This is a genomic window from Citrobacter sp. Cf072 (assembly GCF_030334485.1).
GTDB classification, from domain to species: Bacteria; Pseudomonadota; Gammaproteobacteria; order Enterobacterales; family Enterobacteriaceae; genus Citrobacter; species Citrobacter freundii.
Genome location: NZ_JAOWDX010000045.1, coordinates 671,377 through 729,047, shown reverse-complemented (window position 1 = coordinate 729,047; position 57,671 = coordinate 671,377). Strand labels below are relative to the sequence as shown.

At 51.7% G+C, this 57,671-nt stretch carries 49 protein-coding genes and 1 pseudogene (1 of these 50 running past the window's edge); 15 read left to right on the top strand and 35 right to left on the bottom strand.

The features are described from left to right. Positions 1-142 carry the 3' portion of an aminopeptidase gene (locus tag OGX66_RS15800; protein ID WP_003034151.1) on the top strand. 902 nt of this gene lie to the left of the window's left edge, so only the last 142 of its 1,044 coding nucleotides appear in the window; its start codon lies off the left edge, out of view; the stop codon is at positions 140-142. Positions 143-186: 44 nt separating this feature from the next. Here the strand turns inward: OGX66_RS15800 and cysH are convergent, their stop codons facing one another. The 3 genes from cysH to cysJ all read right to left on the bottom strand — a co-directional run bounded on the left by cysH (position 187) and on the right by cysJ (position 4,516). Continuing rightward, entirely contained in the window at positions 187-921 is a 735-nt protein-coding gene (cysH, locus tag OGX66_RS15795; RefSeq protein ID WP_032938355.1) for a phosphoadenosine phosphosulfate reductase, read from the bottom strand. A gap of 83 nt (positions 922-1,004) precedes the next feature. Continuing rightward, positions 1,005-2,717 (bottom strand): assimilatory sulfite reductase (NADPH) hemoprotein subunit, encoded by a 1,713-nt coding sequence (gene cysI / locus OGX66_RS15790; protein WP_003034148.1) that lies wholly within the window; start codon positions 2,715-2,717, stop codon positions 1,005-1,007. Beyond that, a complete protein-coding gene (gene cysJ / locus OGX66_RS15785) occupies positions 2,717-4,516 on the bottom strand; it encodes an NADPH-dependent assimilatory sulfite reductase flavoprotein subunit (protein ID WP_286511784.1) in 1,800 nt (599 codons plus the stop codon). The genes cysI and cysJ overlap by 1 nt, the downstream gene beginning before the upstream one ends. Positions 4,517-4,821: 305 nt before the next feature. Between cysJ and queD the strand changes: the two genes are divergently transcribed. Continuing rightward, complete coding sequence (gene queD, locus OGX66_RS15780; RefSeq protein WP_003034142.1) at positions 4,822-5,184, top strand: 6-carboxytetrahydropterin synthase QueD; 363 nt, start codon at positions 4,822-4,824, stop codon at positions 5,182-5,184. Positions 5,185-5,275: 91 nt separating this feature from the next. Here the strand turns inward: queD and queE are convergent, their stop codons facing one another. The 3 genes from queE to OGX66_RS15765 all read right to left on the bottom strand — a co-directional run bounded on the left by queE (position 5,276) and on the right by OGX66_RS15765 (position 8,264). Continuing rightward, a complete protein-coding gene (gene queE / locus OGX66_RS15775; RefSeq protein ID WP_003034139.1) occupies positions 5,276-5,947 on the bottom strand; it encodes a 7-carboxy-7-deazaguanine synthase QueE in 672 nt (223 codons plus the stop codon). A gap of 71 nt (positions 5,948-6,018) precedes the next feature. Continuing rightward, a complete protein-coding gene (locus tag OGX66_RS15770; RefSeq protein ID WP_003840340.1) occupies positions 6,019-6,708 on the bottom strand; it encodes an N-acetylmannosamine-6-phosphate 2-epimerase in 690 nt (229 codons plus the stop codon). Further along, complete coding sequence (locus tag OGX66_RS15765; protein ID WP_071685114.1) at positions 6,708-8,264, bottom strand: maltose/glucose-specific PTS transporter subunit IIC; 1,557 nt, start codon at positions 8,262-8,264, stop codon at positions 6,708-6,710. The genes OGX66_RS15770 and OGX66_RS15765 overlap by 1 nt, the downstream gene beginning before the upstream one ends. Positions 8,265-8,429: 165 nt before the next feature. On the opposite strand from OGX66_RS15765, the gene OGX66_RS15760 reads away from it, so the two are divergent. Beyond that, positions 8,430-9,254 (top strand): MurR/RpiR family transcriptional regulator, encoded by an 825-nt coding sequence (locus tag OGX66_RS15760; RefSeq protein ID WP_044699736.1) that lies wholly within the window; start codon positions 8,430-8,432, stop codon positions 9,252-9,254. Between the two features lie 650 nt (positions 9,255-9,904). Here OGX66_RS15760 and OGX66_RS15755 read toward each other — a convergent pair. The 8 genes from OGX66_RS15755 to rlmD form a co-directional block, all read right to left on the bottom strand. Next, a complete protein-coding gene (locus OGX66_RS15755) occupies positions 9,905-10,252 on the bottom strand; it encodes a hypothetical protein (protein WP_016150908.1) in 348 nt (115 codons plus the stop codon). Positions 10,253-10,256: 4 nt separating this feature from the next. Beyond that, positions 10,257-11,042 carry a DUF4225 domain-containing protein gene (locus tag OGX66_RS15750; protein WP_049003080.1) on the bottom strand — a complete coding sequence of 262 codons (786 nt, stop codon included), beginning with the start codon at positions 11,040-11,042 and terminating at the stop codon, positions 10,257-10,259. Positions 11,043-11,054: 12 nt separating this feature from the next. Continuing rightward, positions 11,055-11,369, bottom strand: coding sequence for a hypothetical protein (locus OGX66_RS15745; RefSeq protein WP_048232702.1), 315 nt, complete (start codon positions 11,367-11,369; stop codon positions 11,055-11,057). A 196-nt stretch (positions 11,370-11,565) separates the two neighbouring features. After that, positions 11,566-12,864, bottom strand: a complete 1,299-nt coding sequence (gene eno / locus OGX66_RS15740; RefSeq protein ID WP_003034129.1) for a phosphopyruvate hydratase — start codon at positions 12,862-12,864, stop codon at positions 11,566-11,568. A gap of 87 nt (positions 12,865-12,951) precedes the next feature. After that, positions 12,952-14,589, bottom strand: a complete 1,638-nt coding sequence (gene pyrG / locus OGX66_RS15735; RefSeq protein ID WP_003034127.1) for a glutamine hydrolyzing CTP synthase — start codon at positions 14,587-14,589, stop codon at positions 12,952-12,954. 224 nt (positions 14,590-14,813) lie between these two features. Beyond that, complete coding sequence (gene mazG, locus OGX66_RS15730; protein WP_003840346.1) at positions 14,814-15,605, bottom strand: nucleoside triphosphate pyrophosphohydrolase; 792 nt, start codon at positions 15,603-15,605, stop codon at positions 14,814-14,816. Positions 15,606-15,728: 123 nt separating this feature from the next. After that, complete coding sequence (gene relA / locus OGX66_RS15725) at positions 15,729-17,963, bottom strand: GTP diphosphokinase (RefSeq protein ID WP_048218507.1); 2,235 nt, start codon at positions 17,961-17,963, stop codon at positions 15,729-15,731. Between the two features lie 100 nt (positions 17,964-18,063). Continuing rightward, positions 18,064-19,362, bottom strand: coding sequence for a 23S rRNA (uracil(1939)-C(5))-methyltransferase RlmD (rlmD, locus tag OGX66_RS15720; protein WP_032938359.1), 1,299 nt, complete (start codon positions 19,360-19,362; stop codon positions 18,064-18,066). A gap of 57 nt (positions 19,363-19,419) precedes the next feature. On the opposite strand from rlmD, the gene barA reads away from it, so the two are divergent. Beyond that, a complete protein-coding gene (gene barA, locus OGX66_RS15715; protein ID WP_003840349.1) occupies positions 19,420-22,176 on the top strand; it encodes a two-component sensor histidine kinase BarA in 2,757 nt (918 codons plus the stop codon). 43 nt (positions 22,177-22,219) lie between these two features. On the opposite strand, the gene OGX66_RS15710 is transcribed toward barA, so the two are convergent. The 8 genes from OGX66_RS15710 to syd form a co-directional block, all read right to left on the bottom strand. Then, positions 22,220-23,362: a glycerate kinase gene (locus OGX66_RS15710; RefSeq protein WP_088903104.1), complete on the bottom strand. Its 1,143-nt coding sequence runs from the start codon at positions 23,360-23,362 to the stop codon at positions 22,220-22,222. Between the two features lie 81 nt (positions 23,363-23,443). Next, entirely contained in the window at positions 23,444-24,784 is a 1,341-nt protein-coding gene (gene gudD / locus OGX66_RS15705) for a glucarate dehydratase (RefSeq protein WP_088903103.1), read from the bottom strand. Positions 24,785-24,804: 20 nt separating this feature from the next. After that, complete coding sequence (locus tag OGX66_RS15700) at positions 24,805-26,145, bottom strand: enolase C-terminal domain-like protein (protein ID WP_088903102.1); 1,341 nt, start codon at positions 26,143-26,145, stop codon at positions 24,805-24,807. A 2-nt stretch (positions 26,146-26,147) separates the two neighbouring features. Beyond that, entirely contained in the window at positions 26,148-27,500 is a 1,353-nt protein-coding gene (gudP, locus tag OGX66_RS15695) for a galactarate/glucarate/glycerate transporter GudP (protein ID WP_003034105.1), read from the bottom strand. Positions 27,501-27,842: 342 nt separating this feature from the next. After that, complete coding sequence (locus OGX66_RS15690; RefSeq protein WP_003846536.1) at positions 27,843-28,292, bottom strand: flavodoxin; 450 nt, start codon at positions 28,290-28,292, stop codon at positions 27,843-27,845. Positions 28,293-28,311: 19 nt separating this feature from the next. Then, positions 28,312-29,094, bottom strand: a complete 783-nt coding sequence (gene truC / locus OGX66_RS15685; protein WP_016150914.1) for a tRNA pseudouridine(65) synthase TruC — start codon at positions 29,092-29,094, stop codon at positions 28,312-28,314. Continuing rightward, positions 29,094-29,423, bottom strand: a complete 330-nt coding sequence (locus tag OGX66_RS15680; protein WP_003034091.1) for a YqcC family protein — start codon at positions 29,421-29,423, stop codon at positions 29,094-29,096. Before OGX66_RS15680 ends, truC begins: the two co-directional genes overlap by 1 nt. Positions 29,424-30,054: 631 nt before the next feature. Further along, positions 30,055-30,600: a SecY-interacting protein gene (gene syd / locus OGX66_RS15675; RefSeq protein WP_088903100.1), complete on the bottom strand. Its 546-nt coding sequence runs from the start codon at positions 30,598-30,600 to the stop codon at positions 30,055-30,057. Between the two features lie 68 nt (positions 30,601-30,668). Between syd and queF the strand changes: the two genes are divergently transcribed. The 5 genes from queF (at position 30,669) to xni (ending at position 37,187) form a co-directional block, all read left to right on the top strand. Next, positions 30,669-31,517: an NADPH-dependent 7-cyano-7-deazaguanine reductase QueF gene (queF, locus tag OGX66_RS15670; RefSeq protein ID WP_003034084.1), complete on the top strand. Its 849-nt coding sequence runs from the start codon at positions 30,669-30,671 to the stop codon at positions 31,515-31,517. 112 nt (positions 31,518-31,629) lie between these two features. Next, on the top strand, positions 31,630-32,994 hold the full coding sequence (gene ppnN / locus OGX66_RS15665; RefSeq protein ID WP_003034076.1) for a nucleotide 5'-monophosphate nucleosidase PpnN: 1,365 nt from the start codon (positions 31,630-31,632) through the stop codon (positions 32,992-32,994). A 560-nt stretch (positions 32,995-33,554) separates the two neighbouring features. After that, entirely contained in the window at positions 33,555-34,844 is a 1,290-nt protein-coding gene (locus tag OGX66_RS15660; protein ID WP_003034073.1) for an HAAAP family serine/threonine permease, read from the top strand. A 53-nt stretch (positions 34,845-34,897) separates the two neighbouring features. Beyond that, on the top strand, positions 34,898-36,265 hold the full coding sequence (locus tag OGX66_RS15655; RefSeq protein ID WP_003034070.1) for an L-serine ammonia-lyase: 1,368 nt from the start codon (positions 34,898-34,900) through the stop codon (positions 36,263-36,265). A gap of 166 nt (positions 36,266-36,431) precedes the next feature. After that, a complete protein-coding gene (gene xni, locus OGX66_RS15650) occupies positions 36,432-37,187 on the top strand; it encodes a flap endonuclease Xni (RefSeq protein ID WP_003846524.1) in 756 nt (251 codons plus the stop codon). 76 nt (positions 37,188-37,263) lie between these two features. Here xni and fucO read toward each other — a convergent pair whose 3' ends face one another. The 7 genes from fucO to OGX66_RS15615 form a co-directional block, all read right to left on the bottom strand. Beyond that, on the bottom strand, positions 37,264-38,412 hold the full coding sequence (gene fucO / locus OGX66_RS15645; protein WP_046670356.1) for a lactaldehyde reductase: 1,149 nt from the start codon (positions 38,410-38,412) through the stop codon (positions 37,264-37,266). A gap of 27 nt (positions 38,413-38,439) precedes the next feature. Beyond that, positions 38,440-39,087, bottom strand: coding sequence for an L-fuculose-phosphate aldolase (fucA, locus tag OGX66_RS15640; RefSeq protein ID WP_088903099.1), 648 nt, complete (start codon positions 39,085-39,087; stop codon positions 38,440-38,442). A gap of 141 nt (positions 39,088-39,228) precedes the next feature. After that, on the bottom strand, positions 39,229-40,227 hold the full coding sequence (locus OGX66_RS15635; RefSeq protein ID WP_003034060.1) for a LacI family DNA-binding transcriptional regulator: 999 nt from the start codon (positions 40,225-40,227) through the stop codon (positions 39,229-39,231). A 66-nt stretch (positions 40,228-40,293) separates the two neighbouring features. Then, a complete protein-coding gene (locus OGX66_RS15630; RefSeq protein WP_046670355.1) occupies positions 40,294-41,874 on the bottom strand; it encodes an FGGY-family carbohydrate kinase in 1,581 nt (526 codons plus the stop codon). 53 nt (positions 41,875-41,927) lie between these two features. After that, the gene (locus OGX66_RS15625; protein WP_003034057.1) at positions 41,928-42,878 is read right to left on the bottom strand and encodes an ABC transporter substrate-binding protein; all 951 of its coding nucleotides are present in this window, start codon (positions 42,876-42,878) and stop codon (positions 41,928-41,930) included. A gap of 73 nt (positions 42,879-42,951) precedes the next feature. Further along, complete coding sequence (locus OGX66_RS15620; protein WP_003034055.1) at positions 42,952-43,935, bottom strand: ABC transporter permease; 984 nt, start codon at positions 43,933-43,935, stop codon at positions 42,952-42,954. Positions 43,936-43,938: 3 nt separating this feature from the next. Then, positions 43,939-45,438 carry a sugar ABC transporter ATP-binding protein gene (locus tag OGX66_RS15615; protein WP_003034052.1) on the bottom strand — a complete coding sequence of 500 codons (1,500 nt, stop codon included), beginning with the start codon at positions 45,436-45,438 and terminating at the stop codon, positions 43,939-43,941. A 464-nt stretch (positions 45,439-45,902) separates the two neighbouring features. Between OGX66_RS15615 and fucI the strand changes: the two genes are divergently transcribed. The 4 genes from fucI to fucR all read left to right on the top strand — a co-directional run bounded on the left by fucI (position 45,903) and on the right by fucR (position 50,429). Then, entirely contained in the window at positions 45,903-47,678 is a 1,776-nt protein-coding gene (fucI, locus tag OGX66_RS15610) for an L-fucose isomerase (protein WP_003034050.1), read from the top strand. 122 nt (positions 47,679-47,800) lie between these two features. Further along, positions 47,801-49,219, top strand: a complete 1,419-nt coding sequence (fucK, locus tag OGX66_RS15605; RefSeq protein ID WP_270922689.1) for an L-fuculokinase — start codon at positions 47,801-47,803, stop codon at positions 49,217-49,219. Between the two features lies 1 nt (position 49,220). Beyond that, positions 49,221-49,643: an L-fucose mutarotase gene (fucU, locus tag OGX66_RS15600; protein ID WP_003840383.1), complete on the top strand. Its 423-nt coding sequence runs from the start codon at positions 49,221-49,223 to the stop codon at positions 49,641-49,643. 57 nt (positions 49,644-49,700) lie between these two features. Further along, positions 49,701-50,429, top strand: a complete 729-nt coding sequence (gene fucR / locus OGX66_RS15595) for an L-fucose operon activator (RefSeq protein WP_044713418.1) — start codon at positions 49,701-49,703, stop codon at positions 50,427-50,429. Positions 50,430-50,464: 35 nt separating this feature from the next. Here fucR and rlmM read toward each other — a convergent pair whose 3' ends face one another. The 4 genes and pseudogenes from rlmM to OGX66_RS15575 form a co-directional block, all read right to left on the bottom strand. Next, a complete protein-coding gene (gene rlmM / locus OGX66_RS15590) occupies positions 50,465-51,565 on the bottom strand; it encodes a 23S rRNA (cytidine(2498)-2'-O)-methyltransferase RlmM (protein WP_003034040.1) in 1,101 nt (366 codons plus the stop codon). Further along, complete coding sequence (locus OGX66_RS15585) at positions 51,558-51,953, bottom strand: DUF423 domain-containing protein (protein ID WP_003034037.1); 396 nt, start codon at positions 51,951-51,953, stop codon at positions 51,558-51,560. The genes rlmM and OGX66_RS15585 overlap by 8 nt, the downstream gene beginning before the upstream one ends. Positions 51,954-51,971: 18 nt before the next feature. Then, positions 51,972-52,888: pseudogene (gene gcvA / locus OGX66_RS15580) on the bottom strand (glycine cleavage system transcriptional regulator GcvA). A 363-nt stretch (positions 52,889-53,251) separates the two neighbouring features. Beyond that, positions 53,252-53,479 carry a YgdI/YgdR family lipoprotein gene (locus OGX66_RS15575; protein ID WP_003840386.1) on the bottom strand — a complete coding sequence of 76 codons (228 nt, stop codon included), beginning with the start codon at positions 53,477-53,479 and terminating at the stop codon, positions 53,252-53,254. A gap of 192 nt (positions 53,480-53,671) precedes the next feature. Here OGX66_RS15575 and csdA point away from each other — a divergent pair, with 192 nt between their 5' ends. Both csdA and csdE read left to right on the top strand, forming a co-directional pair. Then, positions 53,672-54,877 (top strand): cysteine desulfurase CsdA, encoded by a 1,206-nt coding sequence (gene csdA, locus OGX66_RS15570; protein WP_003840388.1) that lies wholly within the window; start codon positions 53,672-53,674, stop codon positions 54,875-54,877. Next, the gene (csdE, locus tag OGX66_RS15565) at positions 54,877-55,323 is read left to right on the top strand and encodes a cysteine desulfurase sulfur acceptor subunit CsdE (RefSeq protein WP_003846500.1); all 447 of its coding nucleotides are present in this window, start codon (positions 54,877-54,879) and stop codon (positions 55,321-55,323) included. Before csdA ends, csdE begins: the two co-directional genes overlap by 1 nt. A gap of 77 nt (positions 55,324-55,400) precedes the next feature. On the opposite strand, the gene tcdA is transcribed toward csdE, so the two are convergent. Together tcdA and mltA are read right to left on the bottom strand one after the other, a co-directional pair. Beyond that, entirely contained in the window at positions 55,401-56,207 is an 807-nt protein-coding gene (gene tcdA / locus OGX66_RS15560; RefSeq protein ID WP_003846496.1) for a tRNA cyclic N6-threonylcarbamoyladenosine(37) synthase TcdA, read from the bottom strand. A 109-nt stretch (positions 56,208-56,316) separates the two neighbouring features. Beyond that, a complete protein-coding gene (gene mltA / locus OGX66_RS15555; RefSeq protein ID WP_003034021.1) occupies positions 56,317-57,414 on the bottom strand; it encodes a murein transglycosylase A in 1,098 nt (365 codons plus the stop codon). Positions 57,415-57,671 lie beyond the last annotated feature (257 nt).

Below are 57,671 nucleotides of genomic sequence, written 5' to 3'. Positions count from 1 at the left end.
CAACAGCTGGCATGATGTGCGACTGGATAACCAGCAGCATATCGATAAAGCCTTACCGGGCCGGATAGAGCGCCGTAGCCGCGACGTAGTACGCATTATGCTGCCGCTGGTAAAAGAACTGGCGAAAGCAGGTAAATCCTGAAGAAGAAGCCCGGTAATAAATAAACGTTACCGGGCTTTTAACAGTTAGCCTTCGTGCAGCCCGCACTCTCTTTTCAGCCCAAAGAACCGCGTCTCTTCTTCCGCCATTCCCGGCTCCCATTTGCGGGTGGTATGGGTATCGCCGACTGACAGATAGCCCTGATCCCACAGTGGATGGTACTTCAGACCATGCTTTTGCAGATACTGGTAAACCGTACGGTTGTCCCAGTCGATGATCGGCAGAACTTTAAACACACCACGCTGAATAGCCAGCACCGGTAAATGCGCACGACTGCCCGATTGCTCACGGCGCAGACCGGCAAACCAGGTCTGCGCGTTCAGCTCCAGCAATGCCCGGTTCATCGGTTCGACTTTGTTGATGTCATTGTATTTTTCAATGCCCTCAACGCCCTGCTCCCACAGTTTGCCATAGCGCGCTTCCTGCCAGGCCGCACTTTCCTTCGCCCGGTAGACTTGCAGATTAAGCTTGAGCTTGTCCGTTAACTCGTCAATAAACTGGTAGGTTTCCGGGAACAGATAACCGGTATCGGTGAGGATCACTGGGATATCCGGGCGAACCTGATTTACCAGGTGCAGGCTCACTGCCGCCTGAATACCAAAACTTGATGACAGTACATATTCGCCAGGCAGGTTTTCCAGCGCCCACGCCACGCGATCCTCGGCGCTCAATTTTTCCAGTTGGTCGTTGGTTTGCGCCAACGCCATAACGCGTTCAACTTTCGGCAGTTCGTTCAACGCGTTGAGATCGAGTTTGGACATAAGTTCCTCACTGTTTGCCTTGCCTGATGGCGCTGCGCTTATCAGGTCTGCCGATTCAGCAGACCCGATAAGTCAATTTCACATTATTCCCAGAAATCCCGGGCAGGATCGAGCACCGGGCGAATAATGCCCGCACGCACCGTAAAGTCACCGAAGCCTTCACCCGCTTCGCGCTCTTTCGCCCAGCGCCCAATCAGTTCATCCAGCGATGCCAGAATTTCCGGCTCGGTGATGTTCTCTTTAAACATCCGGGGAATGCGAGTTCCAATACGGTTGCCCCCTAAATGGAGGTTGTAACGTCCGGGCGCTTTCCCCACCAGACCAACTTCCGCCAGCATCGCGCGGCCGCAACCGTTCGGGCAGCCAGTCACACGCATGACAATATTTTCATCACTCAGGCTGTGCTTCGCCATCAGCGTGTCGATGTTGTCGATAAACGTTGGCAGGAAGCGCTCGGCCTCCGCCATCGCCAGCGGACAGGTTGGGAACGACACGCAGGCCATCGAGTTTTCACGCTGCGGAGTGACCGCATTCATTAAGCCACTCTTCTGCGCAATCTTCTCGATCTTCGCCTTTTCACTCTCAGGAACACCTGCAATGATCAGGTTCTGGTTCGCGGTAATACGGAACTCACCTTTGTGGATCTTCGCGATCTCAAGCAGACCGGTTTTCAACGGACGGCCCGGATAATCCAGGATACGACCGTTTTCAATAAACAGCGTCAGATGCCATTTATTGTCGATCCCTTTCACCCAACCGATACGATCGCCGCGACCGGTGAACTCGTACGGGCGGATAGGCTCAAACTTGATCCCCGCGCGGCGCTCAACTTCAGCTTTAAAGGTCTCAACGCCTACGCGTTCCAGCGTGTATTTGGTTTTGGCGTTTTTACGATCGGTACGGTTACCCCAGTCACGCTGAGTCGTCACCACCGCTTCCGCCACAGCCAGTGTATGCTCAAGCGGCAGATAACCAAATTCGCTTGCCGTCCGGGCGTAAGTTTTCTTATTGCCATGCTCAATGGACAAACCGCCGCCCACCAGCAGGTTAAAGCCCACCAATTTGCCGTTTTCCGCAATCGCCACGAAGTTCATGTCATTGGCATGCAGATCGATGTCGTTCTGCGGTGGGATCACCACCGTGGTTTTAAACTTACGCGGCAGATAGGTTTGACCGAGGATCGGCTCCTCGTCGGTGGTCGCAACTTTTTCCTGATCAAGCCAGATCTCTGCATAGGCGCGGGTGCGCGGCAGCAGATGTTCGGAGATCTTTTTCGCCCACTCGTAGGCTTCGGCGTGCAGCTCAGATTCATACGGGTTGGAGGTACACAGCACGTTACGGTTCATATCGTTGGCGGTCGCCAGTGCGTCCAGGCCGACGGAATGCAGCATCTGGTGTACCGGTTTAACGTTCTTCTTCAGAATGCCGTGAAACTGGAAGGTCTGACGGTTGGTCAGACGAATGCTGCCGTAAATAGTGTTGTCATGGGCGAACTTGTCGATCGCCTGCCACTGTTTGGTGGTGATCACCCCACCCGGCAGACGACAGCGCAGCAGCATCGCGTGACGCGGCTCCAGCTTTTGCTCGGCACGTTCGGCGCGAATATCGCGGTCGTCCTGCTGGTACATACCGTGAAAACGGATCAGCAGGAAGTTGTCGCCTTTAAACCCGCCGGTCAGGCCGTCGTTTAAATCTTCGGCAATGGTACCGCGCAGATAGTTGCTTTCCAGCTTCATACGCTCAGCGTCGGACAGTTTGCCTTCGACCACCAATGGTCCTGGATGTTTTTCGCTCATTAGTAGACATCTCGCTGATAACGGCGCTCAATGCGCAGCTCACTTAAAAATTCATCCGCCGCTTCGATATCCATACCACCGAATTCGGCAATCACTTCCAACAACGCCTGCTCAACGTCTTTCGCCATACGATTGGCGTCGCCGCAGACATAAATGTGGGCACCGTCGTTAATCCAGCGCCACAGTTCCGCGCCCTGTTGGCGCAGTTTATCTTGTACGTAGACTTTTTCTTTTTGATCGCGGGACCAGGCGAGATCGATACGGCTCAGTACGCCCTCTTTGACGTAACGCTGCCATTCCACCTGATACAGGAAATCTTCGGTAAAGTGCGGGTTACCGAAAAACAGCCAGTTTTTGCCTTCGGCTCCATCAGCCGCACGCTGCTGCATGAAGGCACGGAACGGTGCAATTCCCGTACCCGGGCCAATCATAATTACCGGCGTCTGCGGGTTTGACGGCAGGCGGAAATTGTCGTTGTGTTCAATGAACACGCGGACTTCACCTTCTTCTTCCACGCGGTCGGCGAGGAAACTGGAAGCACCACCAGCACGGGCGCGACCTTCTATTTCATAACGCACCACGCCCACGGTGACGTGCACTTCGCTTTCCACTTCCGCCTGAGAAGAGGCAATGGAGTACAAACGCGGCGTCAACGGACGCAGAAGATCAACTAACGCCTGAGCATCCAGTTGCGCCGGGGAAAAGCGCACCATATCGACGATGGGCGTGGTGGCGGCATAATGCTGCAACTGTGCTTTGTCACCCACTAACGTCAGCAATGTTTCGCTGCGGGTTAAGGTGGCATAGTTCTCCACGATATTGCCGGTATTCACCGTCAGCTCGAAATGCCACTGCAACGCTTCAGCGAGCGACAAGGTTTTGCCTTCAACCGTCACCGGTTCATCACCTTTCAGCCACAGCAGTTCAACCAGTTCTTTAACCAGATCCGGGTCATTCTGATACCAGACGCCCAAGGCATCGCCCGGCTGATAACGCAGGCCGGAATCACCTAAATCAATTTCAACATGGCGTACGTCTTTTTCAGAGTCACGGCCGGTAATTTTCTGATTCACCGCAAGCGACGCCGTCAGCGGCGCTTCTTTGGTATAGGGGCTGGAGTGAATCTCGTTCACCGCGCCGCCCGCCACGGCCTGCACCGATGGCGCCGCCGGCGCGCGGGCTTTCAGTACCTCGACCAGACGCGCGCGCCATTCAGCGGCGGCGGCCTGGTATTCCACGTCGGCATCGACGCGATCGAGCAGACGTTCACCGCCCAGCTCAGCCAGTTTCGCATCGAAGTCTTTTCCTGACTGACAGAAAAACTCATAGGAGGTGTCGCCAAGACCAAACACGGCAAAAGCGGTGTTATCGAGCTTTGGCGCTTTTTTCGAGAACAGGAATTTATGCAACGCCACGGCTTCTTCCGCCGGTTCACCTTCCCCTTGCGTCGACGCCACCACAATCAGCAGTTTTTCATTGGCGATTTGTTTGAATTTATAGTCGCCAGCGTTGATCAGAGTGACGTTGAGCTTCGCGGCGATCAGATCATCGCGCAGGGCTTCCGCCACACGACGCGCATTACCGGTTTGCGAGGCGGAGATAAGCGTAATGCCTGGCATTTCAGCGACAGGCGCAAGCGCCGCTGCATTGCTACCAGGCTGCTGATTCAGCACGCCCCAAAAATAGCCAGAAACCCACGCAAGCTGTGCGGGAGTGAAATCGGTCGTGGCTGCCTGAAGGCGTGCCAGTTGCTCCGGGTTTAGCGGTAGCAGAGCGGAAGGTGGGGCCTGTGTCGTCATGCGTTGTCATGTTCCAGTAAGCAAAGCGGATTTCAGCAATAAAACCCAAACTGAAGATAAGGTTAACGGCGGGGATAGTAACAATTAAAGAAGGGATAGAAATAACAAATAACCAAATGGACTAACCTGTTTTAGTTATAGTCATTAACGACAAAACCGATTTAATAACTATATGATATATAAATAGTTATCAAACATTAACAGCGTAAATATGACGTTCTGATGCTTAGCGCCCTTTTAACTAATGATAAAAATTGTGCTTTACGGTACCCTACGGCGGTTTTTCGCATTCTTGAGAGTAAATAATGTCCACCACCTTGTTTAAAGATTTCACCTTCGAAGCCGCTCACCGCCTGCCGCACGTACCGGAAGGGCATAAGTGTGGCCGCCTGCATGGTCACTCATTTATGGTGCGTCTTGAAATTACCGGTGAAGTCGATCCGCATACCGGTTGGATCATGGATTTTGCTGAGTTAAAAGCCGCGTTTAAGCCGACTTACGACAGACTCGATCACTATTATTTGAACGATATTCCTGGCTTAGAAAATCCAACCAGTGAAGTGCTGGCCAAATGGATTTGGGATCAGATTAAACCTGTGGTCCCTCTGCTAAGTGCTGTAATGGTGAAAGAAACCTGCACAGCAGGCTGCGTGTACCGCGGCGAGTGATTGTAGGCTTGCCGGATGGCAATGCGTCTTATCCGGCCTGCAACGAGCAACAAACTCTGGCCGGGTAAGCGAAACGCTCCCGGCACAGTTATCAGGCAATATTCAGATATTTATGGGTTTGCATCGACAGACGCCAGTTGCGCGCAATACAGGTATCAATACACAAACGCGTCGCATCTTCTTTCTGGCTGATTGGCTGTAAGGCGATGATTCGTGGTTTGTCGTCGCTCAACGTCGCCAGCAGTTCATCCAGCGCTTCAATATCGCGAACGCGACCAACCGGATGTTTGATTTCATTCGCGCGCTCCAGCGCCTGCGACAGCACATCATAACCGCCACGCATATTTACCTTCGGCGATACGGTCACCCAGGTATTCGGCGTACAGCGTACTTCGTGGGTACCACTAGTTTCAATCTGGCAGCTAAAGCCGTTCTTTTCCAGCAGGTCAGTCAGCGGCATCAGGTCATGAATGCAGGGCTCGCCGCCGGTGATCACCACATGACGGGCGGTATACCCCTGACGCGAAATGACCGCCAGCAGATCCTCACTGCTCGCCGCCCCCCATTTGTCGCTTTCTTTGGTCTTGGCCAGGATGCTGTACAGGGAGACTTCCCGATCCTCAAGCTTATCCCAGGTGTGTTTGGTATCGCACCAGGCACAGCCAACCGGGCATCCCTGTAAACGAATAAAAATGGCGGGGACGCCGGTAAAGTAACCCTCACCTTGCAGGGTCTGGAACATCTCGTTAATCGGGTACTGCATAGCGCTCTCAATATGGGGATAAACGATAATTATCGCAGATCCCCGCCAAAGTATCATGCCCCATCGATGCTTTACGAGGCGATCGCCGCGACAAAGCGTGCCGTTATCTGCTGCGGACGCGTGATTGCGCCACCAACCACCACGGTATGGGCACCTAATTCCAGGCATCGTGCGGCACGTTCCGGAGTATCGACGTTTCCTTCTGCCACGACAGGTACGCTGACCGCCGCCAATACCTCACGTAAAAAACCGCAGTCGTTTTCCGCCAGCACATGCCCGGCAGTGTCAGCGGTATAGCCGTAGAGCGTGGTGCCCACGCAGTCAAAACCCAGACGCTCAGCTGTCACCGCTTCGTCTATGGTGGCGATATCCGCCATCAGCAGCACAGACGGGTAGCGAGCGCGGATTTGCATAACTAATTCTTCCAGCGTTTGTCCTCCTGGGCGCGGGCGCGCTGTCGCATCCAGAGCAATAATCTCCGGCTCAACGGTCATTAGCTCATCCACTTCCTTGAGGGTGGCCGTGATAAACACATCGCTACCCGGATAATCGCGCTTGATAATCCCAATCACCGGCAGGGAGACGCTCTCTTTGATCGCGCGAATGTCCACCACGCTGTTCGCACGAATACCTACAGCACCTCCCTGCGCTGCCGCCAGCGCCATACGCGACATAATAAACGGACTGTGCAGGGGCTCATTTTCCAGCGCCTGGCAGGAGACGATTAATTTACCTTTCAGGGAATCCAGTACAGTTTTCATTACGATAAGATCTCTTCGACTTCGTTTTTGATGATGGTGACATGCGGGCCATAAATCACCTGAACCCCGTTGCCGCGAATAATTACGCCACGCGCTCCGGTCGCTTTCAGCGCCGCTTCATCGACCTTGCTACTCTCTTTTACCGTCACGCGCAGACGTGTGGCGCAACAGTCCACCTCTTCCAGATTCTCTTTACCTCCCAGTCCGGCAATCACGGCCGCAGCACGCTCACTTTGCGGCAGGCCGGATTCAGTCGGTGCTGCGTTTTCACGACCAGGCGTCAACCAGTTAAAGCGGTTAATCAAATAGCGGAAGGTGAAGTAGTAAAGGAAGAACCACGGGATCCCCACCATAGGGACGTACATCCAGTTGGTTTTAGCTTCCCCCTGTAGCACACCGAAGAGGAGGAAATCGATAAGCCCACCCGAAAAGGTTTGCCCGATGGTGATATGTAAAATATGCGCCATCATAAACGCCAGACCATCGAAGAAGGCGTGAATGATGTATAACACAGGTGCGACAAACAGGAAGGAGAACTCGATAGGCTCAGTGATCCCCGTCAGGAAAGAGGTCAGGGCCGCAGACAACAGCAGTCCGGCGACAAGCTTTCTGTTCTCTGGTTTTGCAGTATGGTACATCGCAAGACATGCGCCAAGCAGGCCAAACATCATGGTGATAAAGCGCCCGGACATAAAGCGCGAGGTGCCCGCATAGAACTGCTGCGTATTCGGATCGGCAAGTTGCGCGAAGAAAATACGCTGCGTACCTTCAACCAACTGGCCGTTGACGATTTCACTCCCGCCAAGCGCTGTGGTCCAGAACGGCAAATAAAAGATATGGTGTAACCCCAGTGGGCCAAGCATACGCAGGATGAAGCCGTACAACAGCGTACCCAGATAACCGGTCGCATCCACCAGACCACCCAGTCCAAAAATGAGTTTCTGGAAATGCGGCCAAACCACCGTCATGACCGCACCCACTACAATCGCGGCAAGGGAGCTAATAATCGGCACAAAGCGCGAACCGCTGAAGAAACCAAGGAACTGAGGCAGCGAGACTTTATTGAAACGGCTATGCAGCGCGCAGGTGACAAGCCCAATCACCACCCCACCAAATACGCCTGTTTCCAGCGTCTGAATACCCAGCGTCATCCCCTGGCCTACGGCACCGGGATTCTCGTGCGCCAGCGTTCCGTTGAGTGTCAATAAAGCGTTGATGGTGGCGTTCATCACCAGAAATGCCAGCAATGCAGCAAGCCCGGCGGTGCCTTTATCCGTTTTCGCCAGTCCTACTGCCACACCCACCGCAAAAAGCACCGACAGGTTGGCAAACACAATAGAACCTGCGCTGGTCATGATCGTGAAGATTGCCTGTAACCAATCAACGTCCAAAAACGGATACGCCGTCAATGTGTTTGGATTCGACAGCGCGCCGCCAATCCCTAGCAACAGCCCCGCAGCGGGCAGTACCGCAATCGGCAGCATGAACGATTTGCCGAACCGCTGTGCCTTTTCAAACCATGCGCCCGATGAGGCGCCGCTAAACATTTGCATCATTTTTTCATCTCCCCGATTAATGATGAAAATTTTTACCATATTTATTTTTATAAATGAAAATTATCATCAAAAACCAGGAAGCCGATCATACTTTTTTAAAATGACTGGCATCTCTCCCCTGCTTTCCGCCACACTATCAGCAGAGAAACGCATTAAGGATTTTGCATGTCAGAAAATGAAAACCTGCTGCTGAGATTGCGCCAGGGCGTTGACGGATATAGCCGAACACAGCAGAAGCTGGGAGAGTTTGTGCTTAGTGATCCGGCAAAAGTTGTCTACCTGACGATTACCGAACTGGCGCGTGAAAGCGACACCAGCGAGGCGAGCGTCACACGTCTGTGCCGCACGCTTGGGTGTAAGGGTTATAACGAATTCAAAATGGCGCTGGCACTCGATCTCCAGCAAGGGCTGCCGGTAGAGCACAGCGGGGATGAAATTGACAATGTGGTCAATGAATCCGTGCAAGCGCTGCAGGACACAGCAAAGTTACTCGACAGGACATTACTGGAATCCGCCGCTCTGGCGCTACATCAGGCTCAGTCGGTACAGATTTATGGCGTAGCGGCCAGCGCTATTCTGGGGGAGTATTTACATTACAAACTCCTGCGCCTCGGCAAACCCGCGCAACTGTTCAGCGACATGCACCGCGCAGCCATGAATGCCACTACGCTTAGCAAAAATACGCTCGTGGTAGCGATCTCCAGTTCGGGCTCCACGCGCGATCTGCTGCATGTCGTGAAACTGGCGCGTAAGCAAGGCGTGCGCGTGCTGGCGCTAAGTAATACGCCGCGCAGCCCGCTGGCTTCGCTGAGTGATATTCAACTGGTTGCAGCCAAACCCGAAGGCCCTCTGAGCGCCGGGGCGCTAAATGCAAAAGTGGGCGTGATGTTATTAGTTGAATTGCTCACCACATCACTCATTGCGCTGGATGAAAAGTACAGCGATGTGAGTCAGCAAACCGCCAGTGCGACACTGCCACTGCTACTTTAAAGACATAAAAAAACCCGCCGAGGCGGGTTTTTACGTTAAGAGCTAAAGAACAGGATGACGAATAAAAATAGTGGGGATACCGACAAAGTAACCCTCATCTGGCAGGGTCTGTAACATCTCGTGAATGGGGACTGTTAGCGTTCTCAGTATGAAGATAAGCAATAATTTTCCCAGATTCCGAAAACGGGTCATACGCTGCGCTTGTTTAAGGTAAGACTCCCCTGTTCACCAGAAAGTATATCGAGTTTAGTTTTTCTACCGCTTACCCATTAGTTTGATCTGTAACTTGATACTCCAAACCAGATTGATAAAGAAAGGGTTAAAGAAGACTGAAATCAAGGCTAAGATGAGGCAACAAAGTATACACATTATAAATAGCTCAAACCCTCCCATTGATGCAGGAAAAAGCATAGAGAAGAATAACGCGCCCCCCCAGGCATAGTATTTCCAGGCGTAGAGAAAGAAAGCTCGGCTTACGCTGATGTTTTTCTTTCTCGCTAATTTAAGCAAGAAACGAACATTTTTTTCTTTCATTCCAGCATTCACGAGTATAGATTTTATATCATTATTCATAACAATCATCAGTTAAAGTCATTGCAATATATAAAACATCACTTGACTCCCCTTTAAAATAACACCAGATTAATCACTTAGATTCCTCGTAACTTGATATAAACTTTCCAAACCTTAAGGTAATTTTTATGAAGCCGACAAGTTAACTCAATAACAAAAAACAACAACCCGAATATTAAAAAGAGCACCAATAACTCAGTGTAATCTTCTTGTCCAATTGAAAATATAAAAAATGACATAACAAAAGCCATGATAATATCAACCTTAATGATACTTGCATCTGTTAATAAATAGGCTTTTTGTATATTCACTTTGTTTTCATTAGCAAAACGAATAAGTTTCTGTGCTTTATACTCACTCAAACCCGCAAGTTTAATACTTTCAGTTAAAGACTTATCATTCTGATCATATGCTTTGAAGATCATATCCTTATTCCCTCAATTCAGCCCAGTTAGTACTTTCTCCACCAAAAAGTTGATAAATAGTGAATCCACTAACTACATCACCGGTTAACTCACTAGCCACCCCGACTGCCCCCAAGGTTCTCCAACTGCGGATATAATCTTCCTGTATATAGCGGAATAATTTCCACGAATCTGTTCTCAAGGTCAGCGTTGAGGCTGAACCAAATGAAAGAACAAGATCTCCCGTTGAAAAAGCAATATCACCACCCTTATCATCACTCCCCAAAAGTTTAGCTACCTGGCGGTAGGCATACCTCAAAGGCATTCTTTTGGGGTCTTCATGATATAGTAAATAATAACCATTTTCCCAAACATTCTCACTTCCCTGCATCATTAAAGGGACCCCATAACTTTTACATGCAGCACCAAGGCTTGCTTTACATAAACCAAACCCACCGATAACTTGCATTGATCCACTAATGAATCCAACTCGCTTTAATGTTATTGTAAGCGTAGAGTGCCGTTCTCTTTCACGCTCAGCTATTGCATATAATTTAACACTCCCCATTCTTAAATTCATATGATGGTTAGTTAAAGACATATGATATTCACGTAATCTATCCATCGCTCTGCCAAAATCTAATTTCCCATAACGATATTCATCAAGAAAATATGATGTAACCCTACGTTCTTCTAACATATATTTTGAACGTATATCTAGATCATTAAGATATTGAAAACTGATATCATAGACAAGTCGATCAATCTTTTCTTTTTCTCGTTGCAAATTCATTAATCCATAACTACTCAAAATAACCTCCTGTTATTTCCCAAGCAATTTATATTGAACCTTAATGCTCCAGATTAAATTTATGACAAAGGGTGTAAAGAAGAGTGAAATGAGACCTACACCAATACAGAAGAGAATGTTTACTATGAAGAAATCTATACCCTCAGAAAGTGATGAGAAAATTACAGCCAATAGCAAAGCCGTACACCAGGCGTAATATTTCCAGGCATAGAGAAAAAATGCCCGACTTAAGCTGATATTTTTCAGTTTTGCCAACTTTATCAGGATAGCAGCATCCTTTTTTTTCATGCCCGCTTTCGCCAGTATGTCTTCCAATTCGCTATTCATTCAATATTTCTATTATTGTTAATGATAAATATAAAAACATATACAAAAAATAATCACATAATTAAATTACTCTTAGTGAAATAATAACAAAGTGATAAAGATCAAATCGTTCATCAAAATTTTCAATTAAGAATAAATTAAAGACATAAAAAAACCCGCCGAGGCGGGTTTTTACGTTAAGAGCTAAAGAACAGGATTATGCCTGGCCTTTGATCTCTTTACGACCGTTGTACGGCGCTTGTTCACCCAGAGCTTCTTCGATACGAATCAGCTGGTTGTACTTAGCAACGCGGTCAGAACGGCTCATAGAACCAGTTTTGATCTGGCCTGCAGCGGTACCAACAGCCAGGTCAGCGATGGTAGCATCTTCAGTTTCGCCAGAACGGTGAGAGATGACAGCGGTGTAGCCAGCGTCTTTCGCCATTTTGATCGCAGCCAGAGTTTCGGTCAGAGAACCGATCTGGTTGAATTTGATCAGGATGGAGTTAACGATGCCTTTTTCGATGCCTTCTTTCAGGATCTTGGTGTTGGTTACGAACAGATCGTCACCAACCAGTTGGATTTTGTCGCCCAGTACTTTAGTCTGGTATGCGAAACCGTCCCAGTCAGACTCGTCCAGACCATCTTCGATGGACACGATCGGGTACTGTTTGGTCAGTTCTTCCAGGAAGTGAGTGAATTCTTCGGAGGTGAACGCTTTGTTGCCTTCGCCAGCCAGAACGTATTTACCGTCTTTGTAGAATTCAGAAGCTGCACAGTCCATCGCCAGAGTGATGTCTTTGCCCAGCTCGTAGCCAGCTGCTTTAACCGCTTCAGCGATTACAGCCAGAGCTTCAGCGTTGGAACCCAGGTTCGGCGCGTAGCCGCCTTCGTCACCAACTGCAGTGTTCATACCTTTAGCTTTCAGAACTTTAGCCAGGTTGTGGAACACTTCAGAACCCATACGAACGGCTTCTTTCAGAGTCTTAGCGCCAACCGGCTGAATCATGAATTCCTGGATGTCGACGTTGTTGTCAGCGTGCTCACCACCGTTGATGATGTTCATCATCGGAACCGGCATGGAGTATTTACCCGGAGTACCGTTCAGTTCAGCGATGTGTGCATACAGCGGCAGGCCTTTAGCAGCAGCTGCTGCTTTGGCGTTCGCCAGGGACACAGCCAGGATGGCGTTTGCACCGAAGTTGGATTTGTTTTCAGTACCGTCCAGATCGATCATGATCTTGTCGATGCCAGCCTGATCTTTAGCATCTTTACCCAGCAGAGCCTGAGCAATTGGGCCGTTAACAGCTGCAACAGCTTTCAGTACGCCTTTACCCATGAAACGGGATTTGTCGCCATCGCGCAGTTCCAGTGCTTCGCGGGAACCAGTAGAAGCACCTGACGGAGCTGCTGCCATACCAACGAAACCACCTTCCAGGTGTACTTCGGCTTCAACAGTCGGGTTACCACGGGAGTCGATGATTTCACGACCGATGATTTTAACGATTTTGGACATTAGATTTTCCTCAGTACAAGTTAAACTAAAACTCCAGACAAACAATGCACCCTGATGGGTGCATTGCCGTTCTAACTTATTTACTTCTTACTTCGCCTGACGCTTCTGATGTTCACTGGCGGCTTTCACAAAGCCGGCAAACAGCGGGTGCCCATCACGTGGCGTGGAAGTAAATTCCGGGTGGAACTGACAGGCCACGAACCACGGATGATTCGGTACCTCAATGATCTCGACCAACTGATCATCACCGGAACGGCCTGCAATACGCAGACCCGCAGCTTCAATCTGTTTCAACAGCATATTGTTGACTTCGTAACGGTGGCGGTGGCGTTCAACAATTGTCGGCGCGCCGTACAGTTGACGAACCAGGCTATCGTCGCTCAACTGACACTGCTGCGCACCAAGACGCATAGTGCCGCCCAGATCGCTCTTCTCGGTACGGACTTCGACGTTGCCGTCTTCATCGCGCCATTCGGTAATCAGGGCCACCACCGGGTACTTACAGTCTGGCACAAATTCCGTGGAGTTGGCGTTGTCCATACCCACTACGTTACGTGCAAACTCAATCAACGCAACCTGCATACCCAGGCAAATGCCCAGATAAGGAATATTGTTCTCACGCGCAAAGCGCGCCGTCGCGATTTTACCTTCAACACCACGGTAGCCGAAGCCGCCAGGGATCAGGATTGCATCAAGACCTTTCAGGATCTCAACGCCACGCGTTTCGACATCTTGTGAATCGATCAGCTTGATATTGACGGTGACACGATTCTTCAGACCGCCATGCTTCAGCGCTTCGATAACTGATTTATAGGCATCCGGCAGTTCAATGTACTTGCCGACCATACCGATAGTCACTTCGCCTGCCGGATTAGCTTCTTCGTAGATAACCTGTTCCCATTCTGACAGATTAGCTTCCGGACAGTTCAAGCTGAATCGTTTACAAATATAATCGTCAAGGCCCTGAGATTTCAACAGGCCCGGAATTTTATAGATGGAATCGACATCTTTCAGAGAAATCACCGCTTTTTCCGGAACGTTACAGAACAATGCAATTTTTGCACGTTCATTAGCCGGAACTGCGCGATCGGAGCGGCAAATCAGGATATCTGGCTGAATACCGATAGAAAGCAGCTCTTTTACAGAGTGCTGAGTCGGTTTAGTTTTGACTTCACCTGCCGCCGCCATGTACGGAACCAGCGTCAGATGCATAAACAGCGTGTGCTCGCGGCCAATTTCTACGGCCATCTGGCGAATCGCTTCAAGGAACGGCAGAGATTCGATATCCCCAACGGTTCCGCCGATTTCAACCAGAACAACATCATGACCTTCACCGCCTTCCAGAACACGCTCTTTAATTGCATTCGTGATGTGCGGGATAACCTGAACGGTCGCGCCCAGGTAGTCGCCACGGCGTTCTTTACGCAGAACGTCGGAGTAGATACGACCGGTAGTGAAGTTGTTGCGACGGCTCATTTTGGTACGAATGAAGCGCTCATAGTGACCCAGGTCCAGGTCGGTTTCAGCGCCGTCTTCGGTAACGAACACTTCCCCGTGTTGGATTGGGCTCATAGTACCTGGATCGACGTTGATGTACGGATCCAGTTTCATCATGGTTACATTGAGGCCACGGGCTTCAAGAATGGCTGCCAGGGAGGCTGCGGCAATGCCTTTTCCCAGAGAGGATACGACCCCGCCGGTCACAAAAATATAGTTCGTTGTCATGCTGGACCTGAGAAGTTAGGGTGAAACGATGGAATTACCAAGACGGGAAAGTAGTATACCCGAACATGACGAGCGCCACAAACTTTCATTATTCCTCCTCTTCACCAGGCTCACATTAACATCGGGAGTGAGAAAATAGCCCCTTTGGGGTAAATGTTTTTGACGTAAATCAAGCGCTTGTTATTTAAAAAATCACACAAATCGCCCTTGACCGACGAAATCCCTTAGAGATCAATTTCCTGCCGTTTTACCTGTTGCCAGACTTCTTCCATAGTTTCCAGATCAACACCAGTCATTTCCAGACCGCGAGCAGCCACAATTCGCTCAACCTCACGAAAACGCCGCTCAAACTTCTCGTTCGCTTTTTGCAAAGCGGTCTCTGCTTTAGTGCCTAAATGCCGGGCCATATTGACCGTGGCAAACAGCAGATCGCCCATTTCCTCCTCCAGTTTAGCCTGGTCGACAACAGCCTGCTTCGCCTCAAACATGACTTCGTCGATCTCTTCGTAAACCTTGTCGACAACCGGTCCTAATGTTTTCCAGTCGAAGCCAACATTTGAGCAGCGTTTCTGGATTTTTTGGGCGCGCATTAATGCCGGTAAACTACGGGGAATATCGTCGAGCGCGGAATGCTGTGCCTTCTCAGCACGTTCTTCGGTTTTGATTTGCTCCCAACGGGTAAGCACCTCGGTGCTGTTACTTGCAGAAACATCAGCAAAAACATGCGGGTGGCGGCGTTCAAGCTTATCGCTTATCGCAGCGCAAATATCATCAAAGTTGAAGCGCCCTTCTTCCTGAGCCATCTGGGCGTAAAACACCACCTGGAACAGCAGATCCCCCAACTCTCCACGCAGGTCGTCGAAGTCTTCTCGCGCAATCGCGTCCAGCACTTCATAAGTTTCTTCGAGGGTATAAGGAGCAATAGTGGCGAATGTCTGCTCTTTGTCCCACGGACAGCCGTTCTCCGGGTCGCGCAGGCGCTGCATAATACCGAGCAGTCGGTCGATTTGATTCATTGGAATATCCTGAAATTTCAATACGGTAGGCCGGATAAGGCGACATCAGGCAACATAGCAATGCCTGATGGCAACGCTAACGCGTCTTATCAGGCCTACAAGGTTATCCGGCCTACATAATGATTAATTACCGTGCAGACGACGTGCGTCGATCACATCCGGTACCTGGTTCAGCTTGCCGAGCACGCGCCCGAGCACCTGCAGGTTGTAGATTTCGATGGTCATATCAATGGTGGCAAGCTGTTGTTTGGTATCACTCCGGCTGGCAACTCCCAGCACGTTCACCTTCTCGTTGGCGAGAATCGTGGTGATATCACGTAACAAGCCACTGCGATCGTTGGCCTGGACGCGAACCACCAGCGAATACCCTGCAGAGTAACTTTCGCCCCAGACCGCATCAACAATACGCTCCGGCGCATGGGAACGCAGCTCAGTCAGCTGTTCACAATCCGCCCGGTGCACGGAAATACCGCGTCCCTGGGTAATAAACCCGACAATCTCATCGCCTGGAATCGGCTGGCAGCAGCGAGCGATGTGGTGCATCAGGTTACCTACCCCTTCCACCACGACACGACCGTCGTCTTTACGGCGACTCTGCGGTGCGTGCGTTTTCTGCTGAAGCTGTTTCAGCGCGGCAGCATCCTGTTCGGCAGCGCTTGGCTTATTAAACTGCGCCTGCAGGAAGTTCACCATCTGGTTGAGGCGGATGTCTCCTCCGCCAATCGCCGCCAGCAGTTCATCCAGCTCATTGAAACTGTAGCGCGGCAGCAGATGTTTTTCCGCTTCTTTCAGGCTGATGCCTAAATGCGCCAGTTCATCGTCGAGGATCTGGCGACCTGCAAGAATGTTCTTATCACGGTCCTGTTTACGGAACCAGGCGTGGATCTTCGAACGCCCACGACTGGTGGTTACGTAGCCAAGGTTAGGGTTCAACCAGTCGCGGCTTGGGTTTGGCTGTTTCTGGGTGATAATTTCAATTTGATCGCCCATCTGTAGTTGGTAGGTAAACGGTACGATGCGTCCACCAATTTTCGCGCCAATGCAACGATGCCCCACATCACTATGAATGTGGTAAGCAAAATCGAGCGGCGTGGAGCCTGCAGGCAGATCCACAACGTCGCCTTTCGGCGTAAAGACGTACACGCGGTCATCAAAGACCTGACTACGAACTTCATCCAGCATTTCACCAGAATCTGCCATCTCTTCCTGCCAGGCGATCAGCTTACGCAGCCATGCAATACGATCTTCATGACCAGAGCGCGCGGCGCCTGAAGCAGTGCCCTCTTTGTACTTCCAGTGTGCCGCGACGCCCAGTTCGGCATCTTCGTGCATCTGTTTGGTACGGATCTGAATTTCAATGGTTTTCCCGCCCGGCCCCAGCACAACCGTATGGATTGACTGGTAGCCGTTGGGTTTCGGGTTCGCGACGTAGTCATCAAACTCATCCGGCAGATGGCGATAGTGAGTATGTACTATCCCGAGCGCGGCATAGCAGTCCTGTAAACGCTCTGCCACGATACGCACTGCGCGCACATCGAACAGTTCATCGAAGGCCAACTGCTTTTTCTGCATTTTGCGCCAGATGCTGTAGATATGCTTCGGACGTCCGTACACTTCAGCTTTGACGCCTTCCGTTTTCATCTCTGAGCGCAAATGACTAACGAACTCATCAATGTAATGCTCCCTGTCGATACGACGTTCATGCAGCAGCTTGGCAATGCGTTTGTATTCAGCCGGGTGCAGATAACGGAAGCAGTAATCTTCCAGCTCCCATTTTAATTGCCCGATTCCCAAACGGTTGGCCAGCGGTGCATAGATATTGGTGCACTCTTTTGCCGCCAGAACGCGTTCATCTTCCGGCGCGTCTTTCACTTCACGCAGATGGGCAATCCGCTCTGCCAGCTTGATGACCACACAGCGGAAGTCATCTACCATTGCCAGCAGCATGCGGCGGACATTATCGACCTGCTCGGAAGAAACTGAATCGGTATGCGTGGCTTTAAGCTGGCGTATCGCCGCCATATCACGCACGCCGTGGATAAGATGAACAATGGATTTGCCCACGCTCTCGCGCAGGATGTCTTCACTTACCACGTTGGCATCAGCCAGTGGGAACAGCATTGCTGCACGCAGCGTATCGATATCCATGCTCAACATGGAGAGAATTTCTACCATCTCCACACCACGCCACAGCAGCAGATCCGCATCCGGATGCCCCTGTGTCTGCTGGAGGCAGTACGCCCAGGTTTCGGCTAAGCGTTCACACGACTGCTGGCTGGAGATCCCCAGACTCGCGATCCATTTCTTGGGATCAAACTCACCAGCTTTATTTAAATGTGCACTTCTTACCGCAACCATCGTCCTCTCCTTAAGGGGCATGGCCTGTCGAAGTCGACAAGCCGAACCCATTGTCTTTCACACAGCATTACAAGGCGAAATCCAATGGGTATTAAGTTCATTACAAACGCTCAAACAGGACCATTGATTCCAGGTGTCCAGTGTGCGGGAACATATCGAGCATCGCCAGCCGCCGGATGGCGTATCCCGCATTGAGCAAAGCATCGCTGTCACGAGCCAGCGTTGCCGGGTTACAGGATACATAAACAACGCGTATAGGTTCTAATTTTATAATATGTTGCATCACACCTGCAGCCCCCGCACGCGCAGGATCGAGCAAAACTTTGTCGAATCCGTTTTTCGCCCACGGCTGCCGGGTAACATCTTCCTCAAGGTTTTCATGAAAGAACGTCACATTGTGTAATCCGTTATTCAGCGCGTTCTCCCGACCTTTTTCCACCAACGCCGGAACACCTTCCACGCCAACCACGCTTGCTGCCCGAGTTGCCAGCGGCAGAGTAAAATTGCCCATTCCGCAGAACAGATCGAGTACGCGATCTTCAGGTTGAACATCGAGCCATTCCAACGCACGGGCCACCATTTGCTGGTTTACCCCTTCATTGACCTGAATAAAATCACGCGGGCTGAAGGTTAACCGTAGTCCATTTGAGTCATACCAGGGTGATTCTTCTGATATTGATTCCAGTATCTCGCTTTGCGGGGCCAGAAACAAAGACAGCCCCAGAGAATGCGAAAAGCATTCCAGTTTTTCTTTATCCGCTGCACTTAATGGCGCCGTGTGGCGCAAAATCATCAGGGTTCCGCTCCCTGCCTGCACCAGTTCAACATGTCCAAGGTGGCGTAACCCTTGAAGACTTTCCAGACACGCCCTGAGATGGGGCAATAACGCTTCAAGCTGGGGCACCAAAACAGGGCATTGTTTGACATCGATAATGTCGCTGGAGCCTGATTTACGAAACCCCATCTGCAATTTTTGTTCTTTTGGCCGATAGTTCAGGCTCAATCGGGCACGACGACGATAGCCCCACGGCGTATCAGCTATAACATCCGACACGTCACATTTCATTAAACGCGACAACGCCGCGCTTTTACTACGCTGCTGTAACGAGATGCTGGCATGCTGCTGCTGGCAACCGCCGCATACGCCAAAATGCGGGCAACGTGGCACTTCACGCTCAGGGCTGTTGTTCAAACGTCGTTTTACTTGCGCGCGGGCGAACTGTTTTTTATCTTCGGTAATCACCACCTCGGCGCTTTCCTGGGGTAGCAATTCCGGTATAAACAACGCTTTTCCGTTATGGCGAGCGACGCCCTGACCAAAAGGATCGAGGTCATTGACGGTAACGGTTATGATCTGACGCGTCGTCACGCGTCGTTTTGCAGAGTAGAATTGCGCCATCGACGAGATATTTCTCTATTTAACAGTGTGACCCTAATTGTCCCATAACGGAACTCCATGACCAACTACAGCCTGCGCGCACGCATGATGATTCTGATCCTGGCCCCGACCGTCCTGATAGGTTTGTTGCTCAGTATCTTTTTTGTTGTGCATCGCTATAACGACTTGCAGCGTCAACTGGAAGATGCTGGTGCCAGCATCATAGAACCACTCGCGGTCTCCAGCGAATATGGCATGAACCTGCAAAACAGGGAATCTATCGGCCAGCTTATCAGCGTGCTGCATCGTCGCCATTCCGATATCGTGCGGGCAATTTCTGTTTATGACGAAAATAACCGACTGTTCGTCACCTCTAATTTTCATCTCGATCCGTCTGAAATGCAGTTGGCGACAGGTTCACCGTTTCCCCGTAAGCTAAGCGTCACCCGGCACGGGGATATCATGATCCTGCGTACCCCGATTATATCGGAAAGCTATTCACCAGATGAATCCGCCGTAAGCGATGCGAAAAACACCAAAAATATGCTGGGGTATGTGGCGCTTGAGCTGGATCTTAAGTCCGTGCGATTGCAGCAGTACAAAGAGATCTTTATCTCCAGTGTAATGATGCTGTTTTGTATTGGTATTGCGTTAATTTTTGGCTGGCGTCTGATGCGAGACGTAACCGGCCCGATTCGCAATATGGTGAATACCGTTGACCGAATTCGTAGAGGACAGCTCGACAGCCGCGTGGAAGGTTTCATGCTGGGCGAGCTGGATATGCTAAAAAATGGTATCAACTCGATGGCGATGTCACTTGCGGCTTACCATGAAGAGATGCAGCACAACATCGATCAGGCCACCTCTGACCTGCGTGAAACGCTGGAGCAGATGGAAATCCAGAACGTCGAACTGGATCTGGCGAAGAAACGCGCCCAGGAAGCGGCGCGTATTAAGTCTGAGTTTCTGGCTAACATGTCGCACGAACTGCGAACACCGCTGAATGGCGTGATTGGCTTCACCCGTCTTACGCTAAAAACCGAGCTCAACACCACGCAGCGCGATCACCTGAATACCATTGAACGCTCGGCTAACAATCTGCTGGCTATCATCAATGATGTACTCGACTTCTCCAAACTTGAGGCGGGCAAGCTGATTCTGGAAAGCATTCCCTTCCCGCTGCGCAGCACGCTGGATGACGTCGTTACGCTGTTAGCGCATTCATCCCATGATAAAGGGCTTGAGCTGACGCTGAATATTAAGAATGACGTGCCGGACAACGTCATCGGCGATCCGCTGCGCTTACAGCAGGTAATCACTAATCTGGTTGGCAATGCCATCAAATTTACCGAAGGCGGCAATATCGACATTCTGGTCGAGAAGCGCGCCCTTAGTAACACGAAAGTGCAGATTGAAGTACAAATCCGCGATACCGGAATTGGTATTCCTGAGCGCGATCAGTCACGCTTGTTCCAGGCCTTCCGCCAGGCGGATGCCAGTATTTCCCGCCGCCACGGCGGTACCGGGCTGGGCCTGGTCATTACGCAAAAACTGGTCAACGAAATGGGCGGGGATATCTCCTTCCATAGTCAACCGAACCGGGGTTCCACGTTCTGGTTCCATATCAGCCTCGATCTTAACCCTAACGTTCTCGTTGACCGCTCAACCACGCTCTGCCTGGCCGGTAAACGACTGGCCTACGTCGAACCGAACGCCACTGCCGCACAGTGCACGTTAGATATCTTGAGCGAAACGCCGTTGGAGGTGATTTACAGCCCTTCATTCTCCGGGCTGCCGAAGGATCACTACGATATTCTGCTGCTCGGCATTCCGGTTACTTTACGCGAACCGCTCACCATGCAGCATGAGCGGCTGGCAAACGCTGCGGCGATGACCGACTTTTTGTTACTGGCCCTGCCTTGCCATGCGCAGATTAACGCCGAGAAGTTAAAACAGGGCGGCGCGGCGGCATGTCTGTTGAAACCTCTCACCTCAACTCGCTTACTGCCTGCGCTGACAGAGTATTGTCAGGTGAATCACAGCGCGGATCCGCTGCTGTTAGACGATAGCAAAATTGCGATGACCGTTATGGCGGTAGACGACAACCCGGCGAACCTCAAGCTGATTGGCGCACTGTTGGAAGATAAGGTGCAGCACGTCGTGCTCTGCGACAGTGGGCATCAAGCGGTGGATCGCGCCAGACAAATGCAATTTGATCTGATCCTGATGGATATTCAGATGCCAGACATGGACGGCATTCGCGCTTGTGAACTAATCCACCAGCTTCCTCATCAACAGCAGACACCGGTCATTGCGGTCACCGCACACGCCATGGCCGGGCAGAAAGAGAAGCTGCTCAGCGCCGGGATGAACGATTACCTGGCGAAGCCTATCGAGGAAGATAAGCTGCATAATCTGCTGTTACGCTACAAACCCGGCGCAAGCACAGCGCTTAGGGCGATCGCCGTTGAACCCGTTGAGCCGGTAGTCAATCCGAATACCACACTCGACTGGCAGTTAGCATTAAGACAAGCCGCAGGTAAAAACGATCTGGCGCGGGATATGCTGCAAATGCTGCTCGATTTTCTGCCCGAAGTACGTAACAAAATTGAAGAACAGCTGGTCGGTGAAAACCCTGAAGGGCTGGTGGATATGATCCACAAGCTGCACGGCAGCTGCGGTTATAGCGGCGTTCCCCGCATGAAAAACCTGTGTCAGCTTATTGAGCAGCAATTACGTAGCGGGACCAAGGAAGAAGAGCTGGAGCCTGAGTTTTTAGAGCTTCTGGATGAAATGGACAACGTTGCGCGCGAAGCGAAGAAGTTGTTGGGGTAATATTCGCAGGAAGGCGGCGTGACCGCCTTATCCAACCTACAACTCAGCGTAATTGCTGCCCGGCTTTAAGCGTTGCGGCCACGTTTCGCGCCGTCATTCGTACGTTGTCGCTCGCGTTCTTTAGCGCCTCATCCAGGGTACAGATGGTATAGATGACGCTGAAAACCGCATCCAGCCCATGCTCGTGGACCACACCGACATCCGCCGTCAGGCTACCGGCAATGCCGATAACCGGTTTGTTGTAACGCTTTGCGACCTTCGCCACGCCAACCGGAACCTTACCGTGAATGGTCTGACTATCAATGCGCCCTTCACCCGTGACCACTAAATCCGCATCCGCAACGCAGGCGTCAAGGTGCAACGCATCCGTTACTATCTCAATACCGCAGCGCAACTGTGCGCCGCAAAACGCATATAGCGCCGCCCCCATACCACCAGCGGCGCCACCGCCGGCCAGATCCAGCACGTTGACGTCCAGATCGCGGGCAATGAGTTGCGCATATTGCGTGAGTGCCCGATCCAGGCGGGTAATCATCTCCGGCGTCGCCCCTTTTTGCGGGCCAAAAACCGCAGAAGCGCCCTCTTCACCGGTCAACGGATTAGTCACGTCGCAAGCCACTTCAATACGACACGCAGCAAGTCGCTGGTCTAACTGAGAAATATCAATCCGAGCGAGCGATTCGAGGCCAGCCCCGCCATGGGCAATATCGTTATTTTGCGCATCCAGCAATTTTGCTCCCAGCGCTTGCACCATCCCGGCACCGCCATCATTGGTGGCGCTTCCGCCAATTCCAATGATGATATGCTCAACGCCAGCGTCCAACGCATGACGGATTAACTCCCCGGTTCCCCAGGATGTCGTTTTCAGCGGATCGCGTAACCCCGCAGGAACCTGTTCCAGTCCGCTAGCGGCCGCCATTTCGATAAAGGCCGAGCGCTCATCACCGGATAAACCATAAAATGCCTGAATTGTGTTGCCCAAAGGGCCGGTAACATCAACATGCACAAGGTGACCTTGCGTTGCGGCAACCATCGCTTCGACCGTTCCTTCACCGCCATCTGCAACCGGAATCTTCACGTAATCCGCATCGGGCCAGATCTCACGAAACCCCTGCTCAATAGCCGTTGCCACTTCAAGCGCACTCAAACTTTCCTTATAGGAATCCGGTGCGATTACTATTTTCATAAAGCATCCTTACGCATGTTGACTGTGTTAAGCATATACCAGGATAAAAACCGCCCCTTAATGGGAGCGGTCCCAGTTCGCTTAGCGTACCATGCACGGACGCTTATTATCAAACGTCCAGTTCGGGATCAGATACTGCATTCCCATCGCATCATCACGCGCCCCCAATCCATGTTGCTGGTACAGCTCATGCGCTTTCATGACCTGATCCATATCCAGCTCCACGCCCAGACCCGGTTTTACCGGAACCTGCACCATGCCGCCTTTGATTTCAAATGGCTCTTTGGTCAGGCGTTGATTGCCTTCCTGCCAGATCCAGTGGGTATCAATCGCGGTAATTTTGCCCGGAGCCGCTGCCGCGACATGCGTAAACATCGCCAGCGAAATATCAAAGTGGTTGTTAGAGTGCGATCCCCAGGTCAACCCAAACTCATGGCACATTTGCGCCACGCGGACAGAACCCTGCATGGTCCAGAAGTGCGGGTCCGCCAGTGGGATATCCACGGACTGCAACGACAGCGTATGCCCCATCTGACGCCAGTCGGTGGCGATCATGTTGGTGGCGGTCGGCAGACCGGTAGCGCGGCGGAATTCCGCCATCACTTCACGACCAGAGAAGCCCTGCTCGGCGCCACACGGATCTTCCGCATAGGCCAGAGAACCCTTCAGATATTTGCCGATCTTAATCGCTTCGTTTAGCGACCACGCGCCGTTCGGATCCAGCGTGACGCGGGCCTGCGGGAAACGCTTCGCCAGCGCAACGATAGATTCCGCTTCCTCTTCCCCGGCCAGCACGCCGCCTTTCAGTTTAAAGTCGTTGAAACCATACTTCTCATACGCAGCTTCCGCCAGGCGCACTACCGCATCCGGGGTCATCGCCTCTTCATGACGCAGACGATACCAGTCGCACTTCTCATCCGGCTGACTCTGGTACGGCAGCGGCGTTGCCTTACGGTTACCCACGAAGAACAGGTAACCCAACATTTCAACTTCGCTACGCTGCTGTCCATCACCCAGCAGAGAGGCGACGTTTACGCCCAGATGCTGACCTAACAGATCCAACATGGCCGCTTCGATCCCAGTAACCACATGAATAGTGGTACGTAAATCAAAGGTCTGCAAACCGCGACCGCCCGCATCACGATCGGCAAAAGTATTGCGTACCGCATTCAGCACGTTTTTGTATTCACCTAACGTTTTGCCTACCACCAGCGGGATCGCATCTTCCAGCGTTTTGCGGATTTTTTCTCCGCCGGGAATTTCACCCACGCCGGTATGACCGGAGTTATCTTTAATAATCACAATATTGCGCGTGAAGAATGGAGCATGTGCGCCGCTCAGGTTCATCAGCATACTGTCATGACCCGCAACCGGAATAACCTGCATAGAGGTAACCAATGGGGTAGAAAATTGTGCGCTCATAATTAAGTCCTTATTCAAAATTAGTGGCGGCCGAAAACGGGACGTTTACGGTCAAAAGTCCATCCAGGAATCAGATACTGCATTGGGCCTGCGTCATTACGCGCGCCGCCGGGCAGTCTCTTGTAGGCTTCATGAGCCTTGTTAACCTGATCCCAGTCCAGCTCTACGCCCAGTCCAGGCGCGTCAGGAACAGCAATTTTCCCGTTCTTAATCTCCAGCGGATTTTTGGTCAGACGGCAATCGCCCTCCTGCCAGATCCAGTGGGTGTCGATAGCCGTCGGGTCGCCCGGCGCAGCGGCGCCAACGTGGGTGAACATCGCCAGCGAAATATCAAAATGATTGTTAGAATGGCAGCCCCAGGTCAGGCCCCAGTCATCGCATAACTGTGCCACGCGTACCGCGCCGGAAAGGGTCCAGAAGTGCGGATCGGCCAGCGGAATATCTACTGAGTTCAGCATCACCGCATGGCCCATTTCACGCCAGTTGGTGGCTATCATGTTCGTTGCTACCGGTAGACCGGTTGCACGGCGGAACTCGGCCATCACTTCGCGGCCAGAAAAACCCTGTTCAGCGCCGCATGGATCTTCGGCGTAGGTCAGAACATCGTTCAGCCCTTTACACAGGGAGATGGCTTCATCCAGCAACCAGGCACCGTTGGGATCAACCGTAATACGCGCATCCGGGAAGCATTTTTTCAGCGCACGAGCGGTGTCGATTTCCTGCTCGCCAGGCAGTACACCACCTTTGAGTTTGAAATCTTTAAAGCCGTAGCGATCCTGCGAAGCCTGAGCCAGACGTACCACCGCCTCACTGTTCATCGCTTGCTGGTGACGCAGGTGATACCACTCATGGTTTCCCGGCGTGCTTTCCAGATACGGTAAATCGGTCTTTGTGCGATCGCCCACGTAGAACAGATAGCCGAGTACGGTGACCGCATCGCGCTGCTTGCCCGGCCCTAACAGTTCACAAACCGGCACGTTCAGCGCCTTGCCCAGCAGGTCGAGCAGCGCCGCTTCCAGCGCCGCTACCGCGTTTACCCGTAGCTCAAACGTCCAGGCGCCTTTGCCGAAGGTGTCAAAATCAGCGGCCTGGTTGCCTTTATGCACCTGCTGTACCACCTTATTCAGGCGCGCAACCTCCTGACCCAATACCATCGGGATAGCGTCAACCAGCGTCTGATAAATCACTTCGCCGCCCGGCGCTTCACCGACGCCGGTATTGCCGGCGTTATCGGTAAGAACCACAATATTGCGGGTGAAATATGCATTGTGCGCACCGCCAATATTGAGCAGCATGCTGTCATGACCGGCCACCGGGATGACCTTCATATCGGTAATAACGGGACTCGATTGTGTTGTCATCATCATTGTCCTGCGACAGGTTTCAGTTCGATACGTTTAATATCGCCCACCAGTACCAGATAGCTCACCACCGCAATCAACGCATGCACCCCGACGTAAATCAACGCGCCGTTAAACGAGCCGGTGGTCCCTACGATGTAGCCGATAGCAATTGGCGTGACGATACCGGAGATATTGCCAAACATGTTGAACAAACCGCCGCTCAGACCGCTGATCTCTTTAGGTGCAGTATCAGCCATCACCGCCCATCCCAACGCACCGATACCTTTGCCGAAGAAGGCCAGCGCCATAAAGCCGATGATCATCCACTCCACGTTGACGTAGTTACAGAACACCATCACCATCGACAGCAGCATGCCGAGTACGATTGGCGTTTTACGGGCGATATTTAGCGAACCGGTACGGCGCATCAGCCAGTCGGAAATAATGCCGCCGAGCACGCCGCCGGCGAATCCGCAAATGGCCGGGACCGAAGCGACAAAACCGGCTTTCAAAATCGACATACCGCGAGCCTGCACCAGATAAACCGGGAACCAGGTGATAAAGAAGTAGGTCAGCGCGTTAATGCAGTATTGCCCGATGTAAATACCGATCATCATCCGTGAGCCCAGCAGCTGTTTGATTTGCCCCCACTTCACGCTGAACGGCACTTTAGCTTTGGCGGCCGCCTGATCCATATTGATCAGCGCCCCGCCTTCAGCAATGTACTCCAGCTCTTTTTGGTTTACGCCCGGGTGCTGGTTTGGTTCATGAATCACCTTCAGCCAGATAAAGCTGATAACAATCCCGAGGCCGCCCATAAAGAAGAACACATGCGACCAGCCCACTTCGTGGGTCAGCCACCCCATGATTGGCGCAAAAATAACGGTGGCAAAGTACTGCGCAGAGTTAAAGATTGCGACCGCCGTGCCCCTCTCCTGTGCCGGGAACCATGCCGCAACTATACGACTATTCCCGGGGAAGGAAGGTGCTTCAGCTAAACCGACAAGGAATCGCAACGTAAACAGCGCAACGATAATGCCGAAGCCGCTAAAGATATCGACGAAGCCCTGCAGCAGGGTAAACATGGACCAGATAAAGATGGACCAGAAATAAACACGTTTTGAACCGAAGCGGTCAAGCAACCAGCCGCCAGGGATCTGGCCGATAACATAGGCCCATGAGAAAGCGGAGAATACATAACCCATCCCTACCGCATCCAGACCAATGTCTTTGGCCATCTCCGAACCGGCAATGGATAAGGTGGCGCGATCGCCGTAGTTGAAGGATGTGACGATAAACAACATCACCACTATCCAGTAGCGAGCGTTAGTGCGTTTTTCAGCGCTGCTCGCCGCCTGACTTAATGAACTCATTGTTGCACTCCTGAATCTTGGCTTTCGCCAGTTCATTCTGTACAGCACCTGTAGGGTGATCAGAATGAGAGGTTAGTGTGTGGCAGTTTTGGTACAGCTCAGGGCCGTTTTATTCTGACTCGCTGCCTTTTCGGGAACTGACGGGAAAAGTATATGAAGGAGTGGCTCTTACCCTCACCGTGCATGAACACAACATTCGGGAGGCAGTAAGAAGTTGTTTGGGGCATAAGCCCAAAGCAGTGGAAGTTAGTTCACGTAATTGGGGTTTTATTGCCGGGTGGCGGCTTCGCCTGACCCGGCCTACGGTTCAAATGGGGGTTGTATGCCCGTACGGGCGAGAGATTATTTGAGCAAGGTTCCCCAGTTTTCTACCCAAGGGTTGGATTCGCTTTCCGGTTCAGGATGTTCGCTGGCGTCAATCAGCAACATTTCACCCACGCGCTGTGCGCTTTGCTCCTGCAACAGCGCATCAAACTGTTTGCCACCATTGCAGAAATTAACGTAGCTGCTGTCGCCCAGCGCAATGACTCCGTAATGCAGATTTGGCTGGAAACCGAGATTATCTTTGATCCCCTGAAACAGCGGCACAATGCTATCGGGCAGATCGCCCTGCCCGGTCGTTGAGGTCACCACCAGCACATATTTATCCTGATATACCTGCCAGTCGCTAAGCTCAGGATCTTCAAACACCGTGGCTTTATGACCCTGTGCCGTCAAAATGGCCTCGGCCTCTTCGGCAACCAGCAGCGCGTTTCCGTACATTGTGCCGACAAAAATTCCAATTTCCGCCATAACCGTAATCTCCTGGGACTTAAGAATCTATCTGCTCATCCTGACCTGACCGCTCGACGAACTCAACCCTTTCATTCTCAGGGAGAAGTCCACGCCAGCCAAATTGTGACAATGCCTGCATCCAGACGTCATCCAGCCCGGCGCGAATAACCAGAGGCTCACCGGTGAATGGATGCGTCAGCGCAAGCTGGCTGGCATGCAGCATTAATCGCTGACAACCGAAATGCTCTGCGGCGCTGCGGTTTTGCCGTAAATCACCGTGCTTGCTGTCGCCAATTATCGGATGGCGTAAGTGGGCCAGATGGCGCCTGAGCTGGTGTTTCCGACCGGTTTTAGGATCCAGCTCCACCAGTCCATAACGGGTGGTCGGATAACGCCCGGTCGCTACCGGCATTTCTACCGTTGCCAGGCCGCGATAATGGGTGACGGCAGGCTGCGGGCCTTTATCATCGCGGGCAAACTTATCGGCAATCTTATCCAGCTCTTCGACCAACGGGTAATCCAGCACGGCATCATCCATCAGCCAGCCACGCACAATCGCATGATAGCGTTTCTGAATTTGATGATGTTCAAACTGCTGAGACAACAAACGCCCGGCTTCGCTGGACAGTCCCATCAGCAGCACACCGGAGGTTGGTCTGTCGAGTCGATGGGCGGTAAAAACGTGCTGACCAATTTGGTCTCGCACCGTTTGCATCACCACCACTTTCTCATCCCGGTCGAGCCAACTGCGGTGAACCAACCAGCCCGAAGGTTTATTGACTGCAACCAGCCATTCGTCCTGATAAAGAATTTCCAGCATCAGGCGTTATCACTGGTAAACAGCGCATCCAGCTCCTGCAATGCCGCCAGGAGAATGTCGCGTTGCGGATGATCGGCTGCTAGCGCCATTTCGTAATACGGTGCAACGGCAAAAGCCTGCGGAAGCGGCTGCGCGTTATCGAGTAGCGTATGCATGCGGGGAATCAACACCCACTGCAGCCACTCGACCGGCTCCATGGTATCCATACAAAAAGGCTGCGTACTGGTAAACAGATGCTCTGCTGGCTCATCCATCCGCCAGTGATTATGTTCACGCAGTAGCGCTTCAAGTGCGTGTAACTGCTGGCGCACACGGTCATGAGTCGTCATGAAATAAACCTCAATGATGAAAAATCTGGCGCGAAGAATAGCACTAGTGGAGGGAAATAAAAAAAGGGAGCACTGTAAAAACAGTGCTCCCGGTTCGTTTCGCAGCATTCCAGCTACTTTTAGTGCTCCCTGCTCATCCGTGACAACTTTTCCTGTGGTCTTGCGACCTTGTTCATCCTGAACTTTTGCATCCTGCTCACATCACCCCGATGTGAAAACTTCATCCTGAAGTATCCTGGCCATCCTGACCCGCCGAACATCCTGACCGGCTCTCATTCTCCGTCCTGGAGGTGTCCTTTAACGCATCCAGCGTCTTCCTCTTTGCTTCGTCCTGAAGCCTGTCCTTGCAACACCGTCCTGGTGTGTCCAGGTGAAGAGCCATCATCCTGATGTTCTCTTCGTTGTGCGACTCCTTGTCGACAGATATAGAATCGCCTGTTTCGCTTTGTCTTACAAGATGCTTACAGGCTTACCCTTACGATTATTTTCGTATGAAAGTTGACAATAAAAGACTAACCAATTGAATAATAATAAATTATTATTTTATCAATTCATTAAGTCTTTACTTATCACCTGGCAATGTCCTACAGGGGATGTAAGAGATCTCTCACAAGATTCAGGGCAAACAGGATTACAGAACTGGCTTAAGTTGAGTGAGGAATTCCGCAAGTGAGGCCGCCAGCACCGTTCGTTTACGGGTTCCCAGCGTTTCTTTGCACACTTCACCGGACAGATTGCACACCGAAATGACGTCAAGCTCATTATCTTGTGTGGCAATAAAAAGCGTAGGCGAAAGCTTAAGTCGCTTTTGCGTAACCAAGTGACCAATCAGGTTTTCCTGAACGCGCCTGAAGTCATCTTCACTCCAGGTCTGCAGCAGCGTCAGCTTTTCATCCGCAAACTGCGCGTGCATATCCCCGGCAAACTGGGTGGTGTAAAAAGCGTGAGCGGCAGGTTGTATCACAATATCAAATGCCCGTTCAACCGCATTGAGGTTTTTTTCGCCGACAAAAGGTTGAGGCTGCCAAAATACCGCATCGTCTGTGGAAGAAATGATGCACGGAGAAGGTACGCCATACAGCTCTTCACTGAGTGGCCAACTGTTGTTTTTTTCATGCCATGCGTCGCAATAACGCGTCGTAAAGGCTACCAACGCCTGCGCTGTCAATTCGTCCACTGATTTCTCTCTTCACAAAAGCCAGGATACACTTGTCGCATAGTGTATCTGGTTTATGACGGTGAAACATGTCCTCTTATGAAAATCATCAGGCGCTTGACGGCCTGACTCTAGGTAAATCAACGGATTACCGAGACAATTACGATGCAAGTCTGTTGCAGGGCGTTCCGCGCAGCCTAAACCGCGATCCGCTGGATTTAAAGGCCGATACCCTGCCTTTTCACGGTGCAGATATCTGGACGCTGTATGAACTGTCGTGGCTGAATACCAACGGCTTACCCCAGGTCGCAGTCGGTCACGTGGAACTGGATTACACCAGCGTAAATCTGATTGAATCGAAAAGCTTTAAGCTTTACCTGAACAGTTTTAATCAGACGCGTTTTGATTCCTGGGATGCGGTACGTCAGACACTGGAAAACGATCTTCGCGCCTGCGCTCAGGGCGATGTCAGCGTGGCGCTGTACCGCCTTGACGAACTGGAAGGGCAGCCGATAGCCCACTTTAACGGCACCTGTATCGACAATCAGGATATCGTCATCGATAACTACCAGTTCAGCACTGCGTATCTGGAAAATGCCGTGAGCGGTGAAAAGGCAGTGGAAGAGACACTGGTCAGCCATCTACTGAAATCCAACTGTCTGATTACCCATCAGCCCGACTGGGGCTCCATACAAATTCAGTATCGCGGACGGAAAATCGACAGGGAGAAACTGCTGCGTTATCTGGTCTCCTTCCGCCACCATAATGAATTTCACGAGCAGTGTGTGGAACGCATTTTCAATGACATTCTGCGCTTCTGCCAGCCGGAGAAACTGAGCGTTTACGCACGCTACACGCGACGTGGTGGCCTGGACATTAACCCATGGCGCACCAACACCGATTTCACTCCGGCAACCGGTCGTCTGGTGCGTCAGTAATCTTTTTTCTCAATTTTGCGTGTCGGATTCCGCGCACAAGGTTGTGAAAGGTCATAAGCCAGGGCTATTGTAATCACAGGGAATGACGTGTTGCGTCCCATAAGGAGTTTACTTGATTACACATATTAGCCCGCTTGGCTCAATGGACATGTTGTCGCAGCTGGAAGTCGATATGCTTAAACGCACGGCCAGCAGCGACCTGTATCAACTGTTTCGTAACTGTTCGCTTGCCGTTCTGAACTCCGGCAGTTTGACCGACAACAGTAAAGAACTGCTGTCACGCTTTGAAAGTTTCGATATTAACGTACTGCGCCGCGAACGGGGCGTGAAGCTGGAACTGATCAACCCACCTGAAGATGCGTTTGTTGATGGACGCATTATTCGTGCGCTACAGGCTAACCTGTTTGCCGTGCTGCGCGACATTCTGTTCGTCAATGGCCAGATCCATAACGCCGGTCGTTTTCAGCATCTGGATCTCGAAAGCTCGGTGCATATTACCAACCTGGTATTCTCGATCCTGCGTAATGCCCGGGCGCTGCACGTTGGTGAAGCGCCGAACATGGTCGTCTGCTGGGGCGGTCACTCAATCAACGAAAATGAGTACCTGTACGCCCGTCGCGTCGGCACACAGTTGGGCTTGCGCGAACTGAACATCTGTACCGGCTGCGGTCCAGGAGCGATGGAAGCGCCAATGAAAGGCGCTGCGGTAGGACACGCCCAGCAGCGATACAAAGACAGCCGATTTATTGGCATGACCGAACCGTCAATCATCGCCGCTGAACCGCCTAACCCGCTGGTAAACGAACTGATCATCATGCCGGACATTGAAAAACGTCTGGAAGCGTTCGTGCGTATCGCCCACGGTATTATCATCTTCCCGGGTGGCGTAGGGACAGCAGAAGAGCTGCTGTATCTGCTGGGGATCCTGATGAATCCGGCCAACAAAGATCAGGTTCTACCACTGATCCTGACCGGACCAAAAGAGAGTGCGGATTACTTCCGCGTGCTGGACGAATTTATCGTGCACACGCTGGGGGAAGATGCGCGTCGCCACTATCGCATTATCATTGACGATGCAGCGGAAGTGGCGCGTCTGATGAAAAAAGCGATGCCGCTGGTGAAAGAAAACCGTCGCGACACAGGTGATGCTTACAGCTTTAACTGGTCGATTCGTATCGCGCCCGATCTGCAGATGCCGTTCGAACCGTCCCATGAAAACATGGCCAACCTGAAGCTGTACCCGGATCAACCCGTTGAAGTACTTGCGGCCGATCTACGTCGTGCATTCTCCGGTATTGTGGCTGGTAACGTGAAGGAAGTCGGCATCCGCGCTATTGAAGAGTTTGGCCCGTACAAAATCCACGGTGACCGCGAAATGATGCGCCGCATGGACGATCTCCTGCAGGGCTTTGTTGCACAACATCGTATGAAGTTACCGGGCACTGCGTATATCCCTTGTTACGAGATCTGCGCCTAACCTTCTACACCCGCTAGCAGCACTATAGCGATGACAGTTTTGTCCATATTAAAGCCGGGTTTGGCGCATTTTCCTCCCGGCTTTTTTTAGTGATACCAGTCACATAGCTCTGACAATCACATAAATACCAGTGATGATTCATTAAAAACAGCGCACCACGCAAACGATTACCTTGAAAACCCAACCGTGATTTATCTTAGTAAATTATTATTAGTCGCCGAAATCATCTAAAAACAACAGTTTTTACAGCTGAACACGCCTATCTTCGCGCCTTCGCTTTCATGAGATATGTCGTTAATGTTAGCCTTCGCGCCCGTAAATTCGCTTTGACTATTTTTTAACAGATTAATGGCCCAAATTTATCCACATAAAAGGTGGATTATTGCATTTGGGATCCCGATCACTGATACATTCATTACTAAAATGTATCTTTCCGCCCGAAAATTATTACGGCGAAAAATTATATAAAAATCGCTCAACGAATTTCGATTTACAGCCGGGTACTTTCTCATTGGATTGACCTCAAACCCGGCTTTTTAAGCTTCCTCCAGGAGAAATAGATGGAAAACACTCAAACCAGCACTATCGTTACGGGCCAGACCCGCAGCGCATGGCGCAAGACAGACACCATGTGGATGCTGGGCCTTTACGGCACGGCGATTGGCGCGGGTGTATTGTTCCTGCCGATCAACGCAGGCGTAGGCGGTATGATCCCGCTGATCATCATGGCGATCCTTGCCTTCCCAATGACCTTCTTTGCACACCGCGGTCTGACTCGCTTTGTGCTGTCCGGTAAAAATCCGGGTGAAGACATCACCGAAGTTGTAGAAGAACACTTCGGCGTTGGCGCAGGTAAACTGATTACCCTGCTCTACTTCTTCGCTATCTACCCGATTCTGTTGGTTTACAGCGTAGCAATCACCAATACCGTTGAAAGCTTCCTGACCCATCAGCTGGCGATTACTCCTCCGCCGCGTGCAATCCTGTCTCTGATCCTGATTGTCGGCATGATGACCATCGTGCGCTTCGGTGAGCAGATGATCGTTAAGGCGATGAGCATCCTGGTATTCCCGTTCGTTGCGGCTCTGATGCTGCTGGCGCTGTATCTGATCCCTCAGTGGAGCGGTGCGATTCTGGAAACCATGTCTTTTGACTCTGCGGCAACCACCGGGAACGGCCTGCTGTTGACCCTGTGGCTGGCGATTCCGGTAATGGTGTTCTCCTTCAACCACTCCCCGATCATCTCCTCCTTCGCCGTGGCGAAGCGTGAAGAGTACGGTGATGAAGCTGAGAAGAAATGCTCCAAGATTCTGGCATTCGCTCACATCATGATGGTACTGACCGTTATGTTCTTCGTCTTCAGCTGTGTATTCAGCCTGACCCCGGCGGACCTGGCAGCAGCAAAAGAGCAGAACATCTCGATTCTGTCTTACCTGGCGAACCACTTTAACGCGCCGATTATTGCCTGGATGGCACCGATCATCGCGATTATCGCTATCACCAAATCCTTCCTCGGCCACTACCTGGGCGCACGTGAAGGCTTCAACGGGATGGTGATTAAGTCTCTGCGCGGCAAAGGCAAATCCATCGAAATCAACAAACTGAACAAAATCACTGCACTGTTCATGCTGGTAACCACCTGGATTGTGGCGACACTGAACCCGAGCATCCTCGGTATGATTGAGACCCTGGGTGGCCCAATCATCGCGATGATTCTGTTCTTGATGCCGATGTATGCCATCCAGAAAGTACCGGCAATGCGTAAGTACAGCGGCCATATCAGCAACGTCTTCGTTGTGATTATGGGCCTGATCGCTATCTCCGCTATTTTCTACTCTCTGTTCAGTTAATTCCCCTGCGCCGCTCTTCGGGGCGGCGCATCTCGATACACAATGGACGCCTCATGATTAGCGTATTCGATATTTTCAAAATCGGCATTGGCCCTTCCAGCTCCCACACTGTTGGCCCGATGAAAGCAGGCAAACAATTCACGGATGACCTGATTGCACGCGGAATTCTCACTGACGTAACCCGCGTAGTGGTTGATGTCTATGGCTCCTTGTCTCTGACGGGGAAAGGTCACCATACCGACATCGCGATTATTATGGGCCTGGCGGGTAATCTACCGGATACCGTAGACATTGATGCCATCCCTTCCTTTATCCAGGATGTGAATACTCATGGGCGTTTGCTGCTGGCAGACGGTCAACATGAGGTCGAGTTCCCGGTCGACAAGTGCATGAATTTCCATGCGGACAATCTGTCCCTGCACGAAAACGGGATGCGTATTACCGCACTGGCAGGCGAAAAAGCCATTTACAGCCAGACTTACTATTCCATTGGCGGTGGTTTCATCGTTGATGAAGAACATTTTGGTTTACCGAATAACTCTCCGGTAAACGTGCCGTATCCGTATAAATCCGCAGCTGATTTGCAACGTCATTGCCAGGAAACCGGCCTGTCACTTTCCGGTCTGATGATGCAAAATGAACTGGCCCTGCACAGCAAAGAAGAGCTGGAACAGCACTTTGCTAACGTCTGGGAAGTGATGCGTAGCGGGATTGAGCGCGGCATCACCACCGAAGGTGTATTGCCGGGCAAACTGCGCGTCCCGCGTCGTGCTGCTGCGCTGCGTCGCATGCTGGTCAGCAGCGACAAAACCACCACTGACCCGATGGCGGTTGTTGACTGGATCAACATGTTCGCGCTGGCCGTGAACGAAGAAAACGCAGCAGGTGGACGTGTAGTTACCGCGCCAACCAACGGTGCATGCGGGATTGTTCCTGCCGTACTGGCGTATTACGACAAGTTTATCCGTGAAGTGAACGCTAACTCGCTGGCACGCTACATGCTGGTCGCGAGCGCCATTGGTTCACTGTATAAGATGAACGCCTCTATCTCTGGTGCCGAAGTCGGCTGTCAGGGTGAAGTTGGCGTGGCCTGCTCCATGGCAGCGGCTGGTCTGGCTGAACTGCTGGGTGGTAGTCCAATGCAGGTGTGCATCGCGGCGGAAATCGGTATGGAACATAACCTGGGTCTGACCTGCGATCCGGTTGCCGGCCAGGTACAGGTACCGTGCATTGAGCGTAACGCGATCGCGTCCGTGAAAGCGGTGAACGCCGCACGTATGGCGCTGCGCCGTACCAGTGAGCCACGCGTGTGCCTCGATAAAGTTATCGAGACCATGTACGAAACCGGTAAAGACATGAATGCCAAATACCGCGAAACATCTCGCGGCGGTTTGGCAATGAAAATTGTCACCTGCGATTAAGTCCCACCCCATTGCCGGATGGCGCAAGCTTATCCGGCCTACAGTGCCGTATTCATTTGTAGGCCGGATAAGGCTTCAGCCGCCATCCGGCAAAATGTTGTATCAGATCTTCGCCTCCACCCGCCGTGAATGTTACCCTACAGACTGATTTGTTAGGGAGAACACCGTGGCCGTCCATCTGCTCATTGTCGATGCACTGAATCTTATCCGCCGAATTCACGCCGTACAGGGCTCCCCCTGCGTGGAGACGTGCCAGCACGCGCTCGATCAGTTGATTGTGCACAGTCAGCCCACACACGCCGTGGCGGTATTTGATGACGAAGCGCGCAACAGCGGCTGGCGTCACCAACGCTTACCTGACTACAAAGCCGGTCGCCCGCCAATGCCTGACGATTTATACAAGGAAATGCCCGCCTTACGCGCCGCTTTTGAACAGCGCGGTGTCTGCTGCTGGGAATCCAGCGGGAATGAAGCCGATGATTTAGCCGCAACTCTGGCGGTGAAAGTTAGCCAGGCCGGACATCAGGCAACCATCGTCTCAACCGATAAAGGCTATTGTCAGCTACTCTCCCCAACACTGCGTATTCGCGATTATTTCCAGAAACGCTGGCTGGATGCGCCGTTTATCGAGAAAGAGTTCGGCGTACTGCCGCAACAGTTGCCTGATTACTGGGGACTGGCAGGGATCAGCAGTTCTAAGATACCTGGGGTTGCCGGTATTGGTCCTAAAAGCGCCACACAATTGTTGACGCAGTTTCCAACGCTGGAAGCACTGTATGAACATCTGGATGACGTACCGGAGAAATGGCGCAAGAAACTCGAAGAACATCGGGAAATGGCGTTTTTGTGCCGCGATATCGCGCGGCTGCAAACGGACTTACATATCGACGGAAACCTACAGCAGCTACGGCTGGCACGGTAGTCTTATTTTCGGATGGCGCTGCGCTTATCCGGCCTACTTAACGTATAACCCTGTAGGCCAGATAAACGCCAGGTGATTACCAGGCAGTATGGTACAGCTCGACGATATCCCCAAGGCTCGCTTCACGCGGATTTCCCCCGGTACAAACATCGTCAAATGCGGCTTGCGCCAATGCAGGAATATCCTCTTTACGGACGCCAACATCGCGTAAATGCAGTGGGATCCCTACATCGCGGTTAAGGGCGAAGACGGCATCCACTGCTGCTTTACGTGCTTGCGCCAACGTGAGTCCTTCAACCTTAACCCCCATTACCCGAGCGATATCGCGGAATTTTTCCCCGGTAAATTCCGCGTTGTAGTGCATCACGTGCGGCAGCAAAATGGCATTCGCGATGCCGTGCGGCGTGTTGTAGAACGCGCCTAACGGGTGCGCCATGCCATGCACTAATCCCAGACCAACGTTGGAGAAGCCCATCCCGGCAACGTACTGGCCCAGGGCCATCGCTTCACCCGCCTGGCTTTCGCCCGCAACCGAACCGCGTAATGCCCCGGCAATAATTTCAATTGCTTTGATGTGCAGCGCATCGGTCAATGCCCACGCCGCCCGCGTGATGTACCCTTCAATGGCATGCGTCAGTGCATCCACGCCGGTAGCGGCTTTTAACGCAGCAGGCATGCCGTCCATCATGTCAGCATCGATGAACGCCACCTGCGGGATATCATGTGGATCAACACAAACAAACTTGCGCCGATTTTCTTCGTCGGTGATCACGTAGTTAATGGTCACTTCCGCCGCCGTTCCCGCGGTGGTTGGGATAGCCATAACCGGCACACTTGGGTTGCGTGTCGGCGATAACCCTTCAAGGCTGCGTACATCAGCAAACTCAGGATTATTATTGATAATGCCAATCGCCTTACAGGTATCCTGCGGGGAGCCTCCGCCGATTGCTATCAGATAGTCTGCGCCACTTTGCTGAAAGACACTCAATCCTTCCTGCACTACCGCAATGGTTGGATTAGGAATAACGCCTGAATAGATTTCCCATGCCAGACCTGCAGCATCCATTCGGGTAGTCACTTTCTCAACAACGCCGCACTGCACCAGATTTTTATCAGTCACAATCAACGCCTTGCGATAACCGCGACGAATAACTTCATCGGTTAATGCGCCAACAGCCCCCCGGCCAAACCATGCCGTTTCATTCAGAATCATTCTGTTCGCCATTGTATTTCTCCTTTTCGCTATGCGAAATTACTCTTCAATGCGTAATCCGTAAGATTTGAATTTCTTCAGCACAATAGCGATCTCCTCGTCATCCAGCACCGGCACCGGGTCAACAATCGCCAGCGTGCTCAGGTACAGACGGGCCAGAACTTCCACTTCATGCGCCAACCACAGTGCTTTTTCCAAATTCGCTTCGCAAGCAATCAACCCATGGTGCTGTAAAAGCGTTGCCTTACGGTTTTTCAGGGCGACGCTCACATGCTCTGACAGCTCTCGTGTACCAAACGTCGCATAAGGCGCACACGGAATAGAGTTCCCCCCCGCCGCTGCAATCATGTAGTGAATTGCCGGGATAGGGCGATTAAGAATTGAAACGGCCGTGCAGTGTACGGCATGGTTATGGACAACCGCATTGGCATCCGGACGCGTCTGGTATGCCGCCAGGTGAAAACGCCATTCACTGGAGGGTAATTGTCCTTTATCATATTTCCCGTCGTTATCTACATACACGATCATGTTTTCAGTAAGTCTTTCGTAAGGAATACCGCTGGGCGTGATCAGCATCCCGTTTTCATAACGCGCACTCACATTTCCCGCCGTCCCCTGATTCAATCCAAGGCTGGTCATTTCCAGACAGGTTTCAATGATTTCTCGCGACAAACGCATTCTTTCCATAATGATTCTCCGGGTACAGTTTCCCCTCGTCTTTATTGCGAAAAATGCAGCCGCAGAATAAGACGGGTCAGGTTTTAGGTACAGGCAGCCACTGAACGTATTTATTCAGATTCAGTTGGCCGATTTATTTATAGCGACATATTAAGGTTGTCTTACGCGCTTAATAAGTTTCATCTCAACTTTTACAGTTTCTTTAATTGGGTGATCATCAATAGCACTCATCATCATATCGAATGCTTTTTCCGCCCAGACATTTTCATCCTGTTGCATTGACCAGACATTATTGGCGAGGAATCCCAGCATTGGGTGTTCATCGAATGTCCCAATATTAATTTCCGGTGGAATTGTGCCTAAACGATTACGAATAGCGTTAATGGCCCCCTCCAGTACCGGTAATGATGAGGCGATAAACGCCTGCGGACAGCCCTGTTCGCCGATCAACTCATCCATCAGTCGATAACCACCTTCAGGTGTGTTGTCCGGACCTTCGCGCACCCAATCTCTATGTGAAATGCCATTATTGTTCAATGCATTAAGATAACCTTGCAAACGATCACCAATGCTGGGTAATCCAGTATCCCCCACTAAAAACCAGATTGGCGACTTTCCAGCGTCAAACAGACTCTGCGTCAATTTCTCGCCGCCCAAGATGTTATGACTTTCTACCAGTGCGTTATCGGTATACTTAAAATCACGGTCAAGTAACACCATCGGTTTTCTGACCTGACGTAAATGGTGTTGCTGATTCTCTAACGTTGAGGGAACAATAAAAAGGCCATCGACATTACGGGCGATTAACGCTTTGGTCAGTTTATTTTCGTAATCAACATCGTCATAGGTACAGCTAATCGTTAACTGATAACCTGAACGACGACAGCGTTGCTCAAGTTTTTCTGCGAGTGTGGCAAAAAAGACGTTGGAAATATTGGGTACAATCAATCCCAAAGTATCCGTTTTATTTAATTTCAGGCTACGTGCTGAATGGTTAATGACGTAACCATAGCGCTCGACATATTCATTAATACGCGTTTGGGTTTTGACACTGATTCGATATTGCTCTGCTTTCCCGTTCAGCACCAGTCGTACGGTCGTAACCGATAAATTCAGATCGCTGGCTATCTGTTCTACTGTTTTAGCCATCTATATGCCCCAGTCCACATCCAAAAACGTCAATCTACAATCATAAAAGTATTTTAAACTTTTGTCTTACTGCATAAGTTGGTTAATCGCCTGCTGCTGATCCCACAGCATCAGATAAGCCTGGTATTTGCGATCATAGAAGTTCCGCCGCGCCGGGTTCGCCTTAATCACCTCGCCCGATCGAACCATCGCCCGGCATGCGGACGGTATAGTTGCCCACGCGCCGCATGCTACCGCGCCAGTGATAGCCGCACCTAACGTCACCGCATCCTCTTCCTGCATAAGATGAATATCGCATCCGGTAGCATCGGCATATTCTCTCATCCACAGTGGGTTATGCGTTGCGCCGCCGCACAGCGTCAGTCGGGAAATGGTGTGACCGTTTTCACGCATCACTTCCATAATATGCCGCGTACCGCAGGCGATCGCCTGTAATGTCGCCAGGTACAGGCGAGCTACCTGCATCTCACCTCGTTCCAGCGTCAAACCACAGATGCTGCCTCGAGCATCGGGCCGTGCGCGCGGCGAACGATTACCGTGGTGATCGGCAAGCACATGCAGATAACGACCAGGCTCAGACTCCTGCTCCTCAAGTGCGGCAACCCATTCATTAACTAAAACAATGGGATGGCAGCCCCGGGCCTCAGCTTTGTGAAACAGCTCAGCACTGGCTCCTGATTCCTGAAGCGTCCAGTCGACTAACGCCCCAGCAGCACTCTGCCCCCCTTCCGTCAGCCAGTAGCCTGGCAGCATGGCTGACCAATAAGGCCCCCAAACACCTGGCGTATGAATTTCCTGCTCGCTGCACAGCATATGGCAATTTGACGTTCCGCTAATCAGCGCCAACGTCCCCTCAGGCTCAACCCCGGCAAGCGCAACTCCGCCAGCATGGGCATCAATCATACCGCTGGCGACGACCACTGCAGTCGTCAGCCCCAGCGCCTGGGCCGAATCGCTGCTAAGCGTTCCAACGCCAGCGCCTGGCGGAAGAATACGCGACGGGATTTTGCCCAACAAATCCGTTAATCCAACGGCGTCGAGCAGGGAGTGGCTGAAGCGTTGTTCATGTGCCAGATAGTTCCATTTACAGGTCAGCGTGCACAGTCCTGCAACATCATTAGCGGTAGCTTTAGAGACCAGAAAGTCCGCCAGATCGTAGAAGCGATGTGCGCTCTCCCAGGTGGCTGGAAAATGTTTTTTCAGCCATAGCACTTTGGGAAGCTCCATTTCGACGCTGACTTCACCGCCAACGTAGCGTAGAGACGGATCCTGCGTGGCGTTAATACGCTGCGTCTCCTGCGACGCACGATGATCCATCCACATGATGATGTTATGGTCTGACGGTTCGCCTGGTGAAACCGCCAGGCCCCGCCCCTGTTCATCCAGTACCACCAATGAACAGGTGGCATCAAATCCCAATGAGCGAATATCCTCAATACAAACCCCGGATGACGACACCGCCTCCTTCACTGCCTGGCAAACCTGCTGCCAGATTTCTGCAGATGACTGCTCAACCCGCTCAGGACCGGGTCGAAACTGCGAGATGGGGCGTGTCGCAAAAGCCAGCCGTGTGCCACTGGCATCAAAGACACCAGCCCTGACGCTGGCGGAACCGACATCCACACCGAGGAAATATCCACTGCCCATAGTAACTCCCTGACGCTGGCTAATGATGGGGCGAGCACCTCGCCCCAACGGTCTTATTTTTTACCAAATGGGTGTAACAATTTGTCAATTTCCGGGGTATCAATGTTCTTCGCACTGACAAATTTCACCGGAATATCAATCTCTTTCGGTACAGACTGACCCGATACCGCTGCATTCAGCGTCTTGATACCCTGGTAGCCAATCTGATAAGCGTCCTGCACCACAAATCCCTGAATCACTCCGGACTTCAGGAAGGCAATAATTGCCTCTGTGCTATCAAAACCAATCACTTTCACTTTGCCTTTCAGGTTCTGACTATCAATAGCGTTTGCAACGCCCAGCGTTGAACCTTCATTCGTGCCATAAATCCCTGCAATATCAGGATTGGCCTGGATCATATCGATGGTTTTATCCATCGCCTTTTGCGGATCGCCATCACTGTACTGGACCGGTAGCACCTGAATATCCGGATATTTCTCCTTCATACGGGCAATAAACCCTTCCGAACGCTCAATCGCTGAGGAGGTCCCCGCTACGTGCGCAATAATGCCAACTTTTCCTTTGCTGCCCACTTCCGCTGCCAGTGCGTCTGCGGCTTCTGCACCGGCTTTACGGTTATTCGTGGCGACAAAGCTCACCGGAATATCGGAATTCACGCCGGAGTCAAACGTCACAACTTTAATGCCGCGTGAATTTGCGGTCTCTACTAATGGCGCAAGCGCGTTGGCATCTAACGCTGCCAGTAATAATCCATTGGGTTTTTGCGCCATCGCGTTTTCAACCAACTGAATCTGCTCAGCAATTTGAGTTTCATCCGCCGGACCAACATAGCTGGTTTTATCGCCCAACTCTTTTGCTGCCGCTTCCGTCCCCATTTTTACGGTTTGCCAGAATTCATGCTGGAAACCTTTACTGACCACCGGAAGGTTCATATCTTTAGCCAATACGCTGGATGTCATACAGGCCAGCAGGGATAACGCATAGACAAAATTCCTGGTTCTCATTGTTTTACTCCGTTCTGAGTGAGTCACCCTAAACGTCAGGGTTATGATGCCCCGTGACTTCCGGGAGCGTAAATCAACGAATTTTTTTGCGTAATGTATCGAGATAAACCGCGGCAATGACAACCACACCCATGGCTACCATTTGCCAGAACTGGGAGACGCCCATCAGGTTCAGACCATTCTTCAGCACGCTCATAATGAATGCGCCGATGATCGTGCCGCCGATGGTGCCAATTCCGCCCATCAGGCTCGTACCGCCAATAACAACCGCCGCGATGGCTTCCAGCTCATACCCCACGCCGACCGTTGGTTGTCCTGAATTCAAACGAGAAGCCAGAATCACCCCGGCAATCCCAGTCAGCAGACCACAAAAGGCGTAGACGAAAATTTTGACGCGCTGAACTTTAATACCGGAAAGATGTGCGGCTACCTCATTGCTACCCACGGCGTAAACATAGCGACCAATCACCGTTTTCTTCAGGATGTAGGCGGCAATTAACGCCACCACCACCAGGTAAAAAACGGGATAAGGCAGCACATCAAACAAACGTCCCTGGGCCAGCATTTTGAAGGTGGGGTAATCAGCGAAATAAATCGCACGACCATCGGTCATCACCATATTGATGCCTCTGACTGACATCATCAGGCCCAGCGTGGCGATAAAAGGCGGGATAGTCATTTTGGTAACCAGCAGGCCGTTGATATAGCCGCATAATCCCCCGGCCAGCACCCCCGCCAGAATACATACGGGCAGAGGCAATCCCAGCGTGGCGCTGATGCCTACCGCAACACCAGAAAAGGCCACTACCGAGCCAAGAGAAAGATCGATTCCTGAAGTGATAATGACAAAGGTAACGCCAATTGCCATGATGCCAATCACTGACGTTTGCAAGGCAATTGTCATGATGTTTTCAGTGTTAAAGAAAAATGGCGAACCAAAACTAAAAAATATTACTAAAATAATCAGACTCAAAAGCGGCGCAAGGCGCATTAAAAGTTCTTTGTTAATTTTTATTTTCTTATTATTGCTGTCTGAAGAGGTTACAGAGATAGTCATAAATTAGTCCTCTAACGTCGCGTATTGCATGATTTTTTCTTGTGTGGCGTCATCAGAAGCTAACTCCCCGGTAATACGTCCATTACGCATAACCAAAATGCGATCGCACATACCCAGCACTTCCGGTAATTCAGAGGAAATCATGATAATTGACTTCCCTTTTGCCACCAGTCGATTCATTAATTCATAAATTTCAAGTTTGGCCCCCACATCAATACCGCGAGTGGGTTCGTCAAAGATGAGAATATCGGTATCTTTACATACCCATCTGGCAATAATAATTTTCTGCTGATTACCGCCACTTAAATTCAGTGCAGCCTGCTCTAAATGTGGTGTTTTAATCCGTAGAGCTTTAACCTGTTCCTCGCTGGTTTTCTGACAACGTTTGCTGTCCACATTGCCATAGCGGTCAGAATATTCAGGATAATTGCCCAACATAATATTACGCTCAACGGACAGTCCTAATGCCAGCCCCTCTTTTTTTCTGTCCTCGGTTAAATAGCTGATACCCTGTTGGATAGCATCAGGAATATCTTTAATTACCGTCACTTTTCCGTTTAGCTTGAGGGTACCGCCATCAATGGGATCCGCGCCAAAAATCGCCCGCGCCAGCTCGGTACGCCCTGCGCCCATCAGACCGGCAAAGCCCAATATTTCGCCCTGATACAGGGTGAAATCAATGTTGTTCAGTACACCATTGCGAGTCAGACCGCTGACTTCCAACACCGGCTTACGTTGAGCCAAAGGTCCACGGCGAGGATAGATATTGCCGAGGTCCCGCCCAACCATCATGGCAATCAGGTCGCTAATTTTAACCGCATCATAATCTACAGTGGCAATAAACTGACCATCACGCATCACCGTAGCGCGATCGGCTATCAGCGCCAGTTCTTCCAGTCTGTGCGAGATATAAACAATGCCCGTTCCCTGTTCTTTCAGCAAACGGGTCACCTGAAATAAGCTGTCGATTTCCGTTTCCGTCAGTGCCGCCGTCGGTTCATCCATAATAAGGATCTTAGCATTCACCGATATCGCTTTAGCAATCTCAACCATTTGTTGTTGCGCGACGGTCAGATCGGCCACCAGCGTTTCTGGGGAGATATTCAGGTTTAATTTTTGCAAAATATCGATAGCAGCCTGTCGCTGTTGTTTTTCATCCAGACGCCAGCGGTTATTTTTGCAAAACTCCCTGCCAATAAAAATATTTTCTTCTACCGTGAGTTCAGGGAAAAGATTAAATTCCTGGTGAATAATCGTGATACCTGCGCTTTGTGCGCTCAACGGGTTCGCAAAAGAAACAGATTGCCCTTCAAAAATAATATCTCCTTCATCAGGCTGATAAACACCGGATAAAATCTTCATTAACGTAGACTTTCCTGCGCCATTCTCACCCAGCAGCGCATGAACCTCGCCTTTGCGTAAAGCAAAATCCACATTACTCAACGCTAATACGCCGGGAAAACGTTTCGTAATATGACTCATCTGTAAAAATGTTTCAGACATTGCTGCTTTCCTCAATATACAGAAACTGCAATCAGTGAATCAGGCGAAAAAAGGTTGCCAGGAAGCCATCGTCACCGTTAATGCGAATGCTACTTATACGTTCATATGCGTTTTATCAATCATGCTAACTCGAGTTAGCGAAGTGCCTTTTAAAGCTATTTTAGCTACTCAAATTAGCCAAATCATTTGGTTTAAATCTGTGACGCTGAACAAACAATTTATTGCAAATACTTAATTTAAAAGAATTTATACAAAAATATGCGTTCTGGTTTATTTGACACAGATCGAATTTTAACCACTTCTCGTGAAGCCTCTCACAGTTCCACAACAAAAAAGTTGTGCAAAAAACTCTCTAATACCTAAGCTAACTCGAGTTAGCAAAAATGAGTTATTCAGCCAACTGCGACGGTGGTGTTCAACATCCGCTTTTGCAGCACGGCATAAAGTGAGATGAGGAACCTCGAATGAAAAAAAATAGCTTACCGAAAATTGGCATTCGTCCGGTGATTGATGGGCGCCGTATGGGTGTTCGTGAATCGCTCGAAGAGCAAACCATGAATATGGCTAAAGCCACCGCTGCGCTGATCGCTGAGAAACTTCGTCACGCCTGCGGCGCGCAAATTGAATGTGTCATTGCCGACACCTGTATCGCCGGGATGGCGGAATCTGCCGCCTGCGAAGAAAAATTCAGCAGCCTGAATGTGGGCGTGACCATCACAGTGACCCCATGCTGGTGCTACGGTAGCGAAACCATCGACATGGATCCAATGCGGCCGAAAGCTATCTGGGGTTTCAACGGTACAGAACGTCCGGGGGCCGTTTATCTGGCCGCCGCGCTGGCTGCGCATAATCAAAAAGGACTTCCTGCCTTCTCTATTTACGGCCATGACGTACAGGACGCCGGCGACACCACGATCCCTGCCGATGTGGAAGAAAAATTGCTGCGCTTTGCCCGCGCGGGCTTAGCCGTCGCCGGTATGAAAGGCAAAACCTACCTGTCCGTAGGCGGCGTTTCAATGGGCATTGCCGGCTCTATTGTCGATCATAACTTCTTTGAATCCTGGCTGGGAATGAAAGTTCAACCCGTTGATATGACCGAACTGCGTCGTCGCATCGACCAAAAAATCTATGACGAAGCTGAGCTGGAAATGGCGCTGGCGTGGGCGGACAAAAACTTCCGCTACGGTGAGGATCAGAACGCGCAGCAATATAAGCGCAACGCAGAGCAAAGCCGTGCGGTGCTGAAAGAGAGCCTGCTGATGGCCATGTGCATTCGCGACATGATGCAGGGTAACCAGAAGCTGGCCGACAAAGGTCGGGTTGAAGAGTCGCTGGGATACAACGCGATTGCCGCAGGCTTCCAGGGCCAGCGTCACTGGACCGATCAATATCCGAATGGTGATACCGCCGAAGCGCTGCTCAACAGCTCCTTCGACTGGAATGGCATACGCGAACCGTTCGTTGTCGCCACCGAAAACGACAGCCTGAACGGCGTGGCGATGCTGTTCGGCCATCAACTCACCGGTACGGCGCAGGTCTTTGCCGATGTGCGCACCTACTGGTCGCCAGAGGCGGTGGAGCGCGTCACGGGTAAACCGCTGACCGGCCTTGCTGAGCACGGCATTATTCACCTGATTAACTCCGGCTCGGCAGCACTGGACGGCTCCTGCAAACAGCGCGACGACGCAGGGAAACCGACCATGAAACCGCACTGGGAAATCTCGCAAAAAGAGGTCGATGATTGCCTGGCGGCAACCGAATGGTGTCCGGCTATTCACGAATACTTCCGCGGCGGCGGCTACTCCTCTCGCTTCCTGACCGAGGGCGGCGTGCCGTTCACCATGACTCGCATCAACATCATCAAGGGCCTGGGGCCGGTACTGCAAATCGCCGAAGGCTGGAGCGTGGAATTACCGGAAGATATGCATGACCAGCTCGATGCGCGCACCAACTCTACCTGGCCGACCACCTGGTTTGCCCCGCGCTTAACCGGTAAAGGCCCGTTCAGCGATGTCTATTCGGTTATGGCTAACTGGGGTGCAAACCACGGAGTGCTGACGATTGGTCACGTGGGCGCAGACTTTATCACGCTGGCCGCCATGCTGCGTATCCCGGTTTGCATGCACAACGTGGAAGACGAGAAAATTTACCGTCCTTCAGCCTGGGCAGCCCACGGAATGGATACGGAAGGCCAGGATTATCGCGCCTGCCAGAACTACGGTCCGCTGTATAAGCGTTAAACATCGAGCAATTGCCTGATGGTGGCGCTTACGCGTCTTATCAGGCCTACGAAGCGCACGGTTTTGTAGGCTGGATAAGGCGAAGCCGCCATCCGGCAATAGGTAATCTCCCAGGAGCAATTATGAAACAAGAGGTTATCCTGGTCCTCGACTGTGGCGCGACCAACGTGCGGGCCATAGCCGTTGACCGTCAGGGAAAAATTATCGCCCGCGCCTCTACACCCAACGCCAGTGATATTGCCGCGGAGAACGGTACCTGGCATCAGTGGTCGCTGGAAGCCATTTTGCAACGCTTCGCCGACTGCTGTCAGCGGCTCTCCACGCAACTGGCCAATTGCCGTATCTGCGGGATCGCCGTCACCACCTTCGGCGTAGACGGTGCGCTGGTCGATCAACACGGCAGGCAGTTATATCCGATAATCAGTTGGAAGTGCCCGCGAACCGCAGCAGTAATGGAAAATATCCATCGCTACATGTCACCGCAGCAGTTGCAGGAAATCTCCGGCGTCGGCGCGTTTAGCTTTAACACGCTGTATAAACTGGTGTGGCTGAAAGAAAACCATCCACAATTACTGGAACAGGCGCACGCCTGGCTGTTTATCTCATCGCTTATCAACCACCGTTTAACCGGCGAGTTCACCACAGATATCACCATGGCGGGCACCAGCCAGATGCTGAACATCCAGCAGCGCGATTTCAGTGATGACATTTTGCAGGCGACCGGCATACCGCGCCGACTGTTTCCACGGCTGGTGGAAGCGGGCGAACAGATTGGGGTACTGCAAAACGAGGCCGCCAGCCAGCTCGGGCTACCAGTGGGTATTCCTGTGATATCTGCCGGGCACGACACGCAGTTTGCGCTCTTTGGCGCAGGAGCTCAGCCAGACGAACCGGTGCTCTCTTCCGGTACATGGGAAATTCTGATGGTACGCAGCGCACAGGTGGACACCTCTCTGCTCAGCCATTATGCGGGTTCCACCTGTGAATTAGACAGTCAGGTCGGGCTGTATAATCCCGGCATGCAGTGGCTGGCTTCCGGCGTGCTTGAATGGGTGCGTAAGCTGTTTTGGACTGCCGAATCGCCCTGGCAGACGCTGATTGACGAAGCCCGGTCCATTCCTGCTGGCGCAGAAGGCGTCAAGATGCACTGCGACCTGCTGACCTCTCAGAATGCGGGTTGGCAAGGGGTTACGCTCAATACCACCCGCGGGCATTTTTATCGCGCCGCACTGGAAGGGCTGACAGAACAGTTGCAGCAGAATTTACACACGCTGGAAAAAATCGGTCATTTCCAGGCCACTGAATTGTTATTGGTTGGCGGGGGAAGCCGTAACGCATTGTGGAACCAGATTAAAGCTAATGTTCTCGGGATCCCTGTCAAAGTGCTGGATGACGCCGAAACCACCGTCGCAGGCGCCGCGATGTTTGCCTGGTCAGGCATTAGGGAATTTCCCTCACCGGAACAGGCCCGTGCACAGGTGCGCTACCAGTACCGTTACTTCTATCCGCAAACCGAATCCGAACTGACAGGAGTCGAGTAACATGCTCAAAACAATATCCCCCTTAATTTCCCCCGACCTGTTGAAGGTGCTGGCTGAAATGGGTCACGGCGATGAGATTATCTTTTCCGATGCTCATTTTCCGGCTCATAGCATGGGACCGCAGGTGATTCGCGCCGACGGCCTGCTGGTCAGCGACCTGCTGCAGGCGATTATTCCGCTTTTTGAACTGGACAGCTACGCCCCACCGCTGGTGATGATGGCCGCTGTAGAAGGCGACGCTCTCGATCCTGACGTCGAGGCTCGCTATCGACAGGCGCTTTCATTGCAGGCCCCCTGTCCAGACATCACGCGTATTGACCGTTATGCCTTTTACGAACGAGCGCAAAAGGCGTTTGCGATCGTTATCACAGGAGAGCGGGCAAAGTACGGGAATATTCTTTTAAAAAAAGGGGTAACGCCGTAATCTCTGGTCAGAATGCCCGTCTGGTACGGGCATTTATCATCAGATGAGGATCTGAACATGAAAGCGGCGCGCCAGCAGGCAATCGTAGATCTGCTTACCCACCACAAAAGCCTGACAACTGAAGCCCTGTCTTTGCAGCTAAACGTTAGCAAAGAGACCATCCGCCGCGATCTCAGTGAATTACAAACCCAGGGCAAGGTGCTACGCAATCACGGGCGGGCCAAGGCTATTCATCGGGAAAATCAGGACAGTGGCGACCCGTTCCATATACGACTAAAAAGCCACTATGCCCACAAAGCAAATATTGCCCGCGAAGCGCTGGCATGGATCGAAGAAGGTATGGTGATAGCTTTAGACGCCAGCTCAACATGCTGGTACCTGGCGCGACAGCTACCGGACATCAACATTCACGTTTTTACCAACAGCCAGCCCATCTGCCAGGAATTGGCTAAACGTGAACACATTCAGCTTATCAGCTCCGGCGGTCGCCTTGAGCGCAAATACGGTTGCTACGTTAATCCCTCGCTTATCTCGCAGCTAAAATCCCTCGATATCGACCTGTTTATTTTTTCCTGCGAAGGGATCGACAGCGACGGCGCGCTCTGGGACTCAAATGCAACCAACGCAGACTTCAAATCCATTCTGCTTAAGCGCGCATCGCAATCTTTATTGTTGATCGATAAAAGTAAATTTAATCGTTCGGGAGAGGCCAGAATTGGGCATCTGGATGATGTGACGCATATTGTTTCAGATACACAGCTGATTGAATCAATCCAGGCCGAATAGGGCGATTTCGCCGCCATCCGACCAGGATTGTAGCCTTATCGCTCGTCGCGACGACCGCCGACGGCCGCCCACAGACGACGTACGTGAACGGTTACTTCTTCACGGTCATGATACAGCTGACGCGCCTGAATTTGGGCATTTACGCCATGTTCATCAAGCTGGGCCTGAATGTAAGCCAGGTTCTGTGATACCTCTTCGTAGCGTTTTTTCATCGGCAGCTTGAGGTTGAATATTGTCTCACGACACCAGCCGTTGACCAGCCATTGTGCCATCAGCGCGGCAACCTTCGCCGGCTTCTCCACCATATCGCAGACCATCCACGAAATATTGTTGCGATTCGGACGGTATTTAAATCCGTCTTCACGCAGCCAGGTGACCTGTCCGGTATCCATCAGGCTTTGTGCCATTGGACCGTTATCCACCGAGTAAACCCACATGTTGCGTTTAACCAGCTGATAGGTCCATCCGCCCGGGCAGGCCCCTAAATCCACCGCATACATTCCGTTCGCCAGACGCTCATCCCATTCATCGGCAGGGATAAACACGTGCAGCGCTTCTTCCAGCTTCAGCGTTGAGCGGCTCGGCGCATCGGCCGGGAATTTCAGTCGCGGAATACCCATGTAGAACGGTGAGTTATTGTCAGGCCAGGAATAACCGGTATAACAACAGCCAGGGGCGATAAAGAAAACATGAACCACCGGACGTTTCGGCGTTTCATATTTTGCCAGTACGCCCGCTTCACGCAGCGCCGCGCGCAGCGGTACAGTAAATTTACGGCAGAACTTAACCAGCTCTTTGCTTTCATTGGTGTCGGCGACTTCGACACGCAGATCGCCACCCTTTTCCACCACGCCCTGCAGCATGCCAACGATCGGCGTAATGCGGTCTTCCGGCGGTAAATATTGCAGCAGTTCGCCCACCACAAACATTTGACGGGCAAAAATCAGTGAGCTAAACGGCAGCTCTTTCACTAGCTTTTCGGCATCATCCTGCTGATAGCATTCGAAGATGACGTAACCCGCATTGTCTTTCACGCGGGCAAAACCGAAGATTTCCCGGCGCCCTGCTTTATCCGTAATTTCTGCGGCGCACTCTTTTTCAAAACCCGGGCGACACAACAACACAACCTTATTCATGGCTAACGCCCTTACGTTTCAATCTAATAGCACCCACTAACATCAGCGCCCAGCCCACAAGGAAGCTGAAACCGCCGACGGGGGTAACAAACGCCCACAGGCGTAAATGAGAGAGCGCAAGGCAATACAGGCTGCCGCTAAACAGCACCGTTCCTAATGCCAGAAACACGCTACTCCAGTAAAACCAAATGCTAATGCGTCGCTGCATGGCGACGGCCAGGCCAAAGATAGCCAACGTATGGAACGCTTGATACTCAAGGCCAGTCTGGATCCACCCCATCTCAACGACACCGAGGGTTTTACTCAGAACATGTGCCCCAAAGGCACCCAACGCCACAAAGATAAAGCCACTTACGGCGGCAAAAATCAGCATAAAACGGCTGGTCATGTGAATACCCTACGTAAATTATTGTTCATAACGAAAGCGGAATTTTTCTTGTTCCGTGGCCGCTTTAGCCAAAATCCACTGACGGAAGGCGGCTATTTTACCCAGTTCTGCCTGACTGTCATGACAAACCAGATAAAATGCGTTTTTGCTGACCAGAACATCGTTAAACGGACAGACCAGACGTCCGGCTTCTATTTCGGACTGCGCCATGACGTTATTAGCCAGCGCAATCCCCTGTCCATGGATAGCAGCCTGTAGCACCATGGCGCTATGGCTGAAGATAGGTCCCTGCTGTACGTTGATATGATTCAAGCCAAGCTGGCCGTATAGGCTTGCCAGTCACGGCGCGACGCATCGTGCAATAATGTGTGTTTAGCCAGATCGTCGGGCGTCTTCAACGGTTTATCACCGGTGAGTAATAGCGGCGAGCAGACCGGCAATAAATATTCTGCGTACAATTTTTCAACGCGCAGACCCGGCCAGTTACCGCGTCCGTAGAAAATCGCCACATCTACATCGTCCGCCAGTTTGTCTTCCTGACGGTCCACCGCCTGGATCCTGACATCGATTCCCGGATAAGCTGAGTTAAAGCTAGAGAGTCTGGGCACCAGCCATTGGATCGCAAAACTGGGCAATAAACTGACGGTAAGTGCACCTTTTGCACTACGTGCCTGAAGTTTACGCGTCGCGTCGGTTAATTGCGAAAAAATCTCTTTGATGTCGAGGAAGTAGCTTTGGCCTTCTTCCGTTAACAGCAAAGATCGATTGCGTCGACGAAACAGCTTCAGCCCCAGGAAATCCTCAAGAGACTTGATTTGATGACTTACTGCGGCCTGCGTCACAAAAAGCTCTTCTGCTGCGCGAGTAAAGCTCAAATGACGCGCTGCAGCATCAAAAACACGCAACGCATTTAAAGGTGGTAATCGTTTTGACATGACTTTTAGGCTTTGATGTTAAATGAATTTAACAATTAGCTAACAGGCTGTAACCTATTAGTTTTTTTTATCTGAGCCATTATAAATTGTCCGTTGAGGTTCTACCAGCAAATACCTATAGTGGCGGCACTTCCTGAAGCCGGAACGAAAAGTTTTATCGGAATGCGTGTTCTGGTGGGCTTTTGGCTTACGGTTGTGATGTTGTGTTGTTGTGTTTGCAATTGGTCTGCGATTCAGACCATGGTAGCAAAGCTACCCTTTTTCACTTCCTGTACATTTACCCTGTCTGTCCATAGTGATTAATGTAGCACCGCCAAATTGCGGTGCTTTTTTTTGTCCGACTCTTTGTCGATGGATGACCGGTTAGTTATCCAGTTCTACCATCTCTTTCACGTCAGTGCGGTTAATCTGCTGTTTGTTGCCGTTAGCGTCTTTATACGAAATCATCCCCGTTTCATTATCGGTCTGTGGCTTACCGTCAGCTACGATTGATCGACCATCGTTGGTATGCATCACGTAATTCGAACCGGAACAGGCGCTCAGGGCAAAAGTCAGCATACAGGCAGAGATAATTGCGGCAGTCTTTTTCATCTTCTTCTCCTTAAAGCGATTTATGCTATTAAAAACACACTCCGTAACAGGCAAAATTGCTCGCCTAACGCTATTTAGCATAAGACACTGAGCGGGCTTTGCCAGGATATCCAGAGTATTCCGATGGTTAGCGCAACCCTTGTATCAATGCCCTTTTTGCGCCACGATCTGTTTACTGAACTGAGGAATACCATGAACGCTTTTAACCCCGCGCAGTTTCGCGCACAATTTCCCGCACTCAACGATGCTGGCGTCTATCTCGACAGCGCTGCTACGGCGCTGAAGCCACAGGCGGTGATTGAGGCTACCCACCAGTTTTATAGCCTGAGCGCCGGAAACGTCCATCGCAGCCAGTTTGCTGAAGCCCAGCGCCTGACCGCACGTTATGAAGCCGCGCGGGAAAAAGTCGCAAGCCTGATTAATGCACCGGATGAAAAAACCATCGTCTGGACCCGCGGCACAACGGAAGCGATCAACATGGTTGCTCAAAGCTATGCGCGTCCACGCCTTCAGCCGGGTGATGAGATTATCGTTAGCGCAGCGGAACATCACGCCAACCTCGTGCCCTGGCTGATGGTCGCGGAGCAAACGGGGGCTAAGGTCGTCAAACTCCCACTCACCCCCGATTTATTGCCAGACGTTGAGCGCCTCACGCAACTCATTACCCCGCGCAGCCGCATTCTGGCACTCGGGCAAATGTCGAACGTCACCGGTGGCTGCCCGGATCTGGCCCGCGCCATCACGCTCGCCCATGCGGCTGGCATGGTGGTGATGGTTGATGGTGCCCAGGGGATTGTCCATTTTCCTGCCGACGTACAACAGTTAGATATTGATTTCTATGCGTTCTCGGGCCACAAGCTGTATGGTCCAACCGGCATTGGCGTGCTGTACGGTAAGCCTGGATTACTGGAAGCTATGTCACCGTGGCTCGGCGGCGGAAAGATGATTAGCGAAGTCAGCTTCGACGGTTTCACCACCCAGGCAGCCCCATGGAAGCTGGAGGCCGGTACGCCTAACGTTGCTGGCGTTATCGGGCTAAGCGCAGCGCTCGAATGGCTGGCGGACGTCGACGTTGCACAGGCCGAAAACTGGAGCCGGGGTCTGGCGACGCTGGCAGAAGATGCGCTGGCGAAACGCCCCGGCTTTCGGTCCTTCCGCTGCCAGGATTCCAGTCTGTTAGCCTTTGATTTCTCGGGTGTTCATCACAGCGATATGGTTACGCTATTGGCCGAATATGGCATTGCGCTGCGCGCGGGGCAACACTGCGCGCAACCGCTACTGGCAGAACTGGGCGTATCCGGGACACTACGCGCCTCATTTGCCCCTTATAATACACAAAGCGATGTGGATGCGTTGGTCGCAGCCGTCGACCGCGCGCTGGAAATATTGGTGGATTAATGACAAGCCCTCTGTTCGCCGGACACCCGTTTGGCACAACCGTAACCGAAGAGACGTTATGCAATACCTTTATCCCGCTCACTCAGTGGGAAGATAAATATCGTCAGCTGATACTGCTGGGTAAGCAGTTGCCGGCACTTCCGGATGCGCTAAAAGCACAGGCCAAAGAAATCGCGGGCTGTGAAAACCGCGTCTGGCTGGGGCATACTCTTCATGAGAATGGCACTCTGCATTTCTTTGGTGACAGCGAAGGTCGAATAGTACGCGGGCTGTTGGCGGTATTACTCACCGCGGTCGAAGGTAAAACGGCCGCCGAGTTACTGGCGCATTCACCAATGGAATTATTTGACGAGCTGGGTTTACGCGCGCAGCTCAGCGCCTCGCGTAGCCAGGGGCTACATGCTCTGAACGAGGCAATTATCGAGGCTGCTCAGAAAGCCGGATGACGGCGCTGATGCGTCTTATCCGGCCTACAACACCGCACAAACCGTAGGTCGGATAAGCATAGTGCCATCCGACACAATCAGGGCTGGCGCGCCGCTTTGGCCATCATCTTCTTCAGCGCATGGGAGACGGCAACAAAACCAAAGGTGGCGGTCACCATCGTGGCCGCGCCAAACCCGGATGCGCAATCCATACGTTTCGGCCCTTCCGCCGTCGCTTTCATCGCACATACCGAGCCATCTGCCTGCGGGTACACCAGCGCTTCGGTCGAGAACACACAGTCCACGCCCAGCTTGCCTTTGCTGTTTTTCACCACGCCAAAATCGCTTTTCAGCCGTTCACGTAGCTTGGCCGCCAACGGATCCTGGATGGTTTTTGCCAAATCAACGACCTGAATCTGCGTAGGATCGATCTGTCCGCCCGCACCACCGGTGGTCACCAGCGGAATTTTGTTACGCCGACAGTACGCGATCAGTGCCGCTTTTGGGCGCACGCTATCAATCGCATCAATGACATACGAAAATCCAGCACTCATATATTCAGCAACGTTATCCGGCGTGACAAAATCATCGACCACGTTCACCCGGCACTCCGGGTTAATCTGGCGGATACGTTCAGCCATCACTTCAGCTTTTGCCAGGCCGACGTTATCGCGTAAAGCATGGATCTGGCGGTTAGTATTGGTGACACACACATCATCCATATCGATGAGCGTGATGGCGCCAATGCCGGTTCGTGCCAGCGCTTCCGCCGCCCATGACCCCACTCCGCCAATCCCAACCACGCAAACGTGCGATTGGGCAAACAGTTGCAGCGCATTTTCGCCATACAGACGCGCCGTACCGCCAAAACGCTGACGCCAGGCATCACTTATAACCACAGACATAACACCTCAAATTCATTAATACTACGCAGTATGGCTGCCGGATGGCGCTTCGCTTATCCGGCCTACGCGCTAATTTGTAGGCCTGATAAGGCTAGCCGCCATCAGGCAACTAGCCGCTAAATACGTTACCCGCACCCGGCGCGGTTTTCAGCACCCACACGCGTCCGTAGTGATTATACCACCCTGCACGGTGTCCGGCGTCTGCGCCAATACCCTGATAGATGTCGAAGTGCTGTCCTTTTATCGCCCCGCCCACATCCAACGCCACCATCAGACGCAGTTCGTACTGGCCGGTAAACTTGCCGTTATTGTCCAGTAACGGGACTTCCGCCAGTAACGTTGTGCCCGCAGGAATGATACTGCGGTCAGAAGCCACGGATGCGCGGCCAATCAACGGTACCGCGCTGGCCCCTTTCACCGGAGCAAAAGATTGTGGTTTAAAGAAGACAAACGATGGGTTCTGCTCCAGCAGCTCACGCACTTCGGCTTCGCTGTGCGTTTCACCCCAATGACGAATAGCCTGCATCGACATATCTTCTTTTTTCACTTCGCCACGGTCGATAAGCACTTTACCGATACTGCGATAGGCGTGGCCGTTTTTCCCGGAATAGCTAAAGAAGTTGAGCGGGCTGCCATCGCCAAAATCGATGTAACCACTGCCCTGAACATCCATAATGAAGTTATCCATCAGGGAGTTGCTGTATGCCAGAATATAATTGTCGCTTAGCGCGCCCGCGTAGATCTCGGCACGGGATGGTAAGCGCCCACGTTTTGGCGGCATACGATAGATAGGATACTGAAACTCGCCCTGGCGCGTATGCCGCGCCTGGATAACCGGCGTGTAGTAACCGGTAAACTGGACGTTACCGTAGTTGTCCGCCCCTTCCATTTGCCAGGCATCAATACCAAACTGACGCATACTGCGCGTATCACCGCCCGCGCGTAACCATTGCTGGATAGCGTTGTAGACGTTGCTCTGGTTACCGTACAAACGTGGCGAAGCGCTGCGAATTTGATTAACCTGCTCGGCGAAATCACCGGCATTGATTGGTGCGCCAACCGCATCAGGCTGGTTCACCAGTGAGAAAGGCTGGGTAAATTTCCCGTCTTTATACTGCTGCCCACGATCGGTGGGTTTTGAGGAACACGCGGCGAGCATCGCGACTACTGCTCCCGCCAGAAGATATTTTGCCCAACGTCCTTTCATTGTTCTCGTCTTATGTTGCCTGAATGCGAGACGAAGATAACAAACCCCCGAACCTAATGAAATGCGTATACATACCCGAACGCAAATTTTGAGCAAAAAATAATCCAGAATGCGTTGTTTTTGTTCATTTTCACCCTAAAAACGTGATCAAGGTGAAAAAAGGGTTGCATGAAAATGCGAGCAGAGTATAGTGCGCATCCACGGACGCGGGGTGGAGCAGCCTGGTAGCTCGTCGGGCTCATAACCCGAAGGTCGTC

Excerpts from the sequence above, each read along its gene's own strand:
- cysI (WP_003034148.1), bottom strand. The coding sequence starts at position 2,717 with ATGAGCGAAAAACATCCAGGACCATTGGTGGTCGAAGGCAAACTGTCC.
- OGX66_RS15710 (WP_088903104.1), bottom strand. The coding sequence starts at position 23,362 with ATGAAAATAGTAATCGCACCGGATTCCTATAAGGAAAGTTTGAGTGCG.
- OGX66_RS15620 (WP_003034055.1), bottom strand. The coding sequence starts at position 43,935 with ATGACTATCTCTGTAACCTCTTCAGACAGCAATAATAAGAAAATAAAA.
- OGX66_RS15760 (WP_044699736.1), top strand. The coding sequence starts at position 8,430 with ATGTCAGAAAATGAAAACCTGCTGCTGAGATTGCGCCAGGGCGTTGAC.
- mltA (WP_003034021.1), bottom strand. The coding sequence starts at position 57,414 with ATGAAAGGACGTTGGGCAAAATATCTTCTGGCGGGAGCAGTAGTCGCG.
- OGX66_RS15770 (WP_003840340.1), bottom strand. The coding sequence starts at position 6,708 with ATGAAAACTGTACTGGATTCCCTGAAAGGTAAATTAATCGTCTCCTGC.
- relA (WP_048218507.1), bottom strand. The coding sequence starts at position 17,963 with ATGGTTGCGGTAAGAAGTGCACATTTAAATAAAGCTGGTGAGTTTGAT.
- csdE (WP_003846500.1), top strand. The coding sequence starts at position 54,877 with ATGACAAGCCCTCTGTTCGCCGGACACCCGTTTGGCACAACCGTAACC.
- queD (WP_003034142.1), top strand. The coding sequence starts at position 4,822 with ATGTCCACCACCTTGTTTAAAGATTTCACCTTCGAAGCCGCTCACCGC.
- OGX66_RS15575 (WP_003840386.1), bottom strand. The coding sequence starts at position 53,479 with ATGAAAAAGACTGCCGCAATTATCTCTGCCTGTATGCTGACTTTTGCC.
- mazG (WP_003840346.1), bottom strand. The coding sequence starts at position 15,605 with ATGAATCAAATCGACCGACTGCTCGGTATTATGCAGCGCCTGCGCGAC.
- OGX66_RS15630 (WP_046670355.1), bottom strand. The coding sequence starts at position 41,874 with ATGGGCAGTGGATATTTCCTCGGTGTGGATGTCGGTTCCGCCAGCGTC.
- OGX66_RS15755 (WP_016150908.1), bottom strand. The coding sequence starts at position 10,252 with ATGATCTTCAAAGCATATGATCAGAATGATAAGTCTTTAACTGAAAGT.
- fucR (WP_044713418.1), top strand. The coding sequence starts at position 49,701 with ATGAAAGCGGCGCGCCAGCAGGCAATCGTAGATCTGCTTACCCACCAC.
- OGX66_RS15585 (WP_003034037.1), bottom strand. The coding sequence starts at position 51,953 with ATGACCAGCCGTTTTATGCTGATTTTTGCCGCCGTAAGTGGCTTTATC.
- fucI (WP_003034050.1), top strand. The coding sequence starts at position 45,903 with ATGAAAAAAAATAGCTTACCGAAAATTGGCATTCGTCCGGTGATTGAT.
- barA (WP_003840349.1), top strand. The coding sequence starts at position 19,420 with ATGACCAACTACAGCCTGCGCGCACGCATGATGATTCTGATCCTGGCC.
- OGX66_RS15635 (WP_003034060.1), bottom strand. The coding sequence starts at position 40,227 with ATGGCTAAAACAGTAGAACAGATAGCCAGCGATCTGAATTTATCGGTT.
- rlmM (WP_003034040.1), bottom strand. The coding sequence starts at position 51,565 with ATGAATAAGGTTGTGTTGTTGTGTCGCCCGGGTTTTGAAAAAGAGTGC.
- OGX66_RS15765 (WP_071685114.1), bottom strand. The coding sequence starts at position 8,264 with ATGATGCAAATGTTTAGCGGCGCCTCATCGGGCGCATGGTTTGAAAAG.
- queF (WP_003034084.1), top strand. The coding sequence starts at position 30,669 with ATGTCCTCTTATGAAAATCATCAGGCGCTTGACGGCCTGACTCTAGGT.
- truC (WP_016150914.1), bottom strand. The coding sequence starts at position 29,094 with ATGCTGGAAATTCTTTATCAGGACGAATGGCTGGTTGCAGTCAATAAA.
- OGX66_RS15625 (WP_003034057.1), bottom strand. The coding sequence starts at position 42,878 with ATGAGAACCAGGAATTTTGTCTATGCGTTATCCCTGCTGGCCTGTATG.
- rlmD (WP_032938359.1), bottom strand. The coding sequence starts at position 19,362 with ATGGCGCAATTCTACTCTGCAAAACGACGCGTGACGACGCGTCAGATC.
- fucO (WP_046670356.1), bottom strand. The coding sequence starts at position 38,412 with ATGGCGAACAGAATGATTCTGAATGAAACGGCATGGTTTGGCCGGGGG.
- OGX66_RS15680 (WP_003034091.1), bottom strand. The coding sequence starts at position 29,423 with ATGACGACTCATGACCGTGTGCGCCAGCAGTTACACGCACTTGAAGCG.
- fucK (WP_270922689.1), top strand. The coding sequence starts at position 47,801 with ATGAAACAAGAGGTTATCCTGGTCCTCGACTGTGGCGCGACCAACGTG.
- OGX66_RS15700 (WP_088903102.1), bottom strand. The coding sequence starts at position 26,145 with ATGACAACACAATCGAGTCCCGTTATTACCGATATGAAGGTCATCCCG.
- tcdA (WP_003846496.1), bottom strand. The coding sequence starts at position 56,207 with ATGTCTGTGGTTATAAGTGATGCCTGGCGTCAGCGTTTTGGCGGTACG.
- OGX66_RS15660 (WP_003034073.1), top strand. The coding sequence starts at position 33,555 with ATGGAAAACACTCAAACCAGCACTATCGTTACGGGCCAGACCCGCAGC.
- gudD (WP_088903103.1), bottom strand. The coding sequence starts at position 24,784 with ATGAGCGCACAATTTTCTACCCCATTGGTTACCTCTATGCAGGTTATT.
- csdA (WP_003840388.1), top strand. The coding sequence starts at position 53,672 with ATGAACGCTTTTAACCCCGCGCAGTTTCGCGCACAATTTCCCGCACTC.
- cysJ (WP_286511784.1), bottom strand. The coding sequence starts at position 4,516 with ATGACGACACAGGCCCCACCTTCCGCTCTGCTACCGCTAAACCCGGAG.
- fucA (WP_088903099.1), bottom strand. The coding sequence starts at position 39,087 with ATGGAAAGAATGCGTTTGTCGCGAGAAATCATTGAAACCTGTCTGGAA.
- cysH (WP_032938355.1), bottom strand. The coding sequence starts at position 921 with ATGTCCAAACTCGATCTCAACGCGTTGAACGAACTGCCGAAAGTTGAA.
- OGX66_RS15690 (WP_003846536.1), bottom strand. The coding sequence starts at position 28,292 with ATGGCGGAAATTGGAATTTTTGTCGGCACAATGTACGGAAACGCGCTG.
- eno (WP_003034129.1), bottom strand. The coding sequence starts at position 12,864 with ATGTCCAAAATCGTTAAAATCATCGGTCGTGAAATCATCGACTCCCGT.
- pyrG (WP_003034127.1), bottom strand. The coding sequence starts at position 14,589 with ATGACAACGAACTATATTTTTGTGACCGGCGGGGTCGTATCCTCTCTG.
- queE (WP_003034139.1), bottom strand. The coding sequence starts at position 5,947 with ATGCAGTACCCGATTAACGAGATGTTCCAGACCCTGCAAGGTGAGGGT.
- gudP (WP_003034105.1), bottom strand. The coding sequence starts at position 27,500 with ATGAGTTCATTAAGTCAGGCGGCGAGCAGCGCTGAAAAACGCACTAAC.
- OGX66_RS15745 (WP_048232702.1), bottom strand. The coding sequence starts at position 11,369 with ATGAATAGCGAATTGGAAGACATACTGGCGAAAGCGGGCATGAAAAAA.
- fucU (WP_003840383.1), top strand. The coding sequence starts at position 49,221 with ATGCTCAAAACAATATCCCCCTTAATTTCCCCCGACCTGTTGAAGGTG.
- OGX66_RS15655 (WP_003034070.1), top strand. The coding sequence starts at position 34,898 with ATGATTAGCGTATTCGATATTTTCAAAATCGGCATTGGCCCTTCCAGC.
- OGX66_RS15615 (WP_003034052.1), bottom strand. The coding sequence starts at position 45,438 with ATGTCTGAAACATTTTTACAGATGAGTCATATTACGAAACGTTTTCCC.